The sequence below is a fragment of the Pseudarthrobacter sp. NamB4 genome, from assembly GCF_005796185.1.
In the GTDB taxonomy this organism is placed as follows: Bacteria; Actinomycetota; Actinomycetes; order Actinomycetales; family Micrococcaceae; genus Arthrobacter.
In genome coordinates, this window is sequence record NZ_VAHM01000001.1 from 287072 (window position 1) to 333962 (window position 46891).

Below are 46891 nucleotides of genomic sequence, written 5' to 3' on the forward strand. Positions count from 1 at the left end.
TGCTCCGGAGGCAGACGCTCTATCCCCTGAGCTACGAGGGCAATTCGGGGTTCCTGCCGTTGCTGGCGGGACGTCCTAGAGCTTAGCAGTAAGGTGGCCCGCAAGGGAAAATTGGCGGCGGCCCTGCATATCGTCCGGCTGAGGCAAGCCCGAAAAGCCCTGCAGCTGCGCCTGGAATCAGTAGCCGGAAAATGAGTCCACGTGCACCCGCTTCGCCCCGGCCTGCCTGGCGGCCCGGCGCAGGGAGGCTACGCTGGCGGGGGAGCCGGAGATGAAGACCTCACGCTTGGCGATGTCCGGAACCAGCGTCCGCAGGGCTTCGCCGTCCAGCCGGCCGCGGTCCCAGGAGGCAACCCCCAGATCCGCCGGCGGGGTGGAACCGTCCGCAAGGAAGACCAGGACCGGGATGCCCGCGGTCCGGAGTTCCTCGGCGTAGGCAACTTCGTCCGCGCTCCTGGCCAGGAGCAGGAGGACGGCATCGCGCTCCCGCAAACTTCCCGAGGACACGTGCGAGAGATATGGGGTGATGCCGATACCGGCCGCAATCAGGAGCACCGGCTTCCGTGGATCGCGGGGGAGGACGAAATCCCCGCCCACGGACGTGACGGCCACTTCATCGCCGGGCTGCAGCCCAAGGAGGACTCTCTTGGCCGCGGACACCGGCCCGGCGGTCCGCACCCCGAACCTGATCAGGCGTTCATCCGGTGAACCGGTCAGGCTGAACACCCGGCGCCTGCCCTTCCTGTCCGCCCTTACCTGTGGAAGGTCCAGTTCCATGTACTGCCCGGGTACGAAGCGGACCTTCCGGGACGGTTCGAAGGAGAACTCGGTGGCGCTTGGGGTCAGCCGTCTGGTGCCGGCAAGCCGGAGCGTCACACGCCCGCGTTGACCCACCAGGAACGCCAGAAGATTGCCCAGCAGCAGCGCGGCTTCCGGCGAATTGGTCAGGAAGCCGAAGTTGTAGGGAAGGGCGAACACCACTCCCACCACCCCGGCCAAGGCCAGTTGCTGCCACCGGCGCGGCGGCAGCGTCAGTGGCTCGGTGAGCATGAATCCCACAAAGAAGAGCAGCGGCCGCTGGGCAAATGACTGCCACAAGGCCATGTCAACGGACATTCCCGCTTCAAGCAGTTCGGCCGTAATGATGGCGGCTGCCACCACCAGGAACACCGCCGCCATCAGGAGTTTGCGGGTGCGGTACAGGACCAGGAGAACCCCTGGAACCAGCAGCCACAGCATGGCCGGCGTAGCTGCCCACCAGGTTGCGATGTTGAGGCCCGTGAGCCCGGTGATGAACGCTCCTGCCGCTGCGGGGTTGAAGACATGCCGGCCGCGCCAGGCAAGGGCATATTTGGACGCCGATGCCAGGACGCACGCCAAAGCAACGCCGGCAACATCGAGGGTCGCAAAGGAAGGCCAGAACAGGAAGTAGAGCAGCAACCCGGTGATCAGCGACGACTCGGTATGCGGCCGCACCCGGAACAGCGCTGCAAGCCCCCTGTTCGAGGCGTAGGTCAGGCCAAGGCACAGCCCCAGGTGCGCCAGCATCTCCGGAATGCCGAAAGCCAGCCACCCCAGGGCGTCGAGCACCAGGCTGTACACGGCCAGGACCGCAAGGACCAAAAGCACCAGCCGGTACATGGTGAACCGGCCGAGCACGGTATCCACGCGGGCGCCCAGGGAAAGGGGCGGCCGGGCTTTCGGGGTTTCAACGGGGCTCATGTGAACAGTGTCCCTTCAAATTCACTGGAATACGCTGCACTTCCGTCTGAGAAAACCGTCAGCCAGGAGAATTCGAAGGATTGCTGGAGCTCAGGACCGGGAACGAAGAAAAGCGCTGTTGCCAGGGCGTCAGCCAGCATTGCAGTGTCGGCAAGCGCCCATGTGGCCACTGCTGTCCGGACAGGCCGTCCGGTCTTTCCGTCCAGGACATGATGCAGCCCGTCTCCCCATGCGCGCCGGTTGGCAGCAGAAGCACACAGTGCCCGTTGGGTCAGGGATACCATCCCGATGGCCTGCGTTGTGTTGTAGGGGTGCTCCAGTGCCACCGGAACAACCCCCGGACCCCTCACCAGGAGATCCCCGCTGGCATCGATAATGAAGGTGCCGACACCTGCAGCCTCCAGTTCAGTGGCCAGCAGATCCACCAGCAGGCCCTTGCCGGCAGCTCCAATGTCCAGCACCACCGGGGCCTTGGTGGTGACGGTACTTCCCGTCCATTCCAGGACCTCCTCCCAGGCCGGCGCCGGCTGCGGCGGGCCGGAAGGCTGCAGGGAGTAGCCGGCGTCGTAACCCAGGCGTTCCAGGCTGGCGCCGATCAGCGGGGTCATGGCGCCGCCTGTCACGTCATAAAGGCTCCGGTAGAGCAGCCCCAGCGGCCCTGCTTCTGCAGGAAACTCATGACGGCCGGGCTCCCTGGCCAGAGCGGTGACGGGTGAGTCATGCCGGAAGCGGGACCAGTCGGCGTCGAACCTTTCAACCAGGCGCAGGAGGGCCGCCTGCAGGGAGGGTTCCAGCTGCAGCGGCGTCGCAATTTCCCAGCGGGTGCCGATCCCGTTGAATTGGAAATCGTCCCAGCCCGCGTCCGGCATGGCCTACTGCGCCTCCGACTTGATCTGCTCCAGCGCCTGGTTGAAACCTCCGCTGGTGAGGGAGGAGCCGGCAACCTTGGAAACATTCAGCTCGTCGATGTTCTTTCCCACCACCTGGTCCGCAATTCCGCCGGCAAACTCACCCTGGAACTTGCGGGTATTCGGGTTGGACGGATGCTGTGTGATCTGCACGTCCGTCACTTTTCCGGAAGCGAGGGTCAGCTGAACGCCCACGGTCTCAGTGCCGTTGGGGGAAACATAGTTACCGTCGGCGCTGTAGGTGCCGTCCTTGTAGCCGGAGCCGCCGCCGGCGGGCGACGATGCGTCGGCCGACGTCGTGGGAGCGGCGGTCCCGGCGGCGCTGCTGCCGGAGGATGCAGCCGGGGCGCTTTCCGTGGCTGAAGGCGCGCAGCCCGCCACTGTTCCGGCCAGTGACAGCCCGGCAATTCCGGCGTAAACACTCTTGCGTACTGCGGATCTCATCACGGCACTCGTTTCGTCAGGGGACTCGGGAAAGTCAGGAACTGTTCAGTGGCTACGTTGGTGTCAACGCCAAACACAGCGTATTGGTTCATCCTGTGCCCGCAATTATGGTTACGTGTGCAGCGTCTGTGCAGCGGAGGCCCCTGAATTACTTGCTGTTACTGGCCCCCCGGTAGGCTAGAGGGGTGACTCCCGAAGAACTCTCCCTCGCCATATCCGCCTGCCTGAAGGACGCCGTCGCCGCCGGTGACATCGCCCTTTCCGCATCAGCTGTCCCTGATGAGGTGCGCGTGGAGCGACCGAAGAACCGGGACCACGGCGACTGGGCCACCAACATTGCCCTGCAGCTTGCAAAGCAGGCAGGCACCAACCCGCGTGAGTTCGCCAGCATCCTCAGCGCCCGGTTGAAGTCCATTAATGGTGTTTCCGCCGTTGATATTGCAGGCCCTGGGTTCCTGAACATCACCGTTGACGCAGCCGCGGCCGGTGCCCTGGCGAAGGCCATCGTGGAAGCCGGCAGGCAGTACGGCACCAACTCAGCGCTCGCAGGCCACACCGTGAACATGGAATTTGTTTCCGCCAATCCCACCGGCCCCCTTCATATTGGGCACACCCGCTGGGCTGCCTTGGGTGACTCGATCGCCCGTGTGCTGCGCGCGTCAGGTGCGGACGTCACCGCTGAGTACTACATCAACGACGCCGGCTCCCAAATGAACGTCTTCGCGCACTCCGTCTACTCACGCCTGCACGGACTTCCGGTACCCGAGGGCGGCTACCCGGGGCAGTACATTGCTGAGCTGGGCCATGAGGTGCTCACCGAGCATCCGGACGTCCGGGAACTGACGGAAGTGGCGGCCCTGCCGGTCATCCGTGCCGCCGCCTACAAGGCGCAGATGAAGGACATCAAGTCCACCCTTGCGGACTTCGGCGTCGAGTTCGACGTGTTCTTCTCGGAGCAGGAACTGCACGACGCCGGCGCTATCGAAAGTGCCGTCGCCCGCCTTCGCGAGCAGGGCCACGTGTACGACGACGGCGGCGCCGTCTGGCTGCGGACCACCGACTTTGGCGACGACAAGGACCGGGTGATGATCCGCGCCAACGGCGAGCCCACCTACTTCGCCGCCGACGCGGCCTACTACCTCTCCAAGAAGGACCGCGGCTTCACCGAGAAGATCTACCTGCTCGGCGCCGACCACCACGGCTACATCAACCGGCTCAAGGCGATTGCCGCCGCCGCCGGCGATGACCCCGACGTACACATCGAGGTGCTGATCGGACAGTTGGTGTCCGTCAACGGCGCCAAGCTGTCCAAGCGCGCGGGCAATATCATCGAGCTCAAGGACCTGATTGACTGGTTGGGCAAGGACGCCGTCCGCTACTCCCTGGCCCGCTTCCCTGCCGATTCACCGCTGACCCTTGACCCGGAGCTGCTGAAGAAGCACAGCAACGAGAACCCCGTGTTCTACGTGCAGTACGCCCATGCGCGCTCCCGCGGCGCTGCCCGGAATGCGGTGGCTGCCGGCGTTGAACGAACTGTGGATGGCAAGGACGCCTTCGATGCCTCCCTGCTGGACCACGCCACTGAGAACGAGCTGCTCTCGTACCTGGGCAGCTACCCCTCGATCGTGGCAAAGGCTGCCGAACTGCGGGAACCGCACCGCGTGGCGCGTCACCTCGAAATCATCGCGGGGGCATACCACCGCTGGTATGACGCCTGCCGTATCGCCCCCATGGGTGACGAGCCGGTGACCGACACCAACCGCACGCGGCTCTGGCTCAACGACGCCACCAGCCAGGTGCTCGCCAACGGCCTTGACCTGCTGGGCGTTTCCGCGCCGGAACGGATGTGATCACAATGTCTGTACAGGACACCAACACTGCTTCGCCCCTGGCCCCTGAATGGCTGGCTGTGCCGGCTGACCTGAACGCCCTCACCCCGCCCATGTGGGCCGGCAGCGTGCAACGTAACGACGCCGGGTCCCTCACCGTGGGAGGCATCCCCGTGGAGGAGCTGAAGGAACAGTTCGGCACCCCGCTCTTCGTCATGGACGAGGCGGATTTCCGTGCCCGCGCCCGTGCTTTCAAGGATTCCTTTGACGCGGCCTTCGCTGACATCTGCGGCGGCGTCGACGTCTACTACGCCGGAAAGTCCTTCCTCTGCACCGCTGTGGTCAAGTGGGTGGACGAGGAAGGGCTGCGGCTGGACACCTCATCCGGCGGCGAACTTGCCGTCGCCGCGGCTGCCGGCATCGCGGGGGAACGGGTGGCCCTGCACGGCAACAATAAGTCCGACGCCGAGCTCAACCGTGCGCTGGACATGAGCCTTGGCCGGATTGTGGTGGACAGCCTCTCCGAACTTGTCCGGGTCGGGGACATTGCCCAGGCACGGGGTGAACAGGCCAAGGTCATGCTGCGGCTCACGCCCGGCGTCCATGCCCACACCCACGAATTCATCGCCACCGCCCACGAGGACCAGAAGTTCGGTCTGTCCATGGCGGCTGACACCACCGACCAGGCAGGCTTGTCCGCTGCGGAGGAAGCGGTGGCAGCAGCCTCCGCCCACCCCGGCATCGAACTCCTCGGCCTGCACTGCCACATCGGCTCACAGATCTTCGAACCGGATGGCTTTGCGCTCGCGGCCGAAAAGCTCCTCCGCTTCCTTGCCGCCATGCAGGAAAAGTATTCGATCACCATGCCCGAACTGGACCTCGGCGGCGGGTACGGAATCGCCTACACCCCGGTGGACACCCCCCGCCCGGCAGCAGAAATCGCGGAGGCGATGGCCGCCGTCGTCCGTTCCACCTGCGCGGAGCTGGGCATCGCCTCTCCCCGCATTTCCATCGAACCCGGCCGCGCCATCGTGGGCAGCACCACCTTTACCCTCTACGAAGTGGGCACGCTCAAGACTGTCCGCGTGGATGCACCGGGTTCTTCCGGCGCCAGTGATGGAGGCAACAACGTTACGTATCCGCGGCGCTATGTTTCGGTGGACGGCGGAATGAGTGACAACGCCCGCCCGGTGCTGTACGACGCGGATTACTCGGCCGTTCTGGCGTCACGGACGTCCCCGGCGGCTCCGCAGCTGTCCCGCGTGGTGGGCAAACATTGCGAGAGCGGCGACATAGTTGTTAGAGATGTATATCTGCCCGAGGACGTGGCAGCCGGTGATCTGCTTGCTGTACCGGGGACCGGCGCCTACTGCTGGGCCCTCTCGAGCAACTACAACTATCTGGCCCGGCCGGGCGTTGTCGCGGTGCGCGACGGATCTGCCCGGCTGATTGTCCGCGGGGAAACCGAAGAAGATCTGCTGAACCGCGACATGGGAGTCTGAATGACGGAATTGCGAACCCTGAAAGTGGCCCTGCTGGGCTGTGGCAACGTTGGGGCCCAGGTTGCGCGGATTCTCATTGAGGACGCCGACACCCTCGCCGCCCGCGCAGGGGCGAAGCTGCAGCTGAGCGGCATCGCCGTGCGGAACCTCCACGCCAGGCGTGACGTGGACCTGCCGCAGGAGCTCTTCACCACCGACGCCGACACCCTGGTGAAAGACGCGGACCTGGTCATCGAGCTCATGGGCGGCATCGAGCCCGCCCGCGCGCTGATCCTTTCGGCCCTCCGCAACGGAGCCTGTGTTGTCACCGGCAACAAGGCGCTCCTGGCCCAGGACGGCCCCACCCTTCACGAAGAGGCTGACAAGGCGGGCGTCCAGCTCTCCTATGAGGCCGCCGTCGCCGGTGCCATCCCCATCCTGCGGCCCATCCGCGACAGCCTCGCCGGCGACCGCATCACCCGCGTCCTGGGCATCGTCAACGGGACCACCAACTTCATCCTTGACCAGATGGACACCACCGGCGCCCAGTTCGGCGACGCCCTCGCCGAGGCACAGCGGTTGGGTTACGCGGAGGCGGACCCAACCGCCGACGTCGAAGGCCACGATGCCGCCGCCAAGGCAGCGATTCTTGCCTCGCTTTCGTTCCACACCCGGTTCGCCCTGGAGAACGTCCACTGCGAAGGGATCAGTGCGGTCACGGCGGCGGACATTGCTGCCGCCAAGGACGCAGGCTTCGTCATCAAGCTGCTGGCGATCGCAGAGAAGCTTGGGGATTCCGACGGCGCGAAGGGCGTCTCCGTGCGCGTGCACCCGACGCTGCTTCCCCGCGAGCACCCGCTGGCCGCCGTCCACGGCGCGTTCAATGCGGTGTTCATTGAAGCCGAGAACGCCGGCGAACTGATGTTCTACGGACAGGGAGCAGGTGGCGCCCCCACCGCATCCGCCGTCCTGGGCGACCTGGTCTCGGCCGCGCGCAGCCTGGTGCTCGGCGGCCCCGGCCGCACGGAAACCACGACGGGGCACGTTCCCGCGCTGCCGATCGATGCAGCCGTCACCAGCTACTACATCGGGCTTGACGTTGCTGACCAGCCCGGTGTGCTTGCCAGGATCGCCCAGCTCTTCGCGGAGCACGGCGTGTCCATCGAAATCATGCGGCAGACCATCCACCGGGACGTTGAGTCCAGCGTGGAGTCCGCCGAACTGCGGATTGTCACCCACCGTGCGTCAGAGGCTGCCCTTGCGGCCACCGTCGAGGCCGTGAAGGGCCTTGACGTCATCAATTCAGTTACATCCGTTCTGCGGGTAGAAGGAGTCTAAGTGGCTCACCAATGGCGCGGCGTCATCCGCGAATATGCTGACCGTCTGCCCGTGACGGAGTCCACCCGTGTCATCACCCTCGGTGAGGGCGGCACCCCGCTGGTGCACGCGCAGAAGCTCTCCGAGCTGACAGGTTCCGAGGTGTACCTGAAGGTGGAGGGCATGAATCCCACTGGTTCCTTCAAGGACCGCGGCATGACCATGGCCATGACCGCCGCCGTCGCCTCCGGTGCCCAGGCCGTCGTGTGCGCCTCCACCGGCAACACGTCTGCCTCCGCTGCCGCCTACGCCACGGCCGCCGGCCTGAAGTGTGCTGTCCTGGTGCCGGAGGGCAAGATCTCCATGGGCAAGCTCAGCCAGGCCATCGCCCACGGTGCCACCCTGCTCCAGGTCGACGGCAACTTCGACAACTGCCTGGACATCGCCCGGAAACTGGGGGAGTCCTACCCCGTGTTCCTGGTCAACTCCGTCAACCCCGCACGTATTCAGGGCCAGAAGACCGGCGCCTTCGAGATCGTCGACGCACTGGGTGATGCACCGGACATCCATGTCCTGCCCGTCGGCAACGCCGGCAACATCACCGCGTACTGGAAGGGCTACAAGGAGTACTCCGCTCCGTTCGAGTCCGAGACCGCCGGCACCCTTGCACCGGTGGCCACGAAGACACCCGCCATGTGGGGTTTCCAGGCTGCAGGAGCGGCACCGTTCGTTGCCGGCCACCCGATCACGGAGCCGGACACCATTGCCACCGCCATCCGGATCGGCAACCCGGCCTCCTGGGACGGTGCCATCGGTGCCCGTGACGAATCCGGCGGACTCATCGATGCCGTGACCGACGAGGAAATCCTCAACGCCCACCGCTGGCTTTCTTCCCGCGAAGGTGTGTTCGTGGAGCCGGGATCCGCCGCCGGCGTGGCGGGGCTGCTCAAGAAGCATGCCGCAGGCCAGGTCCCCTCCGGCAAGACGATCGTCATCACCGTCACCGGGCACGGGCTCAAGGATCCCCAGTGGGCGCTGCGCACCGAGGACGGCAGCGACGTGCAGCCGGTCAAGGTACCCAACGACGTCGTAACCGTTGCTGCCGAACTGGGACTGGAAGCAAAGTAGCCTTGGACACCACCTCGCAGGCCGCCGTCGGACTGCAACTGATCGACGCCGGCCAGACTGTCACAGTCCGCGTGCCGGCCACCTCGGCCAACCTTGGCCCGGGCTATGACAGCCTGGGCCTGGCCTTGGCGCTCCATGACACGCTGACAGTGGAGAGCCTCGAGACGGACGAACTGCTGTTCGACCTGCGCGGTGAAGGCGCTGAAACACTCCCGCGGGATGCCAGCCATCTGGTCATCCGCGCCATGGAAGCGGCATTCGAACGCTTGGGCTTCCGCCACGGCGGCCTGAAGGTGACCGCCGACAACATCAATCCCCACGGCAGGGGCCTCGGCTCGTCCGCCTCCGCGGTGGTGGCGGCGGTCTCGGCGGCCAACGCCATGGTTCCCGCGGAGAGCCGCAGGGGACAGGACTGGATCCTCCAGCTCACCAGCGAACTGGAGGGGCATCCGGACAACGTCGCTCCTGCCATTTTCGGCGGACTGGCGTTGTCCTGGCAGGACAGTGACCGGTACAGCAGCACCAGTGCCACAGTGGCCGGATCCGTGATCCCCATTGTGGCGGTCCCCGACTACGAGTTGTCCACCGAGGCGGCCCGCGCGCTGCTGCCGGCATCGGTGGGCCATCACGCTGCCGCAATGAACGCCGGCCGCGCCGCACTGCTGATCCACGCACTGACGCACAAGCCCGAGTTCCTGCTGGCGGGCACCGAGGATTACCTGCACCAGAGTTACCGGGCAGAGGCAATGCGGCCCAGCGCCGCACTGATATCGGCACTGCGGACGGCCGGACACGCCGCCGTGGTTTCCGGTGCCGGACCCACCGTACTGGTCCTGGCAGACGGAGAAGCTGAAGCCCTTGCCGTGGTCCGCTTCATTGAGCAGTTCGTTGACGCCAACACGCCGGATATTGGCTGGCGGGTACTGAAGCTCGCAGTGGACGTTGAAGGTGCTAAGGTGGAGGTGCACCGGCGGTAATTCCGCCTATCTGATCTGCTACTGCACTTAGTTGCGATTTGATCTCCTACTGCGCAATCTATTCCGGTGCCGCCTGCTTGGTCTGTCGCAGGAATCTGCAGTGCTCGCTGCCCCTTAAGCGTCAGCCCAGCGTTCCGCCACGGGCGGGGCGGAAGGTGAATCAGTATCCGGCCCTGCTGGCCGATATCCAACCGGCAAGGCCGAAAATCCGGCTGCAGATCTGAACTGCAGCCCAGATCAAATCATCGCGTCCAGCTCCTCGCCTGGACGCCGTCGAGGGGGAAGGATCCTTCGTGACCGAAACCACTGAGCTGTCGCCAGCTGTGGAACTATCATCTTCTGCTGCCGAATCGCCGGCCGCGCCCGCCAAGAGCAGCGGCCTTGCCGGCTTGAAGCTCGCCCAGCTGCAGGCCCTTGCCAGCCAGCTCGGCATCTCCGGCGGATCCCGCATGCGGAAGGGGGACCTGGTGTCGGCCATTTCCGCGCACCGCGCCGGAACCCCTATCGCCAAGGCACCTGCAAAGGCCGCTGACAAGGCCACGCAGAGTACCGGCGCTGGTGCTCCGGCCGCCTCCGCGCCCGCCGCCGAAACCGCCGAGGCGCCCGCTGTTGAAGGAACACGGGCCCGTGGCCGCGGCCGCAGCCGCCGCGCAGTGAGCGACGGGGTAGTGGCACCGGCCGGCGCTGAGCCTGCTGCCGCCGAAACCGCCGTTGTCGAATCCGGCACCGTCGCCCCGGTGGAAGCTCCCGCCGCGGCAGAGGCTCCCGACGCAACCGAAAGCGCCACCGAACGCCGCCAGCCGCGCACCCGCAACCGCCGTCGCGCCGAAGCAGTTGCCGCAGCGCCGCAGGCTGCCGAGGCCGCTGAGGCTCCCGCTGAGCAGGCCGACGTCGAACAGCAAACCACCGAATCGCGCACCGCCGAACAGCGCGCGACAGAACAGCGCACTGAAGCTCCCGCTGAGGCAGGGGACGCGGGCCAGCGCACCGAACGCCGGGAAGGCGGCCGTGGCCGTGGCCGCGAGACCCGCGACGGCAGCGACAACGGGCGTGACAACGCCGGCAGCCGTGAGGCGGGCCAGCGTGAAGGAAGTCGCCGCGACGACAACCGCGACAGCGACGAGTCCGACAGCGGCAGCCGCCGCAACCGGCGCAACCGCCGCGACCGCAACGAACGCGGCGACCGCTCCGGCGGCCAGGACCGGGACAACGGTTCACGGAACGACCGCTTCCGGGACCGCAACGACCGCCGCCGCGGCCGCTCACAGGGGCCCGATGTCGACGACATCGAGGTCACCGAAGACGACGTCCTGCTGCCGGTGGCAGGCATCCTGGATGTCCTGGAGAACTACGCGTTCATCCGTACGTCGGGCTACCTCCCCGGCCCCAACGACGTGTACGTTTCCCTCGCCCAGGTCAAGAAGTACAACCTCCGCAAGGGCGACGCGGTCGTCGGTGCAATCCGTGCTCCCCGCGACGGCGAAGACCGTGGCCAGCAGTCGAACCGCCAAAAGTTCAACGCCCTGGTGCGCGTCACTTCGGTCAACGGCAAGACCTCCGAAGAGCTCAGGGACCGTGTTGAGTTCGCCAAGCTCGTTCCGCTTTACCCGTCCGAGCGCCTGCGCCTGGAAACCGATCCAAAGAAGATCGGCCCGCGCGTCATCGACCTCGTTGCCCCCATCGGCAAGGGCCAGCGCGGCCTGATCGTCTCGCCGCCCAAGGCCGGCAAGACGCTCATCCTGCAGTCCATCGCCAACGCGATCACCACCAACAACCCTGAGGTCCACCTCATGATGGTGCTGGTTGACGAACGTCCCGAAGAAGTCACGGACATGCAGCGGACCGTGAAGGGCGAGGTTATTGCCTCCACCTTCGACCGTCCCGCCGACGACCACACCACCGTGGCTGAGCTCTCCATCGAACGCGCCAAACGCCTCGTGGAAATGGGGATGGACGTGGTGGTCCTCCTGGACTCCATGACCCGCCTGGGCCGTGCCTACAACCTGGCAGCACCGGCCTCCGGCCGCATCCTGTCCGGTGGTGTCGACTCCGCAGCCCTGTACCCGCCCAAGCGCTTCTTCGGTGCGGCCCGCAACATCGAAAACGGCGGCTCGCTCACCATCCTGGCCACCGCGCTCGTGGAGACCGGTTCCAAGATGGACGAGGTCATCTTCGAAGAGTTCAAGGGCACCGGCAACATGGAGCTCCGCCTGTCCCGCCAGCTGGCGGACAAGCGTATCTTCCCGGCCGTGGACGTCAACGCGTCCGGCACCCGCCGCGAGGAGAACCTGCTCTCGCCCGAGGAAGTCAAGATCATGTGGAAGCTGCGCCGCGTCCTCTCCGGACTCGAAACCCAGCAGAGCCTTGAACTGCTCACCAACAAGATCCGGGAAACCCAGAGCAACGTCGAGTTCCTCATGCAGGTCCAGAAGACGACGCTTGGTGCGAAGTCGGATAACGACAAATAGCTGCTCCGGTGAGCCGCTGATTCTGTTGCCCCCGCCCCTACGCCGGGTGGCTTGCGATCTACGATCCCAAGCCACCCGGCTTCGGCAGGCCCGATGCCACTCCCGGGGCAGCAGAATCAGCGGCTCGTTCCGTTTTCCGTCACCTTCGCCCCGCGCTACTCCCGGCCAGCAAAATATGCGACGACACCGGGGCGCCACCTGCCGCTGCGTGCATCACTAGACTTGTACAAGTCGAAAGAGGTTTAAGAATGTTTGAGTCCGTACAGGGCCTGCTTGATGAGCATGATGCTATCCAGGCGCAGCTGGGGGATCCTGCTGTTTATGCTGACCAGCGGCTTGCCCGGAAGCTGGGGCGGCGGTCGGCTCAGCTTAATGGCATTGTGGAGGCCTACCACCGGTGGGAGGGGCTGCGGGACGATCTGGCTGCTGCCAAGGAGATGGCTGGCGAGGATCCCGAGTTCGCTGCCGAGGTTCCCGAGCTGGAGGCTTCGCTGGAGGAGGCTGCCGCCAAACTGCGCCGCCTGCTGATTCCGCGGGATCCGGACGATGCACGCAACGTTATCCTCGAGGTCAAGGGCGGTGAAGGCGGCGATGAGGCCGCGCTGTTCGCCGGTGACCTCCTGCGCATGTACACCCGTTATGCCGAATCCCGCGGCTGGAAGACTGAAATCATCTCGGCCACGGAATCCGACCTCGGTGGTTACAAGGACGTCCAGGTGGCCGTCAAGGGCAACTCCAACGACCCCGCCGAGGGCGTGTACGCGCGGCTCAAGTTCGAAGGCGGCGTACACCGAGTCCAGCGCGTTCCCGTCACGGAGTCGCAGGGCCGCATCCACACCTCCGCCGCCGGCGTGCTGGTCCTGCCTGAAGTTGACGAGCCCGAAGAGCTTGAGATCAACCAGAACGACCTCAAAATCGACGTTTACCGTTCGTCGGGTCCCGGCGGCCAGTCAGTGAACACCACTGACTCTGCCGTTCGCATCACCCACCTCCCCACCGGAATCGTGGTGGCCATGCAGAACGAGAAGTCCCAGCTGCAGAACCGCGAAGCGGGCATGCGCGTGCTTCGCGCCCGCATCCTGGCACACCAGCAGGAGCAGATCGACGCCGAGAACTCGGCCCAGCGGAAGTCGCAGATCCGCACTATGGACCGTTCTGAGCGGATCCGCACCTACAACTACCCCGAAAACCGCATTGCGGACCACCGCACCGGCTATAAGGCGTACAACCTTGACCAGGTGATGAACGGCGACCTGGAGCCGGTGATTCAGTCTGCCATTGAGATGGACGAACAGGCACGCCTGGACGCCCTCGGAGACTAGCCCTTTCCCGGTATGACAATCGAGCCAGGCCAGTCGCTTACGGACGCCGTCACCCAGGCAACTGCCATCCTCAGGGACGCCGGTGTTCCCAGCCCCCGGGTGGACGCCGAGCTGCTGGCAGATTATCTCCTGAACGTCGGGCTGGGCCGCCTCAGGGCCATGATGCTGGGGGACTCGCCCGCGCCTGACGGCTACGCGGAGCTGGTGGCTGAACGCGCCGGCCGCGTGCCCCTGCAGCACATCACCGGGGTGGCGCATTTCCGCTACCTCGAGCTGGCGGTTGGGCCGGGCGTCTTCATTCCCCGTCCTGAAACCGAATCCGTGGTGCAACTGGTGATCGACCACGTGAAGGGGATGCCTCACCCCCGGATTGTCGATCTGGGAACCGGTTCAGGTGCGATCGCTGGATCAATAGCCCATGAAGTACCGGGTGCGGAGGTGCATGCGGTCGAGTACAGCGCCTTCGCCCACGCCTGGGCGGCAAAGAATCTGGCCCCACTGGGCGTCAGGTTGGTCCTCGGGGACCTGCGGAGCGCCTTGCCGGAGCTGAACGGAACCTTCGACGTCGTGGTGTCCAACCCTCCGTACATACCGGCTGAGGCCATCCCGAACGAACCGGAGGTGGCGCTGCATGATCCGCCAGAGGCGCTGTACGGCGGGGGAGCGGATGGCATGGAACTTCCGACGGCGGCAGCCGCCTCCGCTGCCCGGCTTCTGCACCCCGGCGGGTACTTCGTGATGGAACACGCAGAAGTCCAGGCAGGCTGGATCGCGGCCATGCTGGCAAGGACGGGGAACTGGACTGCCGTCAGCACGCATCTGGACCTCAACGGCAAGGAGCGCGCCACCAGCGCCCTGCTCGCGGACCTGGACCATTCGGAATGAAAGAATAGGCGAGTGACCACAACCTATAACTGCAGCATTGACGACGAGCGCGCCAAGGGACTTGAGCACGCCCAGCGTGCCATCAGCGAGAAAAAATGCGTGGTGTTTCCCACGGACACCGTCTACGGGATTGCCGCCGACGCCTTCTCGCCGCAGGCAGTGACCATGCTGCTGGTGTCCAAAGGACGTAGCCGGACCATGCCGCCGCCCGTCCTGATTCCGCGCATCAATGCCTTGGACGGGCTCGCTACGGAAGTCTCCGCTGAGGCGCGCAAGCTGGCCGAAGCGTTCTGGCCGGGCGGCCTGACCCTGATCCTGCACGCCCAGCCGTCCCTCGACTGGGACCTCGGCGAGACCAAGGGGACGGTGGCCCTGCGCATGCCGGACGACGAGGTTGCCCTTGAGCTGCTGACCCTCACCGGCCCGCTTGCAGTTTCCTCCGCGAACCGGACCGGCCAGGCCCCCGGACAAACCGCCGCAGCTGCCCGCGAGCAACTCGCCGACTCCGTTGAGGTCTACCTCGAGGGCGGTCCGCGGCCAGTGGAAGGCGAGGCTGCTGTACCGTCCACCATCGTTGACGCCACAGGTCCACGCCTGCGTGTTGTCCGGAACGGGGCTGTCAGCCTGGACCAGCTCCGCCAGCATGTGCCCGGTGTCCTGGGCCTCGGTGAGATCCCGATGGCGGAAGAGGAACCGGCCGAAGAGGAGCCCGCTGAAGGGGAACTGGCGAAAGAGCCGGCTGCTGAACCGGGACCGGTGGAAGCAGCGCCGGCTCGGGATACCGAATCTTGATGGCGCTGGACCGCCAGCGGATTCCGTTGCTTGAGGTTGAGGCAACCCCGCTGCGCGTTCCGGAACTGGTGGACGAACTCAGCCGCTACATTCGGGAGGGCTCCAAGCGCACCGTGCTGGGCCACAACCTGCACAGCGTGACGCTCACGCTGTCGGACGAGGGCTTCCGCACGCTGTATCAGCAGAGTGACGTGGTCCTGCTGGACGGCGCTCCGGTGCTCTGGCTGTGGGGGAGGACCGGGAAAGCCGAAGGCCCCGTCATGGACTACCGGCTGGGCTCCACGGACTGGCTTCCCGCACTGGACCAGGTGCAGGGACTTGAACGCATAGCCGTACTCGGGGCCGGATCGGCCGCCAACGCCGGAGCTGTCAGAAGGCTCCAGTCGCTGGTTCCCGGCGCCCGGGTTACCGGTTTTCCCGGCGAGGGCTGGAACGAGGATCTTGAGTCCAAGGCCTTGGAATGGCTGCACCTGGAGCAGCCGCAACTGGTGCTGCTCGGACTCGGGATGCCCCTGCAGGAGAAGGTTTTGGAGCGGCGCCTGAATCAGATGCCGCCCGCCATCTACTGTGCGGTGGGTGGAGCCATCGAACAGCTGGCCGGTTTCCAGAAGCTCGCCCCGCGCTGGTTGGGCCGGCTGGGTCTTGAATGGGCCTGGCGCCTGCTGCTTCATCCGCGCAGGGTTGCCTACCGCGTGCTCGGGGAACCCTGGGTCCTGCTGTGGCTTCTGGCATCACGAAGGGTTAAGCGGCAACTGCCCGGGCGCAGGCGCTAGGAGCTTCAGCGAAAAAGCGCCCGGAACTCAGGCGCTGGACTTTTTCGCCCGGCACTTGAACGTGAGGGCACGCCCAAACCTAGAACTTCTGGTCCTCCAACGGGGCAAAACCCTTGCCGCGGAGTCCGGTAGTGAAGGACCGGGCCCAGTCCAGGAAGCCGGCAAGGTCCCGTCGCTGCGCGAAATAGCCCAGGTAGCCGCCGACATCAGCGACCAGCGACTTCACGCGAAAATACCTGCGGATGAGGTATCCGCGGTTCCGGTAGTAGTAGTACCGCTTGAACGCCGATTCCGGGACAATGACATGCCAGCCCGCGCCGAAGACGTGCTGCGTCTCAGAAAAGGCATGCGGGTGGGTGATGGCTGTGGTTGTCACCGTTCCGAACCTGATTCCCGCCTTGCGCAGCCGGATGGTGAAGTCCACTTCGTCGCCCCGAATGAAGAGCCGCATGTCCGGCAGGCCTACCTTGAAGAAGACGTCGGAGCGAATCAGGGCCCCGTTGAAGAAGTGCCCGTCGTTGGGAAGGAAGCCAAGCTTCTCAACCTCTGCACGGTCATGCGTCACCTTGCCGTCGAGCCGGAAGAAGAAGGAAAGCCGGTCCGGCTGCCCTGGCGTCGTGACCAGCGGAACCACCGCCTCAAGGTCGCGTGCCTCAGCCTCCCGCAGCAGCGTGGCGAGGCATTCCGGATCGGCCGGCTCGGCGTCGTCGTCCATCATCCAAATCCACCTGGCACCGCTGGCAACTGCTTTCAGCGCCGCCAGCGCAAATCCGCCGGCGCCGCCAAGGTTCGCTTCAGAGCGAACGTAATCGACGTTTGGATGCTGCTCAGCCACGTCGGCGGCAGGGGTTGTACCGCTGTCAACCAGGCAGATGGTGTCCACCGATGCCGTTTGGGCGTTGATGGAATTGAGTAGAACAGACAGTTCCTTCGGCCGGTCGAAGGTCACGGCGGCCACTGCTATGCGGGGGGTCATTTGGGGTCCTTTCAGCATGGCTGACAGGGATCTCCCCGCTCGCACTGCGCCAGTGTGGCGCGAAGCCATGAAGCTGTTGGCGCTAGTATCTTTGACTAGAGTCCACTGTAATACAGCCCTGTAAGGCACCCAGTACTGCCTGCTGCGCGCCCGGCGACGGAGAAGTTTCATTTATCGAAGAACAGATTCCCGGCCAGTGAGCCCATCGGCGAAGGACCAACTGCAAATGCGGTGCCAGGGCTTTGGCCTTGCCTCCGAAACGGCCTCTGCCCCATGATCATGTACCTGCTGATGGGGCTGACGGCCGCCGTCGTGTCCTATGCAGCCACCTGGGGCGCGCGCGTCATCGGCCACCGGCTCGAACTCCATTTGCCCATCCGCAGCCGTGACATGCACTCCGTTCCCGTGTCCAGGCTCGGCGGAGTGGCGATCTTCCTGGGCGTGATGGTGGCGCTGATCGTCGCCAGCCAATCGTTCTTCGTGAAGGACATCTACCGCAACAACTTCTCGCCCTGGGGCGTCCTGGCCGGCGCTGCCGTCATAGTCCTGGTGGGCGTTGCGGATGATCTGCTGGACATCCGCTGGTGGGTCAAACTGATCGGCCAAAGCGTTGCCGGCCTCACTGTTGCCATCTGGGGTGTACAGATGACCATCGTGCCGTGGGTGCCGGAGCCCATTTATCTTGAGAATGAGACGGTCCGGGTCCTGCTGACGGCCGGACTGATTGTCACCACAATGAATGCGTTCAACTTCATTGACGGCCTGGACGGGCTTGCCGCGGGCGTGGCCGTCATTGGCGGAACCGCGTTCTTCTTTACCGCTTACTGGGTACACCGCAACGCTGTCCTGCTGGATTACTCCGACCTCGCAACCCTCATCACCGCGGTTCTGGTGGGCAGTTGCCTGGGGTTCCTGCCACACAACTGGTTTCCGTCCAAAATCTTCATGGGTGATTCCGGTGCCATGCTCATCGGGCTGCTCATGGCTTCCGCCGGTGTTGTCTCCACGGGTCAAATCACCTCGGGCCTGTACGACAGGGCCAACGGTATCTCCACTGTGATCCCCATCCTGCTTCCCTTCGCAGTCCTCTTCCTCCCGCTGCTGGACCTCGGTCTGGCCGTAGTCCGCCGCACTGCCCGCGGCCGCTCGCCCTGGTCTGCGGACCGGGGCCATCTGCACCACAAACTGCTGGACATCGGCTATTCGCACCGCACCGCCGTCATCCTTATGTACCTCTGGACCGGGATCCTGTCTTTCGGGGGACTGGCCTTTGCCATCTTCCCCTGGCAGATCGTGCTCTCTGTGGACCTCTTTGCCACCTTGGTCATGGGACTCATCACCGCGTGGCCGTACCTTGCGCGCCGGGGGGACGAGACAGCCGGCAAAACCCCGGCGTGACCTGTGTGCGGAAATATTTCTATCTCGTGTAGAATTTAGGGGCAGCCAAAGCTGCCCCTCCACACCAGCCTCATGGTGACCTTCCTTTAGTGACGATTGGGATCGCATGACCTCCAACGCCGAGTCCGGACGCCTGTCCGGCAAAGGAGACGTTGGCGCATCCGGCCCCACCCGTTCCCTGTGGCTGCACCTCCTCAAGCTGAGCACGACGGCGTCCGCTGCCGGGGTGCTGCTCCTCGCCGTGCTTGCCGTGTTCCTGCAGGGCGCGGACGGTGCGCTGTCCAGCACCTCGGGCGGATTGCTGGTGATGCTCTTCTTCGGAATCAGCCTCCTGGTAGGACACTTCGTGGGCCGCAGCAATCCGTCCGGCGCCGTCGGCATGTTCGTCGCAACCTACTTCACTAAGGTCGTCGGCTTCGCCGTGGTCCTGTTCGCGGTGGGTGCTCCGCAGTGGCTGCACGGGAGCTGGTTCGTCGCCGGCGCGGTGACGGCCGTGGTGCTCTGGCAAGCGTCAGAACTATACGGTTTCAGCAAAGCGCGCCTTCAGATCTACAACGATCCAGAAACCAAGGAAACCCCTAATGCGTGATCGGAAGAAGCCCGGCAAAGGCAGCAACCGCAAGCCCGGCGCACGCACCTCTGCACCCGGTGTGTCAGCCGATGGAACCAACGGCGGATACAACGCCGGCATGGCCGTATTCAGCTACATCATTGGCGGAATCATCGTCTGGAGTTTGATAGGGTGGGGACTGGATTACGTGTGGGGAACGCGCTGGATCGTGCTCGCAGGCGCTCTGCTTGGAGCCGTCGGAGGTTTTTACCTTTCCCACATGCATGGCCTAACCAGTTCTCGCAAAAATACTGGGGAGCGCCATGCTGCCAGCGGGCCGTCCCAGGACGGCGACACTAATGCCGAATAATTTCACAGGGGGAACAGCAGGCCTTCAGGCTGCCGGTCCCCGCCCAACGCCCAACGATGGACACTGCAGAGAGGAAACGCGTTGATCGCGCTTGCGCTCCCGGCCCAAGATTCAGGAGAGTTTACTCCTCCTGGTATTAACGAAATGCATTTGCCGGCAATCCTGCCGTGGGGTGCCGCAGAAGGATTCTCCAAGCAGATGCTGCTGGTCCTCCTCTCTGTCGTCATAATCGCCGCCTTCTTCGTGCTGGCCGCACGTAAGCAGCAGCTGGTACCCGGCAAGCTCCAGTTCGCCGGCGAAGCCGCCTACGGCTTCGTCCGCAACGGAATCGCCAAGGACATCATCGGCGGCAAGGACTTCATCAAGTACGTCCCCCTGCTGTTCAGCCTGTTCTTCTTCATCCTGGTGAACAACATTTACGGTGCCATCCCGCTGCTCCAGCTCCCGACGTTCTCGCACGTTGGCGGCGCCTACGTACTGGCCGGCCTCGTCTACTTCACCTGGATCGGCATCGGCCTGAAGAAGAACGGTATCCGTTACTTCAAGCTCGCCACCGTGCCTTCCGGTGTCCCGTGGTTCATCCTTCCGATCGTGATCCCGATCGAGATCATCTCGAACTTCCTGGTCCGGCCTGTGACGCACAGCCTCCGACTTTTCGCCACCATGCTCGCCGGCCACCTGATCATGATGATCGCCGGCTCCGGCATCGAGTTCCTGGTCATGCAGGAGAACATCCTGCTGAAGGGCACGTCCCTCCTGGTCCTGGTCGGCGCGATCGCCCTGTACATGCTCGAAGCACTGATCATGGTCCTGCAGGCGTACGTCTTTACCCTGCTGACCGCGATCTACATCGAGGGCGCGCTCCACGCCGACAGCCACTAAGGCATACCTGCCGTACGGCTCATCGCCGGCCGGCACCCAACAGACTTCCCCTCGCGGGGATAGAGCAACCCAAACAACCTGCCACACGGGTGGCATCTTGAAAGGAAGAAAAATGGAAGGCAATCTCAACCTCGTAGGTTACGGTCTGTCCGCAATCGGCGGTGGTATCGGTGTTGGCCTCGTATTCGCTGCTTACATCAACGGTGTTGCACGCCAGCCGGAAGCACAGCGCGTGCTCCAGCCGATCGCGTTCCTCGGCCTTGCGCTGACCGAAGCCCTCGCCATCCTCGGCCTGGTCTTCGCCTTCGTTCTCTAGTCCTAGAGCGAAGCGAACTTACAGAACCGAGTAGAAAAGGACGGGTGAAACATGAATCAGCTGATCATCTCAGCCGCCACTGAGGGCGAAGTCAACCCCCTGATGCCCAACCTCTGGGAAATGGGCGTTGTCCTCGCGGGCTTTCTCATCCTCTTGTTCATCGTGGTCAAGTTTGTTGTCCCGATGTTCGAAAAGACCTTCGCCGAGCGTGCCGAGGCCATTGAAGGCGGCATCGCAAAGGCTGAAAAGGCCCAGGCTGAGGCGTCTGCTGCACTCGAAGAGTACAAGCAGCAGCTGACCGACGCCCGCGCCGAAGCCAACCGCATCCGTGAGGAAGCCCGTGCCGAAGGTGCCCAGATCCTCGCGGATCTGAAGGAGAAGGCAGCTGCAGAGTCTGCCCGCATCACGGCCCAGGCCCACGCCCAGATCGAGTCGGAGCGCCAGGCGGCCGTTGTGTCCCTGCGTTCCGAGGTGGGCACCCTGGCCACCACCCTTGCCGGCCGCATCGTTGGTGAAGCACTCAACGACGACGCACGTGCAGCCCGGGTAGTGGACCGTTTCCTGGCAGATCTGGAGACCCAGAACGCAGGTGCAGCTAAGTAATGGCAGGCGTATCGAGCGAATCGCTGGCAACAGCGCTGGCAGCGTTGGAGGCAAAGCTTCCGACGGCGTCGCTGCAGCTGGCAAAGGAACTCTTCGGAATTCTGGGAATGGTGGACAGCTCGGCTGGCTTGCGCCGCGCCCTGACTGACCCGTCCCGCAACGGTGACGAAAAGTCGGCGCTGGTCAGGCAGCTGGTTGGCGGAAAAGTCTCCGCTGATGCTGCAGACATCGCGGGCGGGCTGGCCAGCTCACGCTGGGCAAGCGCCCGTGATATCGGCGATGCACTCGAGACTCTTGCCGCAACGGTGGTCATTTCCGTTGCTGAAAACAAGTCGGCCGTTTCTGCCTCCGGAATCACTGGCCTGGAAGAGCTGGAGAATGATCTGTTCTCCTTCAACCAGGCTGTGGCCTCCAGCCACGAGGTACAACGTGCTCTGTCCGAACCACAGGCCAGCGCCGCCGCCAAGGCTGCGCTTGCCGAGAAGCTTGTGCCCGGCGTGAGCGAGGAAGCCAAAGTCCTCATCACCCAGGCCGTCACCCAGCCCCGCGGCATCAAGCCCACCCGGCTGGTTGAGCGGTTCGCCGAACTGGCGGCCAAGCGGCAGCAGCGCTGGATTGCAACGGTCAGCGTGACCCGTCCCCTGACGCAGACGCAGCTGGCACGCCTACAGGCGGGCTTGAATGCAATGTATGGGCGGGAACTCAAGGTTAACGTAAACGTTGACCCGGCACTCATTGGCGGCATCCGCGTCCAGGTCGGTGACGAAGTGCTTGACGCTTCGGTCATCACCAGGCTGGGCGAGCTGCAACGCCAGCTGGCCGGCTAGCCGGACAAGCACAACCCAACTGATAGAAACCCCGGTCACCGTGGACAACGGTGGCCACAAAACAGGAGAGCAGGGACTGCAGATGGCCGAATTGACCATCAACGCCGACGACGTCCGTAATGCGCTGAACGAGTTCGCGGCGTCCTACGAACCCGGAAACGCAGAACGCGTAGAGGTCGGCCGCGTAACCACCGCTAGTGACGGCATCGCCCGTGTTGAGGGCCTTCCCTCGGTCATGGCGAACGAGCTGCTTCGCTTTGAGGACGGCACCCTGGGCCTGGCCCAGAACCTCGACGTGCGCGAAATCGGCGTCATCGTCCTCGGCGACTTCACCGGCATCGAAGAGGGCCAGGAAGTCCACCGCACCGGACAGGTCCTGTCCGTTCCCGTGGGCGACGCCTTCCTCGGCCGCGTGGTGGACCCGCTTGGCGTGCCCATCGACGACCTCGGCGAGATCAAGGCCGAGACCACCCGTGCCCTGGAGCTCCAGGCTCCGGGCGTGACCCAGCGCAAGTCGGTGCACGAGCCGATGCAGACCGGACTCAAGGCAATCGACGCCATGATTCCGATCGGCCGCGGCCAGCGCCAGCTCATCATTGGCGACCGCCAGACCGGCAAGTCCGCCATTGCCATCGACACCATCATCAACCAGAAGGCCAACTGGGCTTCCGGCGACGTGACCAAGCAGGTCCGCTGCATCTACGTGGCCATCGGGCAGAAGGCGTCCACCATCGCCGCCATCCGCCAGACCCTTGAGGACAACGGGGCGCTGGAGTACACCACCATCGTGGCGTCTCCCGCGTCGGACCCCGCAGGCTTCAAGTACCTGGCACCGTACGCCGGCTCGGCCATCGGCCAGCACTGGATGTACGGCGGCAAGCACGTCCTCATCGTGTTCGATGACCTGTCCAAGCAGGCTGAAGCCTACCGCGCCGTGTCGCTGCTGCTGCGCCGCCCGCCGGGACGCGAAGCCTACCCGGGCGACGTCTTCTACCTGCACTCCCGTCTCCTGGAGCGTTGTGCAAAGCTGTCCGACGAATTGGGTGCCGGTTCCATGACGGGCCTGCCGCTGATCGAGACCAAGGCGAACGACGTGTCCGCCTACATCCCGACCAACGTCATCTCCATCACGGACGGCCAGATCTTCCTCCAGTCGGACCTCTTCAACGCCAACCAGCGTCCCGCTGTTGACGTGGGTGTCTCTGTGTCCCGCGTTGGCGGTGCCGCACAGGTGAAGTCCATGAAGAAGGTCTCGGGTACGTTGAAGCTGGACCTGGCACAGTACCGCGACATGCAGGCCTTCGCCATGTTCGCGTCCGACCTGGACGCCGCATCCCGCCAGCAGCTGACCCGTGGCGCACGCCTGATGGAACTGCTCAAGCAGGGCCAGTACTCGCCGTTCCCGGTCGAGAACCAGGTTGTTTCCATCTGGGCCGGCACTAACGGTTACCTGGATGACGTTCCGGTTGAGGACATCAGCCGCTTCGAAAGCGAGTTCCTGGACCACCTGGGCCGGAAGTCCTCGATCCTCACCACGCTGGCGCAGACCAACGTGCTGGACGACGACACCGCAGCCGCTTTGAAGTCCGCGATTGTTGACTTCAAGAAGGGCTTCTTCGGCGAGGGTGACAACCACCTGGTAGGCGCTGGCCACGAGGAACACGACGCCATCTCCGAGGGCGACGTTGACCAGGAAAAAATCGTCAAGCAGAAGCGCTAATTCCACTGACCGGGTGGGCCGGGCCTGAAGGGCCCGGCGCACCCGGTTTACGGAATGTTAGGAAAGGATAAGTATGGGAGCTCAGATCCGGGTCTACCGCCAGAAGATCAGCTCGACCACGTCGATGCGCAAGATCTTCAAGGCGATGGAACTGATCGCTACCTCGCGCATTGGCAAGGCCCGTGCGCGCGTAGCAGCTTCACTGCCTTACGCGAACGCGATCACGCGCGCCGTTTCTGCTGTCGCCAGCCAAAGCGAAGTCGACCACCCGCTGACTACTGAGCCGGAGCAGATCCGCCGCGCCGCCGTCCTGGTAATCACCTCGGACCGTGGCCTGGCAGGTTCCTACTCGGCAAGCGTGCTCAAGCAGGTGGAGGGTCTCAACGAGCTGCTCCACGCTGAAGGCAAGGAAGTCAAGACGTACCTCGTCGGACGCAAGGCCCAGGCCTACTTCGAATTCCGGAACCGTGAATATGCACGGGTCTGGACCGGAGGGACCGACGCACCCGAGTTCACCACCGCGCGTGAAGTCGGCGAAGCACTGCTGGCAGATTTCGCTACCGACTACGAAGAGGGCGGCGTGGACGAAATCCACGTGGTGTACACCCGCTTCAAGTCGATGGTTACCCAGGAGCCCACGGTCATCCGACTGCTTCCCCTGGAAGTAGTGGAAGAAGAGGCAACTTCTGAAGCGGACCTGTTGCCGCTGTACGAATTCGAGCCGGAGGCGGAGCGCGTTCTTGACGCCCTGCTCCCGCGGTACATCGAATCACGCATCTTCGCGGCAATGCTGCAGGCGGCTGCTTCCGAGCTCGCCGCACGCCAGCGGGCCATGAAGTCCGCGGGCGACAACGCTACGGATCTCATTAAGAAGTACACGCGTCTGCGCAACACGGCCCGCCAGGCTGAAATTACGCAGGAGCTTTCGGAGATTGTTGCCGGCGCCGACGCACTCGCGTCCTAGCCTGCAGCCTTTTCGGATTCCGCTGGACCTGCACCAGCACAGATAAACTTAACCCCACGCCATCTACTGAGTGAAGTGAGAGAGATGACTGCCACTGCTACCGAACGCGTAGCCGCGACGGCCGGTGCCACCGGCCGCATTGCGCGCGTAATCGGCCCGGTTGTCGACGTCGAATTCCCGGCTGACGCAATCCCGTCCATCTACAACGCACTCACCACCGAGATTACTCTCAACGGTGAGACCAAGACCATCACGTTCGAGACCTCCCAGCACCTGGGTGACAACCTCGTCCGCGCCATCTCCCTGCAGGCAACTGACGGACTTGTCCGCGGCACGTCGGTAGTGGACAGCGGTGCGCCCATCTCCGTGCCGGTTGGCGACGGCGTCAAGGGCCACATCTTCAACGTCCTGGGCCAGCCCCTCGACGTTGCCGAGTCGGAACTGGAGATCAGCGAACGCTGGCCCATCCACCGCAAGGCCCCGAACTTTGCCTCGCTCGAAGGCTCCACCGAGATGCTCGAAACCGGCATCAAGGTCATCGACCTCCTCACCCCGTACATCAAGGGTGGAAAGATCGGCCTGTTCGGCGGCGCCGGCGTGGGCAAGACGGTCCTGATCCAGGAAATGATTACCCGTGTTGCCCGCAATTTCGGTGGTACCTCGGTATTCGCCGGTGTTGGCGAGCGTACCCGTGAAGGTAACGACCTCTGGGTTGAAATGGAAGAGGCAGGCGTCCTCAAGGACACCGCCCTGGTATTCGGCCAGATGGATGAGCCGCCGGGAACGCGTCTGCGCGTGGCCCTGTCCGCCCTGACCATGGCGGAGTACTTCCGCGATGTCCAGAACCAGGACGTGCTGCTCTTCATCGACAACATCTTCCGCTTCACGCAGGCAGGTTCCGAGGTTTCCACCCTTCTCGGCCGTATGCCGTCCGCCGTGGGCTACCAGCCGAACCTGGCTGACGAAATGGGCCTCCTCCAGGAGCGCATTACGTCCACCAAGGGCCACTCCATCACCTCAATGCAGGCCATCTACGTCCCCGCAGATGACTACACCGACCCGGCACCGGCAACCACCTTCGCACACCTCGACGCGACCACGGAACTTTCCCGTGAAATCGCCTCGCGTGGTCTGTACCCGGCCGTTGACCCGCTGACGTCCACCTCCCGAATCCTGGACCCCCAGTACATCGGCAAGGATCACTACAACACGGCTGTTCGTGTGAAGCAGATCCTGCAGAAGAACAAGGAACTCCAGGACATCATCGCCATCCTTGGTGTTGACGAACTCTCCGAAGAGGACAAGATCGTCGTGTCGCGTGCACGCCGCATCCAGCAGTTCCTCTCGCAGAACACCTACACCGCCAAGCAGTTCACCGGCGTTGAAGGCTCTACGGTTTCCATTAAGGACACCGTTGAAGGCTTCGCCGCCATCTGCGACGGCGAGCTTGACCACATCGCGGAGCAGGCGTTCTTCAACGTCGGCGGCCTCGATGACGTTGAGCGCCAGTGGGCCAAGATCCAGGAACAGACCAAGTAACATGGCTGAGCTTGAGGTTGAGATTGTCGCAGCAGACCGGTTCATCTGGTCCGGAGCGGCCAAGATGGTCAAGGCCCGCACCAGCGATGGTGAAATCGGAATCCTGCCCGGCCACTCGCCCCTGCTGGCGATCCTGGCCGAGGGTGAACTGGCCATCCAGCCGGTGTCGGGAGACCGTATTGCGGTAGATGTTGACGGCGGGTTCTTCTCGGTGGACAACAACCGCGTGGTCATTGTTGCCGACAACGCCCATCTGGCCGGCTCGGCGACCGCTGGGATCCGCTAGCACCACCTTGATGGACGCATCGAGTCTTCCGTTCATCGCTTTGGCAGTCGCTTTTGGATTGCTGATATTTGCACTGTGCCTTTCGGGGGTACGCCGCTTCAACCTGCGGCGTGCCCTCGGCACGGTGGACGCCTCCATTTGCATGGCTGGAAACAGCTGGCAGATGGGGGTTTGTCGTTACCAGGACAACGACCTTGAGTGGTTCCGGCTGCTCTCGTTGAGTGTCCGGCCCAAGCACAAGTTCAAACGGCATTCACTGGAACTGCTGGGCCGCCGCAAGCCCACCGAGGCCGAGGCAGTCAAGGTACAGCCCGACGTCGTCATTGTGGAGCTGCGGTACGAGGGCAAGGACCTGCGCCTTGCCATGAAATTCGACGCCTACACCGGGCTTTCATCCTGGCTCGAGGCCGGACCGGTCATCGGCGTGGGCACCTGGCGCTAGCCGCGTGGAGTGGTTTTTCGAGATCCGGCTCATCGACGGGCCCGTGTACTGGCTGGCCTTCATCCTCGGCCTGGCCGGCGCCGTTTACCTGCTCTGGCCGCCCAGACCTCTTACCACGCGTGGCTGGGTGCTCAAGGTCCTTGCTGCCGTGGCTGCAGCCTTCGCCCTGGTGGCCAGCGTCCATTGGGCGCTGATCAATGTCTTCTCGGTTTTCCCGGACAACGTTCCCGATACCGTTCTGCTCTGGATAGTGCCTGCCCTCGCCGCCCTGATCCTGTTGGTCGTGCGGATTCCCCGGACCAGGTGGGGCAGCCGCATCACAGGCCTGGCCGCTGTCCTCATGGTGGCCGCGCTTTCTGCGGTGCAGGTCAACGCCTACTTTGGCCTCAACCGTACGGTCAGCGATCTCTTCGGCACTGAACTGGCGCGGATTCCCACGCTGGAAGCTGAGCTGCAACGGCAGCCGGGGGAGTCCGACGGCGTTCCCCTCCAGGGCTGGTCAGTGCAAGGGAACGTGCCGGCTGAGGGCGTGCTGCGGAAGTCCGCCATTCCCGGTAAGGCCTCCGGGATGAACACCCGTGAAGCGTACATTTATCTTCCACCGGCCTACTTTGCCGACAACCGTCCGGCCCTTCCTGTCCTGGTCCTTGTGGCGGGACAGCCCGGTGGTCCCGCAGACTGGCTGACCGGCGGCACCCTGCAGGTACACATGGACGCGTATGCCCGCTCGCACCGGGGAGTAGCGCCCGTAGTGGTTGTCCCCGACCCAAATGGTTCGCAGTCCGCCAACACCATGTGCATGGACAGCCGGATTGCCCGCGCGGACACCTACCTGTCCCAGGATGTGCCGCAGTGGATCAAGTCCACGCTCGCCGTCGATACCGACCACAACCGGTGGGCTGCGGGAGGCTTTTCGTTCGGCGGCACCTGCGCCCTACAGCTGGGAACCCGGCATCCCCAGCTGTTCCCCGCCGTTTTATCCTTCTCCGGCGAGGCAGAGCCCGCGATCGCAAAGGAACGCGAAAAGACCATCGAGGCTTCCTTTCCCGGCGACCCTGAAGCATTCAACCGGCAGACGCCCCTGGCCATCATGAAGGAGCGGCGCTTCGACGGCAGCGGCATGTACCTGACCGCCGGCCAGGACGATCCGGAGTTCGTGGCCTATCTGCGCACCCTTGCGGCAGCCGGGAGCGAAGCCGGCTTCACTGTCCGCGCCCACGAAGTGGAGCACACCGGCCATTCCTGGGACACGTCCTCGAAGCGCATCGCGGACGCACTGGATTTCCTGGCCGAAAGATGGGGGATCACGGGGTGAGCGCCGAGCGGCAGGTCCGCACTGTTGCCCTCGCCTGGTCCACAGTGGGACGGCCGGCCCTCCATCAGGCTGCGGAAGAGCTGAAATCAACACCCTTCACACTGGCCGTACTCGCTGTCTTTCTTGCGGCCGGCGCGGTGACAGGCAGCTTCCTGGCAGGCCCGCCCGAACACCTGCTGGGCTTTGCCGGCGTCAGCGGTCCCGGGCTGCGGGAGGGCAACTGGTGGTCACTGTTCACGAGCCTGTTCTTCGCCACTAACCCGTTGGCCTACCTGACCGCCTCGCTGATGATCGTGCTGCTGCTGGGGCTTGCCGAACGCAAACTGGGAACACGGGCAGCTGTTGCACTGCTGCTCGGCGGACAGTTTGCGGCCGTCACGCTGTTCCTGCTGGTGACCCAGCTTGCCGGATATCTGGGAGACGGCTGGCTGGACCGGATGGCCGACGATATCCTGATCGGCCCCTATGCGCCCCTGCTGACCGCCGGGCTTGCCGGCAGTGCCCGCCTTCCCGTCCTGTGGCAGCGAAGGCTGCGGACAGCGGTGCTGTCCGTCTCGCTCCTGCTGGTCCTGTACGTCGGGCATGCCGAAACCGTCATCGGCCTGCTGGGCGCCATGCTGGGGCTGGTGGCAGGATGGTGGATCCAGGGGGACCAGGGCCAGCTGCACCGGCACCGCTCCACCGGCCGGGAAACCAGGAACCTTCTGGCGCTGACCGTTGCCGTCTTTGCCGTGGGACCGATCCTCACCGGGATTGCGCGGGCGCCCACAGGCCCGCTGGCCCTGCTGCGCGATGTGGTCCTGAATCCGCTGCCGACGCTCGGGCAGCTCGCACTTAATTGCGGTGCCACGGTCGAGTCGTCCTGCCTGGAAGCCGGCAGGGCGGGGTTTGCAGGGCCGTTCGGCCTCGCGCTGGCGGTGGTTCCGGTGGTCCTGCTGCTGATCTGTGCTGACGGCATGCGCCGCGGCAGGCGGTTGGCCCTGAATATCGCCCTCGCCATCCAACTGGCGGTCACAGCGCTGGCTGCTGTTTACCTTGCCCTCTTCGCGCTGGTGCCCTCCCGGGTCTCCCGCCCTGACGCGGCTCCGATGGGCTCAGCCTTCGCCCATGTACTTCCGCTCGTGGTGGTGCCGCTGCTGCTGGCCCTGGTCCTCTGGCTTAACCGGCGGCAGTTCCGGGTGCAGACGGCGCCCTCGGCCCGCCGGGTGCTCGCGGGCGTGGTGGGAGGAACCTGGCTGGCCCTCGCCGGTTCCTACACTGCGGCCTGGTTGTGGTCTGGAGGACTTTCCCGGGACGGCGGCATGCTGGGACTTCTTGCCGAGCTGGCCCGCCAGTATGTCCCCATTCCCATCCCGCAGCATTATCACCGTGTTTTCGCGGACCGGAACAGCCTGGAGTCGCTGCTTTTTGCCGCTTCGGGGCCGGTGTTCTGGGTCATCGCGCTGGCCGCCGTTTGGTGGGTGCTGCTGGGCAAGGCGCACGGCAGTGATTCAGGCACAGAGGACAGGGAGCGGGCCCGCGGGCTGCTGCGGCAGGGCGGCGGGCCTCTCTCCTGGATGGCCCTGTGGGAACCCAACAACTACTGGTTTAGTCCGGACGGCGAAGGAGCCGTGGCTTTCCAGCAGCACGGCAGTGTTGCCCTGACTCTTGGCGGCGCCTTCGGCCCCAAGGAGACGCAGCAGAAGGTGACGGAAGGATTCCTCGCCTACTGCCGGGCGCATGCGCTGATCCCCGCACTCTACTCATGCGACGGCGTGATGTGGCCGGCGCTGCAGGAGCGCGGGTTCTCCCGCGTGACAGTGGCCCAGGAGACCCGCCTGCCCATCCGTGAACTCGAGTTCAAGGGGAAGGAATGGCAGAACGTGCGGACAGCGCTTAACCGCGCCGCCAAGCTGGGGGTGCGTGCAGTGTGGGGGCCTTACCACTCCCTGCCGGCACTCCTGCGGACCAGGCTTAACGAGGTATCCGAGGAATGGGCGGCCGGGAAGTCCGTCCCCGAGATGGGCTTCACTTTGGGCGGAGTGGATGAGCTTGAGGATGGGGAGGTACTGTGCTGCCTCGCCGTTGACGGCCACGGTACAGTTCACGGGGTAACCAGTTGGCTCCCCGTTTACGACGGCGGGCGGCTGGTCAGCCGGACACTGGACGTCATGCGCCGGGGCGCCGAAGCCTTTCCGGGGGTGATGGAATTCCTCATAGCCTCTGCCGTGCTGGAGCTGCGCGGATCCGTGGAGGTCATCTCCCTCTCCGGCTCCCCGCTGGCAAGTCTTCCCGGTGAACCCGCAGCCCGGAGCCCGGAGGGAACGGATGTTGCCCGTTCCGGTGATGATGCAGCTGACGAACAAGGCGGTGGCGGCAGCCAGGCGGGGCCGGAGAATCTGGTGCGGATCCTGGACCTGGTAGGGCACGCGCTTGAGCCCGTCTACGGATTCCGGTCCCTGGCGGCATTCAAGTCAAGGTTCAAGCCTGAATACCGGGCACTGTACCTCTACTATCAGGATCCGCTGCACCTGCCCGCCATCGGCAGGGCACTGACCCGCGCCTACCTTCCGGGGCTCTCACTTGCACAGGGGGCGCGCCTGGTGCGGAAACTGGTCAAGTAAGCGGGCCTGCCCCTGCCGAAATGCTGTTCGATGCGGCTGGATTCGGCCTTTCCCCCAAGGGCGCCGGTAATCCCGGAAAAGGTTTAAAGTAGTGGTCCCCGGCACTATTGCCGGGGACCATTACTGCATTGCAGGCCGCGGGTGCAGCCGGGTTCGCAGGGACTAGACGACGGTTACGCCGGTAGCCTGGGGACCCTTGGCGCCCTGGCCGATTTCGAACTGAACGCGCTGGTTCTCGTCGAGGGTCTTGAAGCCGCCGGTCTGGATTTCGGAGTAGTGAACGAAGACGTCACCGTCGGAATCATCCGGGGTAATGAAGCCGAAGCCTTTTTCAGCGTTGAACCACTTGACGGTTCCCTGTGCCATGTATTTCTCCTCATTGTGGAACTTTTTTAAGATCGGCACACCTCGTACCGGCCTTGGTCACTCCGCGAGAAGAATCCTGAATACCTTCCCCTAAAAGGGATCCGGTGCTGCAGGAGCTTCGCGCTCGCAACATGTCTTGCGAGCATGAAAAACACCTACACAAAGACTGAGATAAGAATTTCACGCCCATTCCCGCAGGTCAACGGTTTGGGGTTCGAATCGGATAAATTTTGGGGAAAATGCTGCTTAATGCGCATATCAGAGGCTTATTAGGGTGGATCGGGCCGCTGGGGGTGCCGTTAGAAAAGCCTGGATTCGCTGTCGTCCACGCCGCGCATGGCATCGTAATCCAGCGTTACGCAATCAATTCCGCGGTCATTCGCCAGCACCTTGGCCTGCGGCTTGATCTGCTGCGCGGCAAAAATCCCGCGGACGGGCGCCAGCAGCGGGTCGCGGTTGAGCAGCTCCAGGTAGCGCGTTAGCTGCTCAACGCCGTCGATGTCGCCGCGGCGCTTCAGTTCGATGGCTACAGTGGCGCCGTCAGCATCCCGCGCAAGGATATCCACGGGGCCGATCGCCGTGAAGTATTCGCGGCGGATGAGGGAGTAGCCGGCTCCCAGTGTTTCGATCTGTTCCGCCAGGAGCCGCTGCAGGTCCGCCTCCACGCCGTCCTTGATCAGGCCGGGGTCGACGCCCAGGTCATGCGATGACTCGTCAAGCTTCTCGTGGATGTTGATGATCAGCCGGTCGTCGGTTTTTGCCGACTGGACGGTCCACTGTTCCACGACCCCCAGTTCAAGGTCCACCTCTTCCGGGGAGGAAACCCGCAGGGTGGCCGGCGGGCTCATCCAGTTGAGCGGCTTGTAGGAACCGCCGTCGGAATGGACCAGGACTGAGCCGTCCGCCTTCACCAGCAGGAGCCGGGTTGCCAGGGGGAGATGGGCTTTGAGCCGGCCAACGTAATCAACGGAGCATCGGGCTATGACAAGTCGCACGCCGTACAGACTACCGCCTGCCGCCGCAGCGGCTGATCCCGACGGCGGCGCTGCAGGTCCTCCGCGCGCGGCGGTTGGCGGGCGGCTGGGGCAGAATGGAGGCATGCCGCGTTCCAACCGTCCCCGCCGCCCGGTGTCCGGAAAAGGCACAGCCTCCGGAAGAAACGGTGCCGGCAGGAAGCGTGGCGGAGAGGCTGCCGAGCTGGACCTGGAGCGTGCCCGCGCCGGCATAGCCCGCCGGGAAAGCGCTCCCGACGGCGAGTGGATGGTCCGCACCATAACCGCCAGGAACGCCGGGAAAACCTACATCTGCCCCGAATGTTCCACAGCAGTGCTTCCCGGCGTGGCCCATTTGGTCGTCTGGAAGGACGACCACCTGTTCGGCGCTGCGGCGGGGCTGGCCGAGCGGCGGCATTGGCACACCAACTGCTGGATGTCGCGCAGTTACCGCTACCGGTAGGGGCGGCGGGCAAAGCCGCGCCGCCTGTCGCTAAGCTGGCATGCATGACTTTTGATCCGGCGTCGTACGAGTTCCGCCAGGCAGCAGGCCCCACTCCCATCCGTGCCTCCACCGTGCTTCCGGCGAAGCGCGAAAATGTGGAGCTGCGAACGGAGGACGGGCACACCCTGGTGGGCGAGCTCGCACTGCCTGATTCCGGGCCGGTCAACGCCACGCTGATCACCCTGCACCCGCTGCCCACGCACGGCGGCTTCATGGACTCGCATGTCTACCGCAAGGCCTCCTACCGACTCCCGGCCCTGGCTGGCATCGCCGTTCTGAGGTTCAACACCAGGGGAACCGCCTCGCCGCGCGGCACCAGCAGCGGGAGCTTCCAAGAGGGGATTGGGGAACGGCACGACGTCGAGGCGGCCGTGCGCTTCGCTGTGGAACGGGGCCTGCCCAACCGCTGGCTGGTGGGATGGTCCTTCGGCACCGAACTCGCCCTGATGTACGGGGCAGTGGAGCCGGTGGCCTCCCTGATCGAAGGGGCCATCCTGCTCTCACCCCCGCTGCACCGCGCCACCGACAAGCACCTGCTCCTGTGGGCTGAATCAGGGAAGCCGCTCACGGTCCTGGTGCCGGAGCACGACGACTACCTCAAACCGGACGAAGCGGCCGGCCGCTTCAGCCTCGTTCCGCAGGCGCGGGTGGTGGGCGTGGACGGCGCCAAGCACCTGTGGGTGGGGGAGAAGCATGCCGCCCGGGTCCTCAACGAAATCGTGGACGAAGTCAGCGAGGCAGGTTCAGGCCCTGCCGGACTGCCGCAGGAGTGGAACGGGCCAGCGGCCACCGCGTCCGCCTAGGCTGGCACGGCCGCCTGCGTGGGTGGCGCCGGTCCCGGTGGGCAGCGTCTGTGCTGCCCCCGGCGGGCTGCTTCAGTGCTGGTCCTGGCGGACAATGTAAATTTCCCGGATGAGCAGCAGCACCGCTGCTGCGGTGGGGATGGCGATCAGGGCACCGAGGACGCCGAGAAGGCTGCCCCCGGCGATCACCGAGATCACTGCCACAGCGCCAGGTACGGCCACGGCCTTCTGCATAATGCGCGGAGAGATGAAGTAGGCCTCGAACTGCAGGTAGGCGAAGTAGCAGATACCGTAGATGGCTGCCGCTTGCCAGCCCTCGGTCAGCGAAACGAGCAGCACCACGATGCCGGCAATCATGCCGCCCACCAGTGGAATGAACGCGAGCAGCGCCACTACGAATGCCAGCAGCAGTGCGAAGGGAATGCCCACGATGGACATCACGATGAATGCAAACGTCGCGTTCAACAGCGCGACCGCTGCCTGGCCGATCACGTAGTTGCCCACGGAACGGGTGATTTCCTCGGACAGGGCCTCAACCCGGTGGCGGCGGGACCGCGGCGCCAGCCGGTAGCCCCATCTCTTCATGGCGGGCAGGGCTGCCAGGAAGTACAGGCTCAGCACCAGGACAACGAGCGTGCCGAACAAGCTGTTGGCCACGGTGGAGCCAAAGCCCACCACGCCGCCGAAAATGCCGCCCAACGCTGCTGGATCATTGACGAACTTGTCCAGCTCCTCCGTGACCCGTTCGCGGACGCCGAACTGGTCATCGAGGCTTCGGAAGAAGTCCGAGTCAATGAAGTCCCGGATCCACACCGGGGCCTGCTGGACGATCTCCGTGACCTGCTCCACGATGGTGGGAATGAGGGTGGCGAAGAAGCCGACGACGGCGCTCACCAGGACTGTGACGGATACCAGGATTCCGGCCGGGCGCGGGATTTTCCGGCCTTCGAGCCAGCCCACCACCGGTTCCAGTCCCAGCGCGATGAACAGCGCAGCCACGATCCACAGCAGCAGCTGCGTGGTGTTGGAACCGATCCAGTAAACCAGTAGGGCAAGCCCGACGCCCACCGTACCCATGAAGCCCAGGTACAGCGGATGCTGCGGCGAGATCCGGGGGCCAGGGCTGCCGAACTGCGGCTGCACTTCGCCGTCCGTGCGGTCCCTGTCCCCGTTCTGGAGCGAGTACTCGGGCGGCATTTCGAAGCGGAGCCGGGGCTGGGCTCCGGGCAGGGGCTGCCGCAGTCGGTGTACCAGCAGTCCAAGGGCGGCGGCGGCCGGGTTCTTCCGGCGGGCAGCCTCAGGATCCTGCGGAGCGGCCGACGGCGGCTGCCCACCCCCAGAATTCTCGGGTGCCGCGGAGGACTCGTCCGTCTTGTCAGTCACTGTTGTTGGGGGCCTGTTCCGTGCGTGGCACCGCCTGCGCGTGCCGGTGTGATGATCATCGCAAACACTATCAGCAGCCTTGTCAACAGCAGTTGAAGGGCCGGGCCGGATGCTCCGGGGCAAGTCTGCAGGAGCCCCCGGTCCGGGTCTGTGGTAACAAAACGGTTACCATTGGAGGGAAACCCCCGCTGATGATAGGTGTTCCCTTGCGTTTAAAGACTGCAGTCGCACTCGTGCTGCTCGGCCTCCTGACACTTTTGGCCGGCATCGGCCAGAGAACCATCTGGGCCCCGTCCGAGACTTTCACGGCCTCCGCTCCGGCGGACGGCGCCCAGGCACCCGTCACCGTGATCGACCAGAACCTGCGCACCCTTCACGGCGGAACGGTCAAGATCAACATTGAGGGTGACGGCAACTTCCTGCTGGCAGCCGGCCGGCCGGACGACGTGGACGCCTGGGTGGGCCAGGCGGCGCACAACACCATCACCGGCATCTCCGAGGACGAGAAGTCGCTGCTGGTTGAGCATGCCGAAGGTGAGGCTACAGTTCCCAACCCCGCGGGCTCGGACCTCTGGGTGTCCACCGAGAATGCAAGCGGTGAGCTTGAGTATTCATGGACGCCTCCGGCCGACGGCGAATGGAGCCTCATGCTGGCTTCCGACGGTACCCGGCCTGCGCCCTCCTCCGTTTCCATGACGTTCCCGAACGACACCTCCACCCCCTGGGCCATTCCGCTCATGGTCCTGGGTTCCCTCCTGATTCTCGGTGGGATTGCCCTGGCACTTCTTCCCATCCGCAAGCGCAATGGTAATGGCGACGGTGCGGCCAGCAAGGACAGCGGCGGCAGCAAGGACACTGCTGGCAGCAAATATGCGCAGCGGGCCCGCGCCAGAACCGAGGCCCGGCAGTCCTCCCGCCTGGGCATGATGGCCGCCGGAATGGTGGCGGCAACAGTGGTGGCAGGCACGGGCACCGCAGCGTATGCAACTGCCCCTGCCCCTGAGCCTTCCTCCGGAGCAGCCTCCACCGCGCCGGCCACGCAGGACGACCTGGCACCCGTTCTGCTGGATGCGCAGTTCCGCCGGATCCTGGAGCAGGTCTCCAGCGCCGTTGACGCCGGCGACGCGGCAAAGGACGCGGCAAAGCTTGGGGACCGCGTCAGCGGGACCGAATTGGAGGTCCGTACCCAGAACTACAGGATCCGCTCACAGGTGGGCTCCTATGAGGCCCGCATGCCGGTACGTTCCACCAAGCTCCTCACCACAGTGGTGACCAGCGACCCGGAGTGGCCGCGGTCAGTCCTGGCCGTGACCCAAGGCGAAGGCAACGTAGTGCCGCAGCTGCTGACTCTGGTCCAGTCCTCGCCCCGCGAGAACTACAAGCTGGTGGGAACCACCCCACTGCAGCCGGGCACCACGTTCCCCACCATCAGCCGGGACGGCACGGAAACCCTGGCGGCTGGTGACAAGACCGGCCTGCTCTACAGCGGTGAGGAAGCGCTGGCCGGTCTCGCGGACCGCCTCACCTCACCTGACTCCGCCTTCAAGGACAAGCTGGTGGAAGGGGAATCTTCGCCCTACATTGCGGACACGCTCTCCTACCAGGCCGAGGTGGTGAAGGCCGGCGAAAACGGCAACTTCTCCTTCACGCACAAGGTGGTTCCCGAAAGCACGGTCGTCTTCCGGACCGACGACGGCGGCGCCCTGGTGCTGGGCCGGATCAACTTCGGCTTCGAGGGAACCCCGAAGGCCGCGGGCGACAAACTCACCATCGGCGACGATGCAGCTGCCCTCGCCGGCGGCAAGGAAACCACCACCGGCATGGTCCTGAGCTTCGCCGAGTCCATGGCCGTGTACGTGCCGCCGGCCGGTGCAACCGACCCCATGAAGCTCATAGCCGCCACCCGTGGCCTGACAGGGGCGAGCTTCAAGTAAACCCCTGATCCCGCAGTGGCACCGGCAGCGGCCGGAGTGGCTAGAGTGGAAAGCATGAGTTCGCCAGCTTCCCGCCCAGTCCCTCCTGCCGCTGCCAACATGCTTAACCTGCGCGGCGCCGTCGACCTTTCCACCCTGAAGCAGCGCCCGGCATCCCCGTCCGGCACCGGCACACCGCAGGAGGGCACGCAGCCCGGCGGCGCCGGTACTCCAGAGCTGACGGTGGACGTCACGGAGTCAAACTTCCAGCAGCTGGTGGAACTCTCCGTGAAAGTGCCCGTGGTGTTTGCACTGTGGGCCTCGTACTCGCCGGAGTCCGGACGCGTGCTCGAAACACTGGAGACCATCGTGCAAAGCTACGGCGGCCGGCTGGTCCTTGGGGCCGCCGACATCGAAGCGTTCCCGCAGCTGGCCCAGGCCTTCCAGGTGCAGGCTGTGCCCACAGCCGTGGCAGTGCTCAAAGGCCAGCCGGTGCCGCTGTTTCAGGGCAGCGCCGACGAACAGCAGGTCCGCAGCCTCCTTGATGAACTGCTGAAGGTGGCGGCCGCGAACGGCGTGACCGGAAGCCTCGGCGCCGGAGCCAGCGATGAGGAAGCCCCCGCACCGCTGCCGCCGCTGCACCAGGCGGCCTTCGACGCCATCGAAGCCGGGGACTACGCGGCTGCAGCCGAGGCCTACCGCCAGGCGCTGAATGAGATGCCCTCGGACCACGAGGCGAAGGCCGGCTTGGCCCAGGTGGAGCTGATGGCCAGGCTGCAGCCACTCTCGGCCCAGGACAGCGAAGCCCTGCGGGCCGTTGCTGCCAACGAGCCGGATAACCTGGAGGCGCAGCTCGGTGTTGCCGACCTCGACATCGCCGGCGGCCATGTGGAGGATGGGCTGAACCGGCTGGTGTCCTTCATAGGGCGCAACTTCGGTCCCGAGCGTGAAGCGGCCCGGATCCGGCTGCTGGAGCTGTTTGACGTGGTGGGCGCGTCGGACGCCCGCGTGGCCAAGGCGCGCCAGGCGCTCGCGCGGGTCCTCTTCTAGTGCCGGCGCTGTTCGAGCCCCTCAAGCTGCGGTCGCTGGAACTCCAGCACCGGGGCTGGGTCTCGCCCATGTGCCAGTACAGCTGTGATCCCGACGACGCCCCCGGAGTTCCCAACGACTGGCACCTGATGCACCTGGGATCCTTCGCTGCTGGCGGTGCCGCGCTGATCCTCACCGAAGCCGCCGCAGTCAACGCCGAAGGCAGGATCAGCCCGCGCGACGCCGGCCTCTACAACGGTGAACAGGCGGAGGCATGGGAGCGGATCACCTCGTTTGTCCACCGGCATGGAGCTGCGGAGGCAAAGATTGGCGTCCAGCTCGCGCATGCCGGCAGGAAAGCCTCCACCTACTGGCCGTTTGCCGGCAAGCATGGCAGCGTTCCGGAGTCTGACGGCGGGTGGACCACAGTGGCGCCTTCCGCATTGGCGTTCGATGGCTATTCCGAACCTGCCGCAATGACCCAGGATCAGATCAGGGGCGTGGTCAGTGATTTTGCTGCCGCGGCAACACTGGCCGTTGACGCCGGCTTTGACACCATGGAGATCCACGGCGCCCACGGCTACCTGCTGCACCAATTCCAGAGTCCGCTCATCAATACCCGCACCGATTCCTGGGGCGGGGATGAAGCAGGGAGAAACCGCCTGATGTTAGAGGTGGTGGATGCAGTGCGCGAAGTCATTCCGGAGTCGATGCCTCTGCTGCTGAGGATCTCCGCCACGGACTGGGCCGAGGGCGGCGTGGACCTTGCGGCTTCCATACGCCTCGCCCGGGAGGCTGCCGGACGCGGCGTTGACCTTGTTGACGTTTCCAGCGGCGGAGCGGTTGCCCACCAGCAGATCAGCGCCGGCCCCGGCTACCAAACCGGATTTTCCGCTGCCATCCGGAAGGAAGCGGGAGTAGCCACCGGGACGGTGGGCCTGCTGACCTCTGCCGGTCAGGTTGAGCACGCGGTGGCAACAGGACAGGCTGACGGTGTCCTCATTGCGCGGGCAGCACTGCGGGACCCCCACTGGTGGCTGCGAGCAGCCTTCGAACTGGGGCATGACATCGCCTGGCCGCCGCAATACGAGCGCGCCAGGCCGCGGCGCACTTTCTGACTGCCAGGTTGCTGATGGACCACGGAGATCGGGACAAGGCGCCCGCCCCTGGCAGGGAGGGCGGGCAACAGTTGGAAGCCGCCATCCTGGAACTTCTGGCTGCCAGGGCCGCAACATCGAGTATCTGCCCGTCCGATGCTGCCCGTGCTGTCGGCGGCGAGGATTGGCGCGGGCTCATGGAGCCTGCGCGTTCGGCCGCGCGGCGCCTGGTTCAAGCCGGCGAGGTAGAGATCACGCAGGGCGGTGCTGTCGTTGATCCCGCCACTGCCAAGGGGCCCATCCGCATCCGCAGGGCGAAGCATGGCAGGTAAAACCCGGCCGGGGCGGCAGGAACGGGTAGGGCGCGGAATGGTAGTCCTGCGCCTTTTTCGCTACTCCTGCAGGAGGACCCCGCAACCGCACCCAGACGGTTAGTCTGGCTTCATGACTGCTCCGATACCTGACCCGCCGCTGTATGACCAGCCCGCGCGCGCAGGGATCCCGGCGGCCCTGTCCATCCGGGGGCTCGCGAAGCGCTTTGGTGGCAAGATCGCCGTAGACGGTATCAGCCTGGAGGTTCCGGCCGGGTCCTTTTACGCCATCGTGGGCCCCAATGGCGCCGGCAAGACCACCACGCTGTCCATGGCCACCGGCCTCCTGCGCCCGGACTTCGGCACAGCAGTTGTCCATGGCGTGGACGTATGGCGCCAACCCCTGGAAGCCAAGAAACTGATGGGCATCCTGCCGGACGGGGTGCGGCTGTTCGACCGGCTCACGGGCGAGCAGCTGATCACGTACGCGGGGCTGCTGCGCGGAATGGACAAGGACGTGGTGGCCGGACGTGTTGCCGACCTGCTCGCCGCACTCGACCTGCAGAATGACGCGGGGACCCTGGTGGTGGACTACTCCGCAGGCATGACCAAGAAAATCGCCCTTGCTTCGGCGTTGATCCACGCGCCCAGGCTGCTGGTCCTGGATGAGCCTTTCGAGGCGGTGGATCCGGTCTCCGCCGCCAATATCCGCTCAATCCTGGACAGCTACGTCGCGTCCGGGGGCACCGTCATTGTCTCGAGCCACGTTATGGACCTGGTGCAGCGCATGTGCGACCACGTTGCGGTGGTGGCCGGCGGCCGGCTGCTGGCCGCCGGAACGGTGGATGACGTACGGGGCGGTGCCTCGCTGGAGGACCGGTTCGTGCAGCTGGTGGGCGGCCGCAGCCACACGGAAGGGCTGGAATGGTTGCGCACCTCCTAAAGCTGAAACTGGCCCTGCTGCGGAACGGATTGCGGCGCAGCCCGTGGCAGTTGGTGGGCATGGCGTTCGCCGGGCTCTACGCCCTTGGCCTGGTGGTAACGCTGGTGGTGGCCCTGGTCCTTTTGCGCACCGCGCCTCAGGACGTTGCGTACACGGCGGTGGTCCTGGGCGGATCCGCCGCCATCCTGGGCTGGGGGATAGTGCCGGTGGTCGCCTCAGCTACCGACATGACCCTGGACCCTGCCCGTTTCACCACCTTTGCCATTCCCATGAAGCAGATGCTGGCGGGGCTGGCGCTGGGCGGACTGATCGGCATTCCCGGGCTGGCCACGTCCTTGGTGGCCCTGTCCACAGTGGCCACGTGGTGGCGTGGCTTCCTTCCTGCTCTCGCTGCTGCGGCGGGAGCAGTACTGGGTGTGCTGACCTGCGTTGTGCTCGCCAAGGTGGTCACCACGGCAACCGCAAGCCTGGCGTCGTCGCGCCGTTTCAAGGACGTAAGCGCCATCGCCTTCATGGTGCCGCTCGTCCTGATGGGACCCATCGTGGCGGGGATAGGCCAGGGGATTCCGGCGTCCACCGGGTTCCTGCCCGTATTTGCCCAAACCCTCTCCTGGACACCGCTGGGGGCGCCGTGGGCCATTTCCGGTGAGGTGGCAGCGGGCCGGCCGGGTTCGGCCGTCCTGAAGCTGCTCATTTCTGCAGCAACGCTCGCAGTACTCGCCTGGGCCTGGAAGGTGCTGCTGGAGCGGGCGCTGGTGACGCCTCCCTACGCGGGCAGCGGAAAGCGGAAGGGCGGCAGGCTGGGACTGCTCGGACTCCTGCCGGCAGTTCCTGCGGGTGCAGTGATGGCAAGGTCCCTCACGTACTGGTTCCGCGACCCCCGGTACTCCGGCTCCCTGGTGGTGATACCGCTGCTTCCCGTGGCGCTGGTGTTCCAAGGGGTCCAGACCGGTGACTTCACCAGCCTTGCCTTCCTGGCTCCGCTTTCAGCCTTCATCCTTGCCTGGTCAATTTCGGCGGATGTTTCCTACGACAACACGGCTTTTGCCCTGCACCTGGCCTCCGGGATCCGTGGTGTTGCGGACAGGCTGGGCCGCGCGCTCGCCTGCCTGGCCTTTGCACTGCCGGTGGTGCTGGTGTTTGCAGTCGGATACTCCATGTTTACCGGCGACTGGGCGGGGCTGCCCGGCCAGCTGGGCCTGAGCCTGGGCATCCTGTTCACGGGGCTGGGCCTGTCGTCCGTGGTATCCGCGCGGTATACCGTGGCTGTTCCCCTGCCGGGGGAGAGCCCGTTCAAGAAACCGCCCGGCAATGTGGGACAGACGCTCGCCGTGCAGTTCGGCGGACTGGTGGTGCTGATGGTCCTGGTCCTCCCGGAGGTGGCCTTGCTGGTCGCCCAGCTCGTGACGGGCAGCCCCTCCTGGGCTGGATCAATCTTGCCGCCGGGGCCTGCCTTGGCCTCGGGCTGTTTGTGGCGGGCGTGAGGCTGGGTGGAAAATGGCTGGATGCCCGCGGGCCCGAGCTTCTGGCCCAGGTAACCGTCAACCGCTGACGGCGGCGGTACGGCAGGAAGGAACAGCATGGAAGTTGTCATCCTCAACGGCAGCAAACAGATTGCACGGCTGGCGGCGGATGCGGTCGGGGCCCTCCTTCGGCGCAAGCCGGACGCAGTCCTCGGGCTGGCCACCGGTTCCTCCCCGCTGCCCATCTATGATGAGCTGGCTGGGCGCCACGAGCGGGCCGGCCTGGACTTCAGCCGGGCCTCCGGCTTCTCCCTGGATGAGTACGTGGGCCTTCCTGCCGGGCACCCGGAGTCCTACCGCGAAGTTGTCCGGCGGGAGTTCACCGACCGGGTGAACATCCTGCCGGAGAACGTGCATGGACCGGATGGTTCCGCCGCCGACATCCCTGCCGCGTGCCGGGCCTACGAGGAGGCCATCGCGGCCGCCGGCGGCATTGACCTGCAGATCCTGGGGGTGGGAACGGACGGCCACATCGCCTTCAACGAACCCGGGTCCTCCTTCGCGTCCAGGACCCGCATCAAAAGCCTGATCGAACAGACGCGCCGGGACAATGCCAGGTTCTTCACCAGCCTGGCCGAAGTGCCGCACCACGTCCTGACCCAGGGGCTGGGGACAATCATGGAAGCCCGGCACATCATCCTGGTCGCAACGGGCGCCCAGAAGGCGCAGGCCGTCAGGGACTTCGTGGAGGGACCCGTTTCGGCCATCTGCCCCGCGTCCATCCTCCAGTTCCATCCGCACGCCACGATCCTGCTGGACGAGGCCGCAGCCTCGGCGCTGAAGCTGGCGGACTTCTACCGGCACACCTACGACCACAAGCCCGCCTGGCAGGGCCTTTAGCTTTCCGCGCCGGCTCACTGGAGCGTCCTGGAAAATGTTCGAGCGGCCGGCCCAGTGCGGCTGTTTCATCCGCTGGGAAGACGCGCCGCCGTCGAACGTGCCGCTGCCCAAACGGCTAAGATGGTTGGCATGACTAGCATGACGGACCCTCTCGAAAACGACCCGATGCGCGAGCTTTCCGGGGCTGGAACGTCCACAGCCACCATTGAGCGCGAGGAACTGCGCCAGGAGGTGGAGCCGGGCGACCGCGAGCGTTTCTCGCACTACGTTCGCAAGGAAAAGATCATGGAGTCCGCGCTGACGGGTGAGCCGGTCATCGCACTGTGCGGGAAGGTCTGGACGCCGGGCCGGGATCCAAAGAAGTTCCCGGTGTGCCCCACGTGCAAAGAGGTCTATGACGGCCTGCGCCCGGGCAATGACGGCGGCAAGGGTCCCGGAGGGGACTCGGGCAACAACAAGTAGTGACGGAAACGCTTTTTGGCGGCCCCACCCTGCCTCCGGCCTACCCGGAACGTGCAGCCTGGGGAACCGCCCCGAAACTCCGTGCCTGGCAGCAGGAAGCCCTTGATCTCTACCTGAAGAACAGTCCGCGCGACTTCCTGGCGGTGGCAACCCCAGGGGCCGGCAAGACGACGTTCGCGCTGCGGATTGCATCCACGCTGATTGACTCGGGAGCCGTCAACCGGGTGACCATTGTTGCGCCTACCGACCACCTGAAGCGTCAGTGGGCGGATGCCGCTGCCCGCGTGGGTATCGCGATCGACCCCAACTTCAAGAACTCCGACGGCCAGCACGGCCGCGGCTTCATTGGCGTCGCCGTCACCTATGCCCAGGTGGCCAGCAAGCCGCTGCTTCACCGTGCGAAGACGGAAGCTGCCCGCACCCTGGTGATCCTGGACGAAATCCACCACGGCGGCGAAGCCTTGTCCTGGGGTGACGGCCTGCGGGAGGCCTTCGATCCGGCCGTGCGGCGACTGTCACTGACAGGAACGCCGTTCCGGTCAGACACCTCGCCCATCCCCTTTGTGGAATACGCCGAGGACCGGGACGGGATCCGCCGTTCCAAAGCCGACTACACCTACGGATACGGCAACGCCCTGCGGGACCATGTGGTCCGCCCCGTGATGTTCATGGCCTACTCCGGGCAGATGCGATGGCGGACCAGTGCCGGCGAGGAAATGGCTGCTTCGCTGGGCGAGGCGGCCGTCACGAAGGACATCACGTCACACGCCTGGCGGACGGCGCTGAACCCGGCCGGTGAGTGGATTCCGGCCGTGCTGGCCGGGGCGGACAAGCGGCTCAGCGAAGTGCGACGCACCGTGCCGGACGCCGGCGGCCTGGTGATCGCCACCGACCATGAGGATGCACGTGCGTACGCCGGGCAGCTGAAGAGGATTACGGGGGAGTCCCCCACTGTGATCCTCTCCGACGATGCCAAGGCCTCCAGCAAGATCGAGGAGTTCTCTGCAGGGGACAAGCGCTGGATGGTGGCGGTCCGCATGGTCTCCGAAGGAGTGGACGTCCCGCGGCTTTCGGTAGGCGTGTACGCCACCTCAACATCCACCCCGCTGTTCTTTGCCCAGGCCGTGGGACGCTTCGTGCGTGCCCGCAAGAGGGGCGAAACGGCGTCGGTCTTCCTGCCGTCGGTGCCCCAGCTGATGGCCTTGGCCAACTCGATGGAAATGGAGCGCGACCACGCGCTGGACCGGCCGGAGAAGGAGGACGGCGACGGCCTCTTCAACCCTGAGGACTCGCTGATGGACGAGGCGAACCGCGAGGAAAAAGCCTCGGACAGCCTGACCAAGGGCAAGTTCGAGGCGCTGGACTCGCAGGCATCCTTCGACCGGGTCCTGTTTGACGGGGGCGAGTTCGGCACCGGCGGCGAGGTGGGCTCCGACGACGAGCTGGACTTCCTGGGCATTCCCGGCCTGCTGGATGCCGAGCAGGTGGGCACCCTCCTCCGGCAGCGCCAGCACGAGCAGCTGAACAGGAAGAACCGGAAGGTTCCCGCTGCTGCGGCTGAAAGCCAGGCCCCTGCCGTCCCGGACCACCGGATGCTGATGGACCTGCGCAACGAGCTGGCCAAGAATGTGGCGGCATGGTCCGCCCGGACCGGCACGCCGCACGGCGTGGTGCACACCAAGCTGCGGACCGTCTGCGGCGGGCCTCCAGTGGCGCAGGCAAACGAGGAGCAGCTGAAGTCCCGCCTGCGGAAGCTCCAGGACTGGTTTGTGGGCAGGAAATAGCAGCGACCTCAAAACAATAGTGGCCCGGTGCAGCGCACCGGGCCACTCTGCAACTGCCTGGGGTCAGGCGACGTCGACGCCGCCAAGCTCCATCTCGGCCACGGCCTCTTCCAGGTCTTCGGCGATCCCGGCGGTCAGGGACCTGAGGACGGTCACCGAGTAGCCTGCCTGGACGGCGTCCAAAGCGGTTGCCATGACGCAGTAGTCTGTGGCGATTCCCACCACCACGACGTCCTCAACGTCATGGCTCTGCAGCCAGTCGTCCAGGCCAATGGCGTCCTTGTCCGGAGCGAACCTGTCGGCATCCCCGGAACCGGGCAGGGCCCCCGGCTGCCGTTCTCCGGTGGGTACTGCGTCCTCGGGCGCCAGGAGTCCTTCAAAGCCTGAGTAGGCAGCGGAATACTGCCCTTTCTGAAAGTAGGCCTGGATGTACTCGGTGTCGAGGTCCGGGTGCAGCTCCGCGCCGCGGGTGCCGGCCACGCAGTGCGGCGGCCAGCTGCCCTTGAAGTCGGGGGTGTCGGAAAAATGCTCCCCGGGGTCTATGTGCCAGTCCTGCGTGGCCACGATGTGGTCAAACTCGTTGTGATGGGCGTCGACGTAGTCGCTGATGGCGCCGGCAACGGCTGCCCCGCCCTGGACGGCGAGCGATCCGCCCTCGCAGAAATCGTTCTGGACATCAACGATAATCAGCGCACGGGACATCAGTTCTCCTCGTAGATGGTGGGGATGGCGGCCTCGCCGCGCTGCAGCCGGTTAACCACGGGCGGCAGCTCGGCCATGGAGTCGGCGTGGCGCTGGCGCGCCCTGAGGACGCCCTCGGGCCCCGTCCAGCCCGGCATCAGCTCACCGTTCTTCATGAACTGGTGCAGCAGCGGGCGGTCGTTACCGTCATCCTCGGGCCGGTGCCCGACGCCCACGATCTCGGCGGTGGCGATGCCCTGTTCGTTCAGCTTCCGCAGCGCGTACTTGCGGCCGCCCACGCTGGCCTTGTTCTTGGCTGCCTTTGCCACCGAGACGAAGTTCCCGTCGTCATCTGTGCGGCTTACCAGTTTGTAGACCATGCTGGCCGTGGGGGCGCCGGAGCCGGTCACGAGGGACGTGCCCACCCCGTAGGAATCCACCGGCGCGGACTGCAGCGCTGCGATCGCGTACTCGTCCAGGTCTGAGGTGACCACGATCTTGGTGTTCTCATTGCCGAGGTCATCCAGGAGCCGGCGGACCCACTGGGCCTGGTCCACGAGGTCACCGGAATCCAGCCGGACGGCACCCAGCCGGGGACCTGCCAGGTCCACTGCCGTCCGGACGGCCGTTTCGACGTCGTACGTGTCCACCAGGAGGGACGTGCCTTCGCCGAGCGCGGCGATCTGGGCCTCGAAGGCATCCTTCTCGCTGTCATGCAGGAGAGTGAAGGAATGGGCTGCGGTGCCAACGGTCCTGATGCCGTAGCGGATGCCGGCCTCCAGGTTTGAGGTGCTGCTGAACCCCGCGATGACGGCTGCCCTCGCGGCGGAAGCAGCCGCTTCCTCATGTGTCCGGCGCGATCCCATCTCGATGCAGGGGCGGCCATGTGCTGCGCTGACCATCCTGGAGGCAGCGGAGGCAATGGCACTGTCGTGGTTGAGGACGGAGAGCAGGTAGGTTTCCAGCATGCAGGCCTCGGCGAACGTGGCCTCGACAATCAGGATGGGGGAGTTGGGGAAGTATGCCTCGCCCTCGGCGTAACCCCAGATGTCGCCGGAGAAGCGGTAGGTCGCCAGGTATTGCAGGGTCTGCTCGTTGACCACGTTGGTGCGGGCCAGGAAATCCAGTTCGGCCTCGCCGAAGCGGAAGTTCGCAATGCCTTCCAGGAGCCGGCCCGTTCCTGCCACGATGCCGTACCGCCGCCCGTCGGGCAGCCGGCGCGCGAACGCCTCGAAGACCGACTTGCGGTGCGCTGCGCCCGAATGGAGTGACGCCTGCAGCATGGTCAGCTCGTAGTGGTCGGTATAGAAGGACGTGCGGGGTTGCTCCCAGCCGGCGGAGGTACTCACGGAAGTCACTCTAGTCCCCACCGGCTCCCACGTCTCGCTTCGCTTCGCCGCGGGGCCCTCGCCGGCGTGGGCC

General features: G+C 65.1%; 43 protein-coding genes, 1 tRNA gene and 1 pseudogene (1 of these 45 only partly in view). 35 read left to right on the forward strand and 10 right to left on the reverse strand.

The genetic code is table 11. From position 1 onward, the window contains the following. From FDW81_RS01270 to FDW81_RS01285, 4 genes are all read right to left on the reverse strand, one after another. Positions 1 to 41: transfer RNA gene (locus FDW81_RS01270), tRNA-Arg, on the reverse strand; it reaches 35 nt to the left of the window's first position. Positions 42 to 177: 136 nt separating this feature from the next. Next, complete coding sequence (locus tag FDW81_RS01275; RefSeq protein ID WP_138132304.1) at positions 178 to 1722, reverse strand: ferredoxin--NADP reductase; 1545 nt, start codon at positions 1720 to 1722, stop codon at positions 178 to 180. Beyond that, positions 1719 to 2591, reverse strand: coding sequence for an FAD:protein FMN transferase (locus tag FDW81_RS01280; protein ID WP_138132306.1), 873 nt, complete (start codon positions 2589 to 2591; stop codon positions 1719 to 1721). Before FDW81_RS01280 ends, FDW81_RS01275 begins: the two co-directional genes overlap by 4 nt. A 3-nt stretch (positions 2592 to 2594) precedes the next feature. Next, positions 2595 to 3074: an FMN-binding protein gene (locus FDW81_RS01285; protein WP_138132308.1), complete on the reverse strand. Its 480-nt coding sequence runs from the start codon at positions 3072 to 3074 to the stop codon at positions 2595 to 2597. Between the two features lie 185 nt (positions 3075 to 3259). Here FDW81_RS01285 and argS point away from each other — a divergent pair, with 185 nt between their 5' ends. The 10 genes from argS to FDW81_RS01335 all read left to right on the forward strand — a co-directional run bounded on the left by argS (position 3260) and on the right by FDW81_RS01335 (position 16046). Next, positions 3260 to 4924, forward strand: coding sequence for an arginine--tRNA ligase (gene argS / locus FDW81_RS01290; RefSeq protein ID WP_138132310.1), 1665 nt, complete (start codon positions 3260 to 3262; stop codon positions 4922 to 4924). 5 nt (positions 4925 to 4929) lie between these two features. Further along, on the forward strand, positions 4930 to 6405 hold the full coding sequence (lysA, locus tag FDW81_RS01295) for a diaminopimelate decarboxylase (RefSeq protein ID WP_138132312.1): 1476 nt from the start codon (positions 4930 to 4932) through the stop codon (positions 6403 to 6405). Continuing rightward, positions 6406 to 7722 carry a homoserine dehydrogenase gene (locus tag FDW81_RS01300; RefSeq protein WP_138132314.1) on the forward strand — a complete coding sequence of 439 codons (1317 nt, stop codon included), beginning with the start codon at positions 6406 to 6408 and terminating at the stop codon, positions 7720 to 7722. Beyond that, positions 7723 to 8829: a threonine synthase gene (gene thrC, locus FDW81_RS01305; RefSeq protein ID WP_138132316.1), complete on the forward strand. Its 1107-nt coding sequence runs from the start codon at positions 7723 to 7725 to the stop codon at positions 8827 to 8829. It abuts the gene before it with no gap. A 2-nt stretch (positions 8830 to 8831) separates the two neighbouring features. Beyond that, positions 8832 to 9806 (forward strand): homoserine kinase, encoded by a 975-nt coding sequence (gene thrB, locus FDW81_RS01310; RefSeq protein ID WP_138132317.1) that lies wholly within the window; start codon positions 8832 to 8834, stop codon positions 9804 to 9806. 293 nt (positions 9807 to 10099) lie between these two features. Beyond that, positions 10100 to 12274, forward strand: coding sequence for a transcription termination factor Rho (gene rho / locus FDW81_RS01315; protein ID WP_138132318.1), 2175 nt, complete (start codon positions 10100 to 10102; stop codon positions 12272 to 12274). Between the two features lie 248 nt (positions 12275 to 12522). Beyond that, the gene (gene prfA / locus FDW81_RS01320) at positions 12523 to 13596 is read left to right on the forward strand and encodes a peptide chain release factor 1 (protein ID WP_138132319.1); all 1074 of its coding nucleotides are present in this window, start codon (positions 12523 to 12525) and stop codon (positions 13594 to 13596) included. A 12-nt stretch (positions 13597 to 13608) separates the two neighbouring features. Then, a complete protein-coding gene (prmC, locus tag FDW81_RS01325) occupies positions 13609 to 14481 on the forward strand; it encodes a peptide chain release factor N(5)-glutamine methyltransferase (RefSeq protein ID WP_138132320.1) in 873 nt (290 codons plus the stop codon). Between the two features lie 12 nt (positions 14482 to 14493). Further along, positions 14494 to 15273 carry an L-threonylcarbamoyladenylate synthase gene (locus FDW81_RS01330; RefSeq protein WP_138132321.1) on the forward strand — a complete coding sequence of 260 codons (780 nt, stop codon included), beginning with the start codon at positions 14494 to 14496 and terminating at the stop codon, positions 15271 to 15273. After that, on the forward strand, positions 15273 to 16046 hold the full coding sequence (locus FDW81_RS01335) for a WecB/TagA/CpsF family glycosyltransferase (RefSeq protein WP_138132322.1): 774 nt from the start codon (positions 15273 to 15275) through the stop codon (positions 16044 to 16046). Before FDW81_RS01330 ends, FDW81_RS01335 begins: the two co-directional genes overlap by 1 nt. A 79-nt stretch (positions 16047 to 16125) precedes the next feature. On the opposite strand, the gene FDW81_RS01340 is transcribed toward FDW81_RS01335, so the two are convergent. Next, positions 16126 to 17022, reverse strand: coding sequence for a glycosyltransferase (locus FDW81_RS01340; protein ID WP_138132323.1), 897 nt, complete (start codon positions 17020 to 17022; stop codon positions 16126 to 16128). 273 nt (positions 17023 to 17295) lie between these two features. Between FDW81_RS01340 and FDW81_RS01345 the strand changes: the two genes are divergently transcribed. From FDW81_RS01345 to FDW81_RS01410, 14 genes are all read left to right on the forward strand, one after another. Next, positions 17296 to 18420: an MraY family glycosyltransferase gene (locus FDW81_RS01345; RefSeq protein ID WP_138132324.1), complete on the forward strand. Its 1125-nt coding sequence runs from the start codon at positions 17296 to 17298 to the stop codon at positions 18418 to 18420. Positions 18421 to 18526: 106 nt separating this feature from the next. Next, the gene (locus FDW81_RS01350; RefSeq protein ID WP_138132325.1) at positions 18527 to 19009 is read left to right on the forward strand and encodes a hypothetical protein; all 483 of its coding nucleotides are present in this window, start codon (positions 18527 to 18529) and stop codon (positions 19007 to 19009) included. Beyond that, the gene (locus FDW81_RS01355) at positions 19002 to 19340 is read left to right on the forward strand and encodes a hypothetical protein (protein ID WP_138132326.1); all 339 of its coding nucleotides are present in this window, start codon (positions 19002 to 19004) and stop codon (positions 19338 to 19340) included. The genes FDW81_RS01350 and FDW81_RS01355 overlap by 8 nt, the downstream gene beginning before the upstream one ends. 81 nt (positions 19341 to 19421) lie before the next feature. Further along, positions 19422 to 20222 (forward strand): F0F1 ATP synthase subunit A, encoded by an 801-nt coding sequence (atpB, locus tag FDW81_RS01360; protein ID WP_138132327.1) that lies wholly within the window; start codon positions 19422 to 19424, stop codon positions 20220 to 20222. A 112-nt stretch (positions 20223 to 20334) separates the two neighbouring features. Continuing rightward, a complete protein-coding gene (gene atpE, locus FDW81_RS01365; RefSeq protein WP_009356484.1) occupies positions 20335 to 20538 on the forward strand; it encodes an ATP synthase F0 subunit C in 204 nt (67 codons plus the stop codon). 51 nt (positions 20539 to 20589) lie between these two features. Next, positions 20590 to 21141 carry a F0F1 ATP synthase subunit B gene (locus FDW81_RS01370; RefSeq protein WP_138132328.1) on the forward strand — a complete coding sequence of 184 codons (552 nt, stop codon included), beginning with the start codon at positions 20590 to 20592 and terminating at the stop codon, positions 21139 to 21141. Beyond that, entirely contained in the window at positions 21141 to 21968 is an 828-nt protein-coding gene (locus FDW81_RS01375; RefSeq protein ID WP_138132329.1) for a F0F1 ATP synthase subunit delta, read from the forward strand. The genes FDW81_RS01370 and FDW81_RS01375 overlap by 1 nt, the downstream gene beginning before the upstream one ends. Positions 21969 to 22050: 82 nt before the next feature. Next, on the forward strand, positions 22051 to 23688 hold the full coding sequence (gene atpA / locus FDW81_RS01380) for a F0F1 ATP synthase subunit alpha (protein WP_138132330.1): 1638 nt from the start codon (positions 22051 to 22053) through the stop codon (positions 23686 to 23688). 73 nt (positions 23689 to 23761) lie between these two features. Then, positions 23762 to 24652, forward strand: a complete 891-nt coding sequence (locus tag FDW81_RS01385; RefSeq protein WP_138132331.1) for a F0F1 ATP synthase subunit gamma — start codon at positions 23762 to 23764, stop codon at positions 24650 to 24652. A gap of 84 nt (positions 24653 to 24736) precedes the next feature. Continuing rightward, positions 24737 to 26191 carry a F0F1 ATP synthase subunit beta gene (gene atpD, locus FDW81_RS01390; RefSeq protein WP_138132332.1) on the forward strand — a complete coding sequence of 485 codons (1455 nt, stop codon included), beginning with the start codon at positions 24737 to 24739 and terminating at the stop codon, positions 26189 to 26191. A 1-nt stretch (position 26192) separates the two neighbouring features. Then, positions 26193 to 26477, forward strand: a complete 285-nt coding sequence (locus tag FDW81_RS01395) for a F0F1 ATP synthase subunit epsilon (protein WP_138132333.1) — start codon at positions 26193 to 26195, stop codon at positions 26475 to 26477. Between the two features lie 10 nt (positions 26478 to 26487). Next, positions 26488 to 26919, forward strand: a complete 432-nt coding sequence (locus FDW81_RS01400) for a DUF2550 domain-containing protein (RefSeq protein ID WP_138132334.1) — start codon at positions 26488 to 26490, stop codon at positions 26917 to 26919. A gap of 4 nt (positions 26920 to 26923) precedes the next feature. After that, entirely contained in the window at positions 26924 to 28234 is a 1311-nt protein-coding gene (locus tag FDW81_RS01405) for an alpha/beta hydrolase family protein (protein ID WP_138132335.1), read from the forward strand. Further along, positions 28216 to 30837: a bifunctional lysylphosphatidylglycerol flippase/synthetase MprF gene (locus FDW81_RS01410; protein WP_138132336.1), complete on the forward strand. Its 2622-nt coding sequence runs from the start codon at positions 28216 to 28218 to the stop codon at positions 30835 to 30837. Before FDW81_RS01405 ends, FDW81_RS01410 begins: the two co-directional genes overlap by 19 nt. Positions 30838 to 30999: 162 nt before the next feature. Here the strand turns inward: FDW81_RS01410 and FDW81_RS01415 are convergent, their stop codons facing one another. Together FDW81_RS01415 and nucS are read right to left on the reverse strand one after the other, a co-directional pair. Continuing rightward, positions 31000 to 31203: a cold-shock protein gene (locus FDW81_RS01415; protein WP_003804766.1), complete on the reverse strand. Its 204-nt coding sequence runs from the start codon at positions 31201 to 31203 to the stop codon at positions 31000 to 31002. 299 nt (positions 31204 to 31502) lie between these two features. Continuing rightward, entirely contained in the window at positions 31503 to 32198 is a 696-nt protein-coding gene (gene nucS, locus FDW81_RS01420) for an endonuclease NucS (protein WP_138132337.1), read from the reverse strand. 103 nt (positions 32199 to 32301) lie between these two features. Between nucS and FDW81_RS01425 the strand changes: the two genes are divergently transcribed. Further along, complete coding sequence (locus tag FDW81_RS01425) at positions 32302 to 32658, forward strand: ATP/GTP-binding protein (protein ID WP_138132338.1); 357 nt, start codon at positions 32302 to 32304, stop codon at positions 32656 to 32658. Positions 32659 to 32702: 44 nt separating this feature from the next. Continuing rightward, positions 32703 to 33503, forward strand: a complete 801-nt coding sequence (locus tag FDW81_RS01430) for an alpha/beta hydrolase (protein WP_138132339.1) — start codon at positions 32703 to 32705, stop codon at positions 33501 to 33503. Between the two features lie 72 nt (positions 33504 to 33575). Here the strand turns inward: FDW81_RS01430 and FDW81_RS01435 are convergent, their stop codons facing one another. After that, positions 33576 to 34886, reverse strand: a complete 1311-nt coding sequence (locus FDW81_RS01435) for an AI-2E family transporter (RefSeq protein WP_138132340.1) — start codon at positions 34884 to 34886, stop codon at positions 33576 to 33578. 191 nt (positions 34887 to 35077) lie between these two features. Here FDW81_RS01435 and FDW81_RS01440 point away from each other — a divergent pair, with 191 nt between their 5' ends. The 9 genes and pseudogenes from FDW81_RS01440 (at position 35078) to FDW81_RS01480 (ending at position 44788) form a co-directional block, all read left to right on the forward strand. Further along, entirely contained in the window at positions 35078 to 36820 is a 1743-nt protein-coding gene (locus FDW81_RS01440) for a hypothetical protein (protein ID WP_171027069.1), read from the forward strand. Between the two features lie 54 nt (positions 36821 to 36874). Next, positions 36875 to 37849, forward strand: coding sequence for a tetratricopeptide repeat protein (locus FDW81_RS01445; RefSeq protein ID WP_138132341.1), 975 nt, complete (start codon positions 36875 to 36877; stop codon positions 37847 to 37849). Then, positions 37849 to 38946 carry an NADH:flavin oxidoreductase/NADH oxidase gene (locus FDW81_RS01450; protein ID WP_138132342.1) on the forward strand — a complete coding sequence of 366 codons (1098 nt, stop codon included), beginning with the start codon at positions 37849 to 37851 and terminating at the stop codon, positions 38944 to 38946. The genes FDW81_RS01445 and FDW81_RS01450 overlap by 1 nt, the downstream gene beginning before the upstream one ends. 14 nt (positions 38947 to 38960) lie before the next feature. Next, positions 38961 to 39257, forward strand: coding sequence for a DUF3253 domain-containing protein (locus tag FDW81_RS01455; RefSeq protein ID WP_138132343.1), 297 nt, complete (start codon positions 38961 to 38963; stop codon positions 39255 to 39257). 112 nt (positions 39258 to 39369) lie between these two features. Next, positions 39370 to 40179, forward strand: a complete 810-nt coding sequence (locus tag FDW81_RS01460; RefSeq protein WP_138132344.1) for an ABC transporter ATP-binding protein — start codon at positions 39370 to 39372, stop codon at positions 40177 to 40179. Beyond that, positions 40161 to 41731, forward strand: a pseudogene (locus FDW81_RS01465) (transporter). The gene FDW81_RS01460 and the pseudogene FDW81_RS01465 overlap by 19 nt, the downstream one beginning before the upstream one ends. A gap of 28 nt (positions 41732 to 41759) precedes the next feature. Then, entirely contained in the window at positions 41760 to 42542 is a 783-nt protein-coding gene (gene nagB / locus FDW81_RS01470; RefSeq protein ID WP_138132345.1) for a glucosamine-6-phosphate deaminase, read from the forward strand. A gap of 120 nt (positions 42543 to 42662) precedes the next feature. Beyond that, entirely contained in the window at positions 42663 to 43004 is a 342-nt protein-coding gene (locus FDW81_RS01475) for a DUF3039 domain-containing protein (protein ID WP_138132346.1), read from the forward strand. Next, positions 43004 to 44788 carry a DEAD/DEAH box helicase gene (locus FDW81_RS01480; protein ID WP_138132347.1) on the forward strand — a complete coding sequence of 595 codons (1785 nt, stop codon included), beginning with the start codon at positions 43004 to 43006 and terminating at the stop codon, positions 44786 to 44788. Before FDW81_RS01475 ends, FDW81_RS01480 begins: the two co-directional genes overlap by 1 nt. A gap of 63 nt (positions 44789 to 44851) precedes the next feature. On the opposite strand, the gene FDW81_RS01485 is transcribed toward FDW81_RS01480, so the two are convergent. Then, positions 44852 to 45490 carry an isochorismatase family protein gene (locus FDW81_RS01485; RefSeq protein ID WP_138132348.1) on the reverse strand — a complete coding sequence of 213 codons (639 nt, stop codon included), beginning with the start codon at positions 45488 to 45490 and terminating at the stop codon, positions 44852 to 44854. Further along, positions 45490 to 46818, reverse strand: a complete 1329-nt coding sequence (locus FDW81_RS01490; RefSeq protein WP_138132349.1) for a nicotinate phosphoribosyltransferase — start codon at positions 46816 to 46818, stop codon at positions 45490 to 45492. Before FDW81_RS01490 ends, FDW81_RS01485 begins: the two co-directional genes overlap by 1 nt. Positions 46819 to 46891: the final 73 nt, after the last annotated feature.

Coding starts and splice junctions, on each gene's coding strand:
- FDW81_RS01275 (WP_138132304.1), bottom strand. CDS start 1,722: ATGAGCCCCGTTGAAACCCCGAAAGCCCGGCCGCCCCTTTCCCTGGGC.
- FDW81_RS01280 (WP_138132306.1), bottom strand. CDS start 2,591: ATGCCGGACGCGGGCTGGGACGATTTCCAATTCAACGGGATCGGCACC.
- FDW81_RS01285 (WP_138132308.1), bottom strand. CDS start 3,074: ATGAGATCCGCAGTACGCAAGAGTGTTTACGCCGGAATTGCCGGGCTG.
- lysA (WP_138132312.1), top strand. CDS start 4,930: ATGTCTGTACAGGACACCAACACTGCTTCGCCCCTGGCCCCTGAATGG.
- FDW81_RS01300 (WP_138132314.1), top strand. CDS start 6,406: ATGACGGAATTGCGAACCCTGAAAGTGGCCCTGCTGGGCTGTGGCAAC.
- prfA (WP_138132319.1), top strand. CDS start 12,523: ATGTTTGAGTCCGTACAGGGCCTGCTTGATGAGCATGATGCTATCCAG.
- prmC (WP_138132320.1), top strand. CDS start 13,609: ATGACAATCGAGCCAGGCCAGTCGCTTACGGACGCCGTCACCCAGGCA.
- FDW81_RS01335 (WP_138132322.1), top strand. CDS start 15,273: ATGGCGCTGGACCGCCAGCGGATTCCGTTGCTTGAGGTTGAGGCAACC.
- FDW81_RS01340 (WP_138132323.1), bottom strand. CDS start 17,022: ATGACCCCCCGCATAGCAGTGGCCGCCGTGACCTTCGACCGGCCGAAG.
- FDW81_RS01345 (WP_138132324.1), top strand. CDS start 17,296: ATGATCATGTACCTGCTGATGGGGCTGACGGCCGCCGTCGTGTCCTAT.
- FDW81_RS01350 (WP_138132325.1), top strand. CDS start 18,527: ATGACCTCCAACGCCGAGTCCGGACGCCTGTCCGGCAAAGGAGACGTT.
- FDW81_RS01355 (WP_138132326.1), top strand. CDS start 19,002: ATGCGTGATCGGAAGAAGCCCGGCAAAGGCAGCAACCGCAAGCCCGGC.
- atpE (WP_009356484.1), top strand. CDS start 20,335: ATGGAAGGCAATCTCAACCTCGTAGGTTACGGTCTGTCCGCAATCGGC.
- FDW81_RS01370 (WP_138132328.1), top strand. CDS start 20,590: ATGAATCAGCTGATCATCTCAGCCGCCACTGAGGGCGAAGTCAACCCC.
- FDW81_RS01375 (WP_138132329.1), top strand. CDS start 21,141: ATGGCAGGCGTATCGAGCGAATCGCTGGCAACAGCGCTGGCAGCGTTG.
- atpA (WP_138132330.1), top strand. CDS start 22,051: ATGGCCGAATTGACCATCAACGCCGACGACGTCCGTAATGCGCTGAAC.
- FDW81_RS01385 (WP_138132331.1), top strand. CDS start 23,762: ATGGGAGCTCAGATCCGGGTCTACCGCCAGAAGATCAGCTCGACCACG.
- atpD (WP_138132332.1), top strand. CDS start 24,737: ATGACTGCCACTGCTACCGAACGCGTAGCCGCGACGGCCGGTGCCACC.
- FDW81_RS01395 (WP_138132333.1), top strand. CDS start 26,193: ATGGCTGAGCTTGAGGTTGAGATTGTCGCAGCAGACCGGTTCATCTGG.
- FDW81_RS01400 (WP_138132334.1), top strand. CDS start 26,488: ATGGACGCATCGAGTCTTCCGTTCATCGCTTTGGCAGTCGCTTTTGGA.
- FDW81_RS01410 (WP_138132336.1), top strand. CDS start 28,216: ATGGGGGATCACGGGGTGAGCGCCGAGCGGCAGGTCCGCACTGTTGCC.
- FDW81_RS01415 (WP_003804766.1), bottom strand. CDS start 31,203: ATGGCACAGGGAACCGTCAAGTGGTTCAACGCTGAAAAAGGCTTCGGC.
- FDW81_RS01425 (WP_138132338.1), top strand. CDS start 32,302: ATGCCGCGTTCCAACCGTCCCCGCCGCCCGGTGTCCGGAAAAGGCACA.
- FDW81_RS01430 (WP_138132339.1), top strand. CDS start 32,703: ATGACTTTTGATCCGGCGTCGTACGAGTTCCGCCAGGCAGCAGGCCCC.
- FDW81_RS01440 (WP_171027069.1), top strand. CDS start 35,078: ATGATAGGTGTTCCCTTGCGTTTAAAGACTGCAGTCGCACTCGTGCTG.
- FDW81_RS01445 (WP_138132341.1), top strand. CDS start 36,875: ATGAGTTCGCCAGCTTCCCGCCCAGTCCCTCCTGCCGCTGCCAACATG.
- FDW81_RS01455 (WP_138132343.1), top strand. CDS start 38,961: ATGGACCACGGAGATCGGGACAAGGCGCCCGCCCCTGGCAGGGAGGGC.
- FDW81_RS01460 (WP_138132344.1), top strand. CDS start 39,370: ATGACTGCTCCGATACCTGACCCGCCGCTGTATGACCAGCCCGCGCGC.
- nagB (WP_138132345.1), top strand. CDS start 41,760: ATGGAAGTTGTCATCCTCAACGGCAGCAAACAGATTGCACGGCTGGCG.
- FDW81_RS01475 (WP_138132346.1), top strand. CDS start 42,663: ATGGTTGGCATGACTAGCATGACGGACCCTCTCGAAAACGACCCGATG.
- FDW81_RS01485 (WP_138132348.1), bottom strand. CDS start 45,490: ATGTCCCGTGCGCTGATTATCGTTGATGTCCAGAACGATTTCTGCGAG.